General features: G+C 60.7%; 54 protein-coding genes and 1 tRNA gene (1 of these 55 cut by a window edge). 34 read left to right on the top strand and 21 right to left on the bottom strand.

Features of this window, described 5'->3' with window-relative positions:
* A protein-coding gene (locus IMW75_RS10145) for a response regulator (protein ID WP_045058992.1) crosses the window boundary here: on the top strand, positions 1 to 256 show its 3' end. Its footprint begins 443 nt before the window's first position; 256 of the gene's 699 nt are visible here — the last part of the coding sequence; its start codon lies beyond the left edge, outside the window; the stop codon is at positions 254 to 256.
* A 141-nt stretch (positions 257 to 397) separates the two neighbouring features.
* Here the strand turns inward: IMW75_RS10145 and IMW75_RS10140 are convergent, their stop codons facing one another.
* Complete coding sequence (locus tag IMW75_RS10140) at positions 398 to 1,444, bottom strand: patatin-like phospholipase family protein (protein ID WP_205892525.1); 1,047 nt, start codon at positions 1,442 to 1,444, stop codon at positions 398 to 400.
* Between the two features lie 223 nt (positions 1,445 to 1,667).
* Between IMW75_RS10140 and IMW75_RS10135 the strand changes: the two genes are divergently transcribed.
* The 3 genes from IMW75_RS10135 to IMW75_RS10125 all read left to right on the top strand — a co-directional run bounded on the left by IMW75_RS10135 (position 1,668) and on the right by IMW75_RS10125 (position 3,878).
* Positions 1,668 to 1,946, top strand: a complete 279-nt coding sequence (locus IMW75_RS10135; RefSeq protein WP_045058957.1) for a hypothetical protein — start codon at positions 1,668 to 1,670, stop codon at positions 1,944 to 1,946.
* A gap of 45 nt (positions 1,947 to 1,991) precedes the next feature.
* Positions 1,992 to 2,759 carry a CHAD domain-containing protein gene (locus IMW75_RS10130; RefSeq protein WP_205892524.1) on the top strand — a complete coding sequence of 256 codons (768 nt, stop codon included), beginning with the start codon at positions 1,992 to 1,994 and terminating at the stop codon, positions 2,757 to 2,759.
* A gap of 321 nt (positions 2,760 to 3,080) precedes the next feature.
* Entirely contained in the window at positions 3,081 to 3,878 is a 798-nt protein-coding gene (locus IMW75_RS10125; RefSeq protein WP_045058959.1) for an acyl-CoA thioesterase, read from the top strand.
* On the opposite strand, the gene IMW75_RS10120 is transcribed toward IMW75_RS10125, so the two are convergent.
* Together IMW75_RS10120 and IMW75_RS10115 are read right to left on the bottom strand one after the other, a co-directional pair.
* On the bottom strand, positions 3,879 to 4,244 hold the full coding sequence (locus IMW75_RS10120; protein ID WP_205892523.1) for an Mpo1-like protein: 366 nt from the start codon (positions 4,242 to 4,244) through the stop codon (positions 3,879 to 3,881).
* Between the two features lie 255 nt (positions 4,245 to 4,499).
* Positions 4,500 to 5,981: a methyl-accepting chemotaxis protein gene (locus IMW75_RS10115; protein WP_205892522.1), complete on the bottom strand. Its 1,482-nt coding sequence runs from the start codon at positions 5,979 to 5,981 to the stop codon at positions 4,500 to 4,502.
* A gap of 175 nt (positions 5,982 to 6,156) precedes the next feature.
* Between IMW75_RS10115 and IMW75_RS10110 the strand changes: the two genes are divergently transcribed.
* The 8 genes from IMW75_RS10110 to IMW75_RS10075 all read left to right on the top strand — a co-directional run bounded on the left by IMW75_RS10110 (position 6,157) and on the right by IMW75_RS10075 (position 12,754).
* Positions 6,157 to 6,687, top strand: a complete 531-nt coding sequence (locus tag IMW75_RS10110) for a hypothetical protein (RefSeq protein WP_205892521.1) — start codon at positions 6,157 to 6,159, stop codon at positions 6,685 to 6,687.
* Between the two features lie 70 nt (positions 6,688 to 6,757).
* The gene (locus tag IMW75_RS10105) at positions 6,758 to 6,949 is read left to right on the top strand and encodes a PLDc N-terminal domain-containing protein (RefSeq protein ID WP_028622263.1); all 192 of its coding nucleotides are present in this window, start codon (positions 6,758 to 6,760) and stop codon (positions 6,947 to 6,949) included.
* Positions 6,950 to 7,216: 267 nt separating this feature from the next.
* Positions 7,217 to 8,092: a polyamine aminopropyltransferase gene (gene speE / locus IMW75_RS10100; RefSeq protein ID WP_205892520.1), complete on the top strand. Its 876-nt coding sequence runs from the start codon at positions 7,217 to 7,219 to the stop codon at positions 8,090 to 8,092.
* Positions 8,093 to 8,310: 218 nt separating this feature from the next.
* The gene (locus IMW75_RS10095; RefSeq protein ID WP_045058993.1) at positions 8,311 to 8,544 is read left to right on the top strand and encodes a hypothetical protein; all 234 of its coding nucleotides are present in this window, start codon (positions 8,311 to 8,313) and stop codon (positions 8,542 to 8,544) included.
* A 214-nt stretch (positions 8,545 to 8,758) separates the two neighbouring features.
* The gene (locus IMW75_RS10090) at positions 8,759 to 9,100 is read left to right on the top strand and encodes a ribonuclease E inhibitor RraB (RefSeq protein WP_045058964.1); all 342 of its coding nucleotides are present in this window, start codon (positions 8,759 to 8,761) and stop codon (positions 9,098 to 9,100) included.
* Between the two features lie 475 nt (positions 9,101 to 9,575).
* Entirely contained in the window at positions 9,576 to 10,985 is a 1,410-nt protein-coding gene (locus tag IMW75_RS10085) for a circularly permuted type 2 ATP-grasp protein (protein ID WP_045058965.1), read from the top strand.
* A 12-nt stretch (positions 10,986 to 10,997) separates the two neighbouring features.
* Positions 10,998 to 11,948, top strand: a complete 951-nt coding sequence (locus tag IMW75_RS10080; RefSeq protein WP_045058966.1) for an alpha-E domain-containing protein — start codon at positions 10,998 to 11,000, stop codon at positions 11,946 to 11,948.
* Positions 11,945 to 12,754 carry a transglutaminase family protein gene (locus IMW75_RS10075; protein ID WP_045058967.1) on the top strand — a complete coding sequence of 270 codons (810 nt, stop codon included), beginning with the start codon at positions 11,945 to 11,947 and terminating at the stop codon, positions 12,752 to 12,754. Before IMW75_RS10080 ends, IMW75_RS10075 begins: the two co-directional genes overlap by 4 nt.
* Before the next feature lie 127 nt (positions 12,755 to 12,881).
* Here IMW75_RS10075 and IMW75_RS10070 read toward each other — a convergent pair whose 3' ends face one another.
* Entirely contained in the window at positions 12,882 to 13,703 is an 822-nt protein-coding gene (locus tag IMW75_RS10070; RefSeq protein ID WP_205892519.1) for a c-type cytochrome, read from the bottom strand.
* Positions 13,704 to 14,278: 575 nt separating this feature from the next.
* On the opposite strand from IMW75_RS10070, the gene IMW75_RS10065 reads away from it, so the two are divergent.
* The 3 genes from IMW75_RS10065 (at position 14,279) to IMW75_RS10055 (ending at position 18,475) form a co-directional block, all read left to right on the top strand.
* Entirely contained in the window at positions 14,279 to 15,484 is a 1,206-nt protein-coding gene (locus IMW75_RS10065; protein WP_205892518.1) for an acetyl-CoA C-acetyltransferase, read from the top strand.
* Between the two features lie 24 nt (positions 15,485 to 15,508).
* On the top strand, positions 15,509 to 17,653 hold the full coding sequence (locus IMW75_RS10060) for a 3-hydroxyacyl-CoA dehydrogenase NAD-binding domain-containing protein (protein ID WP_205892517.1): 2,145 nt from the start codon (positions 15,509 to 15,511) through the stop codon (positions 17,651 to 17,653).
* Positions 17,654 to 17,746: 93 nt separating this feature from the next.
* Entirely contained in the window at positions 17,747 to 18,475 is a 729-nt protein-coding gene (locus tag IMW75_RS10055; RefSeq protein WP_205892516.1) for an amidotransferase, read from the top strand.
* A gap of 87 nt (positions 18,476 to 18,562) precedes the next feature.
* Here IMW75_RS10055 and IMW75_RS10050 read toward each other — a convergent pair whose 3' ends face one another.
* From IMW75_RS10050 to IMW75_RS10040, 3 genes are all read right to left on the bottom strand, one after another.
* Positions 18,563 to 19,537: a magnesium and cobalt transport protein CorA gene (locus IMW75_RS10050; RefSeq protein WP_045058971.1), complete on the bottom strand. Its 975-nt coding sequence runs from the start codon at positions 19,535 to 19,537 to the stop codon at positions 18,563 to 18,565.
* A gap of 125 nt (positions 19,538 to 19,662) precedes the next feature.
* Positions 19,663 to 20,385 (bottom strand): 1-acylglycerol-3-phosphate O-acyltransferase, encoded by a 723-nt coding sequence (locus tag IMW75_RS10045; RefSeq protein WP_045058972.1) that lies wholly within the window; start codon positions 20,383 to 20,385, stop codon positions 19,663 to 19,665.
* Positions 20,386 to 20,722: 337 nt separating this feature from the next.
* On the bottom strand, positions 20,723 to 21,412 hold the full coding sequence (locus tag IMW75_RS10040) for a crotonase/enoyl-CoA hydratase family protein (protein ID WP_045058973.1): 690 nt from the start codon (positions 21,410 to 21,412) through the stop codon (positions 20,723 to 20,725).
* Positions 21,413 to 21,720: 308 nt separating this feature from the next.
* On the opposite strand from IMW75_RS10040, the gene IMW75_RS10035 reads away from it, so the two are divergent.
* From IMW75_RS10035 to IMW75_RS09990, 10 genes are all read left to right on the top strand, one after another.
* Positions 21,721 to 21,810 (top strand) — tRNA-Ser (locus IMW75_RS10035).
* Positions 21,811 to 21,993: 183 nt separating this feature from the next.
* On the top strand, positions 21,994 to 22,266 hold the full coding sequence (locus IMW75_RS10030; protein WP_205892515.1) for a BrnT family toxin: 273 nt from the start codon (positions 21,994 to 21,996) through the stop codon (positions 22,264 to 22,266).
* Positions 22,226 to 22,507, top strand: a complete 282-nt coding sequence (locus IMW75_RS10025) for a BrnA antitoxin family protein (RefSeq protein WP_205892514.1) — start codon at positions 22,226 to 22,228, stop codon at positions 22,505 to 22,507. Before IMW75_RS10030 ends, IMW75_RS10025 begins: the two co-directional genes overlap by 41 nt.
* 281 nt (positions 22,508 to 22,788) lie before the next feature.
* On the top strand, positions 22,789 to 24,063 hold the full coding sequence (locus IMW75_RS10020; RefSeq protein ID WP_205892566.1) for a serine hydrolase domain-containing protein: 1,275 nt from the start codon (positions 22,789 to 22,791) through the stop codon (positions 24,061 to 24,063).
* 143 nt (positions 24,064 to 24,206) lie between these two features.
* Entirely contained in the window at positions 24,207 to 24,395 is a 189-nt protein-coding gene (locus IMW75_RS10015) for a hypothetical protein (RefSeq protein ID WP_201147202.1), read from the top strand.
* A gap of 310 nt (positions 24,396 to 24,705) precedes the next feature.
* On the top strand, positions 24,706 to 25,077 hold the full coding sequence (locus IMW75_RS10010) for a hypothetical protein (protein WP_045058977.1): 372 nt from the start codon (positions 24,706 to 24,708) through the stop codon (positions 25,075 to 25,077).
* Positions 25,078 to 25,332: 255 nt separating this feature from the next.
* Positions 25,333 to 25,803, top strand: a complete 471-nt coding sequence (locus IMW75_RS10005; RefSeq protein ID WP_205892513.1) for a glycine zipper domain-containing protein — start codon at positions 25,333 to 25,335, stop codon at positions 25,801 to 25,803.
* A gap of 30 nt (positions 25,804 to 25,833) precedes the next feature.
* Positions 25,834 to 26,013, top strand: coding sequence for a hypothetical protein (locus IMW75_RS10000; protein WP_045058979.1), 180 nt, complete (start codon positions 25,834 to 25,836; stop codon positions 26,011 to 26,013).
* A 95-nt stretch (positions 26,014 to 26,108) separates the two neighbouring features.
* Positions 26,109 to 26,321, top strand: a complete 213-nt coding sequence (locus IMW75_RS09995; RefSeq protein WP_205892512.1) for a hypothetical protein — start codon at positions 26,109 to 26,111, stop codon at positions 26,319 to 26,321.
* Between the two features lie 130 nt (positions 26,322 to 26,451).
* Complete coding sequence (locus tag IMW75_RS09990; protein WP_205892511.1) at positions 26,452 to 27,147, top strand: HAD-IA family hydrolase; 696 nt, start codon at positions 26,452 to 26,454, stop codon at positions 27,145 to 27,147.
* Positions 27,148 to 27,212: 65 nt separating this feature from the next.
* Here the strand turns inward: IMW75_RS09990 and IMW75_RS09985 are convergent, their stop codons facing one another.
* The 7 genes from IMW75_RS09985 to IMW75_RS09955 form a co-directional block, all read right to left on the bottom strand.
* A complete protein-coding gene (locus tag IMW75_RS09985) occupies positions 27,213 to 27,959 on the bottom strand; it encodes a 3-oxoacyl-ACP reductase family protein (protein WP_045058982.1) in 747 nt (248 codons plus the stop codon).
* A gap of 212 nt (positions 27,960 to 28,171) precedes the next feature.
* Complete coding sequence (locus IMW75_RS09980) at positions 28,172 to 29,413, bottom strand: OprD family porin (protein WP_205892510.1); 1,242 nt, start codon at positions 29,411 to 29,413, stop codon at positions 28,172 to 28,174.
* Positions 29,414 to 29,565: 152 nt separating this feature from the next.
* Positions 29,566 to 31,305 carry an acetyl/propionyl/methylcrotonyl-CoA carboxylase subunit alpha gene (locus IMW75_RS09975; RefSeq protein WP_205892509.1) on the bottom strand — a complete coding sequence of 580 codons (1,740 nt, stop codon included), beginning with the start codon at positions 31,303 to 31,305 and terminating at the stop codon, positions 29,566 to 29,568.
* Positions 31,302 to 32,921 (bottom strand): 5-oxoprolinase/urea amidolyase family protein, encoded by a 1,620-nt coding sequence (locus IMW75_RS09970; RefSeq protein ID WP_205892508.1) that lies wholly within the window; start codon positions 32,919 to 32,921, stop codon positions 31,302 to 31,304. Before IMW75_RS09970 ends, IMW75_RS09975 begins: the two co-directional genes overlap by 4 nt.
* Before the next feature lie 9 nt (positions 32,922 to 32,930).
* Entirely contained in the window at positions 32,931 to 33,737 is an 807-nt protein-coding gene (locus IMW75_RS09965; protein WP_205892507.1) for a putative hydro-lyase, read from the bottom strand.
* Positions 33,734 to 34,504 carry a LamB/YcsF family protein gene (locus IMW75_RS09960; protein ID WP_205892506.1) on the bottom strand — a complete coding sequence of 257 codons (771 nt, stop codon included), beginning with the start codon at positions 34,502 to 34,504 and terminating at the stop codon, positions 33,734 to 33,736. Before IMW75_RS09960 ends, IMW75_RS09965 begins: the two co-directional genes overlap by 4 nt.
* A gap of 28 nt (positions 34,505 to 34,532) precedes the next feature.
* A complete protein-coding gene (locus IMW75_RS09955) occupies positions 34,533 to 35,795 on the bottom strand; it encodes an NRAMP family divalent metal transporter (protein WP_236695849.1) in 1,263 nt (420 codons plus the stop codon).
* 254 nt (positions 35,796 to 36,049) lie between these two features.
* Between IMW75_RS09955 and IMW75_RS09950 the strand changes: the two genes are divergently transcribed.
* Positions 36,050 to 36,715 carry a GntR family transcriptional regulator gene (locus IMW75_RS09950; protein WP_205892505.1) on the top strand — a complete coding sequence of 222 codons (666 nt, stop codon included), beginning with the start codon at positions 36,050 to 36,052 and terminating at the stop codon, positions 36,713 to 36,715.
* 10 nt (positions 36,716 to 36,725) lie between these two features.
* Entirely contained in the window at positions 36,726 to 37,649 is a 924-nt protein-coding gene (locus IMW75_RS09945; RefSeq protein ID WP_205892504.1) for a LysR family transcriptional regulator, read from the top strand.
* A gap of 178 nt (positions 37,650 to 37,827) precedes the next feature.
* Here the strand turns inward: IMW75_RS09945 and IMW75_RS09940 are convergent, their stop codons facing one another.
* The 3 genes from IMW75_RS09940 to IMW75_RS09930 all read right to left on the bottom strand — a co-directional run bounded on the left by IMW75_RS09940 (position 37,828) and on the right by IMW75_RS09930 (position 41,344).
* Entirely contained in the window at positions 37,828 to 38,556 is a 729-nt protein-coding gene (locus tag IMW75_RS09940) for an aspartate/glutamate racemase family protein (protein ID WP_045058990.1), read from the bottom strand.
* A gap of 55 nt (positions 38,557 to 38,611) precedes the next feature.
* Positions 38,612 to 40,144: an NCS1 family nucleobase:cation symporter-1 gene (locus tag IMW75_RS09935; protein ID WP_205892503.1), complete on the bottom strand. Its 1,533-nt coding sequence runs from the start codon at positions 40,142 to 40,144 to the stop codon at positions 38,612 to 38,614.
* A gap of 459 nt (positions 40,145 to 40,603) precedes the next feature.
* Complete coding sequence (locus tag IMW75_RS09930) at positions 40,604 to 41,344, bottom strand: phosphoadenylyl-sulfate reductase (RefSeq protein WP_205892502.1); 741 nt, start codon at positions 41,342 to 41,344, stop codon at positions 40,604 to 40,606.
* Between the two features lie 173 nt (positions 41,345 to 41,517).
* Here IMW75_RS09930 and thrH point away from each other — a divergent pair, with 173 nt between their 5' ends.
* Complete coding sequence (gene thrH / locus IMW75_RS09925; RefSeq protein WP_045060981.1) at positions 41,518 to 42,135, top strand: bifunctional phosphoserine phosphatase/homoserine phosphotransferase ThrH; 618 nt, start codon at positions 41,518 to 41,520, stop codon at positions 42,133 to 42,135.
* Positions 42,136 to 42,299: 164 nt separating this feature from the next.
* On the opposite strand, the gene pabB is transcribed toward thrH, so the two are convergent.
* From pabB to rloA, 4 genes are read right to left on the bottom strand one after another with little or no spacing between them, the layout of a single operon-like run.
* Positions 42,300 to 43,637 (bottom strand): aminodeoxychorismate synthase component I, encoded by a 1,338-nt coding sequence (gene pabB / locus IMW75_RS09920; RefSeq protein WP_205892501.1) that lies wholly within the window; start codon positions 43,635 to 43,637, stop codon positions 42,300 to 42,302.
* A gap of 6 nt (positions 43,638 to 43,643) precedes the next feature.
* The gene (locus tag IMW75_RS09915; RefSeq protein ID WP_205892500.1) at positions 43,644 to 44,630 is read right to left on the bottom strand and encodes an alpha-L-glutamate ligase-like protein; all 987 of its coding nucleotides are present in this window, start codon (positions 44,628 to 44,630) and stop codon (positions 43,644 to 43,646) included.
* Positions 44,630 to 46,165, bottom strand: coding sequence for an osmotic stress tolerance membrane protein RloB (rloB, locus tag IMW75_RS09910; RefSeq protein WP_045060984.1), 1,536 nt, complete (start codon positions 46,163 to 46,165; stop codon positions 44,630 to 44,632). Before rloB ends, IMW75_RS09915 begins: the two co-directional genes overlap by 1 nt.
* 5 nt (positions 46,166 to 46,170) lie before the next feature.
* On the bottom strand, positions 46,171 to 46,707 hold the full coding sequence (rloA, locus tag IMW75_RS09905; protein WP_045060985.1) for a retropepsin-like aspartic peptidase RloA: 537 nt from the start codon (positions 46,705 to 46,707) through the stop codon (positions 46,171 to 46,173).
* Positions 46,708 to 47,009: 302 nt separating this feature from the next.
* On the opposite strand from rloA, the gene IMW75_RS09900 reads away from it, so the two are divergent.
* The 6 genes from IMW75_RS09900 to prpD all read left to right on the top strand — a co-directional run bounded on the left by IMW75_RS09900 (position 47,010) and on the right by prpD (position 55,642).
* The gene (locus IMW75_RS09900) at positions 47,010 to 47,729 is read left to right on the top strand and encodes a GntR family transcriptional regulator (protein ID WP_177328579.1); all 720 of its coding nucleotides are present in this window, start codon (positions 47,010 to 47,012) and stop codon (positions 47,727 to 47,729) included.
* Positions 47,726 to 48,616: a methylisocitrate lyase gene (gene prpB / locus IMW75_RS09895; RefSeq protein ID WP_162438309.1), complete on the top strand. Its 891-nt coding sequence runs from the start codon at positions 47,726 to 47,728 to the stop codon at positions 48,614 to 48,616. Before IMW75_RS09900 ends, prpB begins: the two co-directional genes overlap by 4 nt.
* 145 nt (positions 48,617 to 48,761) lie before the next feature.
* The gene (prpC, locus tag IMW75_RS09890) at positions 48,762 to 49,889 is read left to right on the top strand and encodes a bifunctional 2-methylcitrate synthase/citrate synthase (protein ID WP_045060988.1); all 1,128 of its coding nucleotides are present in this window, start codon (positions 48,762 to 48,764) and stop codon (positions 49,887 to 49,889) included.
* 214 nt (positions 49,890 to 50,103) lie between these two features.
* Complete coding sequence (acnD, locus tag IMW75_RS09885; protein WP_045060989.1) at positions 50,104 to 52,701, top strand: Fe/S-dependent 2-methylisocitrate dehydratase AcnD; 2,598 nt, start codon at positions 50,104 to 50,106, stop codon at positions 52,699 to 52,701.
* A 56-nt stretch (positions 52,702 to 52,757) separates the two neighbouring features.
* Entirely contained in the window at positions 52,758 to 53,960 is a 1,203-nt protein-coding gene (prpF, locus tag IMW75_RS09880) for a 2-methylaconitate cis-trans isomerase PrpF (protein ID WP_205892499.1), read from the top strand.
* 197 nt (positions 53,961 to 54,157) lie between these two features.
* Complete coding sequence (gene prpD, locus IMW75_RS09875) at positions 54,158 to 55,642, top strand: 2-methylcitrate dehydratase (RefSeq protein WP_205892498.1); 1,485 nt, start codon at positions 54,158 to 54,160, stop codon at positions 55,640 to 55,642.
* Positions 55,643 to 55,960 lie beyond the last annotated feature (318 nt).

Below are 55,960 nucleotides of genomic sequence, written 5' to 3'. Positions count from 1 at the left end.
CGACGGCGCCGAAGTCGCATTGACCCGCAAGGAGTACGCGGTGCTGGCGCAACTGGCCCGGCATCCGGGGCGGGTGATTACCCAGCAGCAACTACTCAAGGATATCTGGGGGCCGACGCACACCGAGGACAGTCACTATTTGCGCATTGTGGTGGGGCATCTGCGCCAGAAGCTGGCCGATGACCCCACCCAGCCGCGGTTTATTGTGACTGAGGCGGGGGTGGGGTATCGGTTGTTGGGTGGGGACAACCAGTAACATTTGTGTTGAATGTTCCGGCCTCATCGCGGGCAAGCCCGGCTCCCACAGGTTATGAGTTGATTCACAATATTTGTGGACACCCTCGAACCTGTGGGAGCCGGGCTTGCCCGCGATGAGGCCCTTGAATCCTGCACAAGTCTAGGGACTGCGACCCTGCTCTTCCTCATACCGATCCAGCGTATCGCGCGCAATTTCCCGCCCCAGCGCGATCAATTCCGGCGCCTTGTAAAACTCGAAAAACCGGCACACCCGCTTCGGCACGTTGATCAGGATATCCGGCGGATACCCGGCAATCTTGTACTGCGCCAACGAAGTCTGCATCACCTCGAAACTCTGGTTGATCAAATCCAGCAGCGACGCCGGCCCGACGTTATCGATAATGAACGACCCGGTGGCGGACTTCGGCGCACCCCCGGCCTCCGGAGCGGCGGCCGGTTGCTGGGCTTCAGGCTCGGCGGATTCGATCCACGGATTGATGTCCGCCCCTTGCGCCTTCAGTGCTTCTTTCTCCAGCGCCAGCAATTGCTCGGCCTGCGTGCGTCGGAACGGTAACTTCGACCCCAGCGAATTGATCAGGCTGTCGAAACGACTTTTGAACGCAGGCGGGCGCGGGATCACCGGCAGCTGATAATGCCGCTGGTTGGTGGAGTTGAGATTGACCGCGATGATCAGGTCGCAATGGCTCGAGACCACCGGCACGATCGGCAGCGGGTTTAGTATCCCGCCGTCGACCAGCATGCGATTGCCTTGCATCACCGGGGTGAACAGGCTGGGGATCGCCGCCGAGGCGCGCATGGCCTGGTGCAGGCAACCTTCCTGGAACCAGATTTCCTGCTGGTTGGTCAGGTCGGTGGCCACCGCCGTGTAGGGAATCCGCAGTTCCTCGATGTTGATCTCGCCGACGATCTTGCGAATCTGCCCGAACACTTTTTCGCCGCGAATCGCCCCCAGTCGGAAACTCACGTCAACCAGACGCAAGACGTCTAGATAATCCAGGCTCTCGATCCAGTTGCGATAATCCTCGAGTTTGCCGGCGGCGTAGATCCCGCCGACCACCGCGCCCATGGAGCAACCGGCGATGCAGGCGATGTCGTAGCCTCGCCGTTCGATCTCCTCGATGACGCCGATATGGGCATAACCCCGGGCGCCACCTGATCCCAGTACCAGTGCGACACGCTTTTTCATGAATCGCCCTCGTCTGACAAGGTTCAACAATGCACCCAACGAGGGGGGCGCTTCAATCGCCAAGGTCGTTCAAGCAGGCGAAGACGTCGTTTTTTCGACACTCCGTGGCGGCGCAAGGGTATCTTGCTCAGCGCGACAGTTTCAGCAAGGCGCTCAAGGCACTTTTCAAGCGCCAGACCGTCTTACCTGCACGACTGTTTTCCTATTTTTTGAGGTGTAAGTGATGAAAGCCTGGATCTGTGTACCCTTGATTGCCCTGGCACTGGCCGGCTGTGCCGGCAAGACCGCCTACCGCGATAGCTGCGGCAGTGGCATCGATGCGGCGTGGCATGAGCTGGACCTGGCCAAGGCGGAAGGGTTTGCCGGTACCGTCAGCTACTCCAAGGCGCTGTCGTTGCTGACCGGTGCGAAGACCCAGCAGCAATTCGAGGCATTCGAAGGCTGCACCAAGAAAGCCGAAAAAGCGCGCTTCTACATTCGTGAGTCACGCGCGGGTCGTTGAGGCATGATGCAAGGCTGAGACGCCATTGGAAAAAAGGAGCAAGCGATGTCCGGGTTGGTTGATCGGTTAGTGGCTCATGTGATGGGCCTTGAAGTCGGTGTGATGGCGAGTCAGGCGCGCCTGGAGGCACGCACCGACCCTGAGGCCCTGCACGATCTGCGCACTACGGTGCGCCGTCTGCGCAGCCTGCTGCGGCCCTTGCGCGGCTTGCCCGGCGTCGCTCAGCTGGAAGCGGCGGCGTCGCGGGTCGGCGACCTGACCACGCCGCTGCGCGACCGCGAGGTGTTGGCGGCGTACCTGCTCTTGCACGATCAACCGCAAGCGGCGCAACGGCGCATGGCGCAAATGGCCGAGGCTTATCCTGCAGTCGCCGCCAGCACCGAGCTGGCGCAACTGCTGCAGATACTCGACGCTTTTCCCCGATTCTTGCGGGCGTCCCAGCGCCAGGGACTGCTCAAGGGCCTGCGCCCAAACATCGAAAAGCGCTTGGCGAAACAGTGGAAAAAGCTCGACACCGCCCTGCACGATCCTGCCCACGACCGCCATCGCCTGCGACTGCTGATCAAGCGCGTGCGCTATGGCATCGAGGCCTATCCCGAACTGGACCGCTTGCCCAAGGCCGCCATGCCGCGCCTGAAAGCTGCGCAAGCGGCCCTGGGTGACTGGCACGATTGCTGGCAGTGGCTGGTGCGCGCCGAGCACGAGGCCGATCTGCAACCCTGCATCAGCACCTGGCAAACCACTATGGCCAAGGCCGAAAGCCGCGCCGACCGGGTGCTGGACAAGCTCAGTGCGGACTGCTTCAAGTCCTGACAACCGGGATAGCTACCGCAAGCTGCGATCTTTTGACTCGAGACCGCACCGCCCCCCGTAGGAGCTGCCGCAGGCTGCGATCTTTTGACGTTGATCTTTGACGTTGATCTTTGACGTTGATCTTTGACGTTGATCTTTGACGTTGATCTTTGGCGTCATCGCTGTCGCCCAAGATCAGATGTTCGCAGCCTGCGGGCGGCAGCTCCTACGGCATATGCATGCGTCTCGGCCTATCTGTCGGTGAATTTGTCCGGAATAAGCCCTGTATCGCCTCCCGCGTCTGGTTAACATCCCTGCATCCCCATCTGCTCCGAGGTTTTCATGCGCTTCTCCGATCTGCTTGACGCTGTTCGCAGCCAACCGCTGGAACTGAGTATTCCAGCCGAATGGGCCCAGGGCCGGGCCAGTTTTGGTGGTCTGGTGGCCGCTTTGCAGTACGAAGCGATGCGTGCCCAGGTGCCGGCAGATCGTCCCGTACGCTCGCTGGCGATCACCTTTGTCGGGCCGGTCGAGCCGGATGTGCCGGTCAGTTTCGAAGTGGATGTGCTGCGTGAAGGTAAAGCCGTCAGCCAGGTGTTGGGCCGGGCGATGCAAAAAGGCCAGGTGGTGACCCTGGTGCAAGGCAGCTTCGGCGGATCGCGTCCGTCGGAGGTGGCGGTGAGCGCACAACCGGCGCCGGAAATGAAACATTGGGAAGAATGCCAGGAATTGCCCTATATCAAGGGCATCACGCCGGAATTCATGCGCCACCTGGCGATGCGCTGGAGCGTCGGCGGGCTGCCGTTCACCGGCAATACTTCGCGTCAAATGGGGGGATGGGTGCGCTTGCGCGGGGACGTCAAGGAAGAGCCGGTCACCGAGTCGCACATCCTGGCGCTGGTCGATGCCTGGCCTCCGGCGTTGTTACCGCATCTGAAAAAACCGGCCATGGGCAGCACGCTGACCTGGACCATCGAATTCGTGCAGCCGCTGCTGGAGGTGAGCACGCTGGACTGGTGCAAATACCTGGTTGAAATCGAATACGCGGCGGATGGCTACGGGCATGCGGCTGCCAAGCTGTGGAGCCAAGACGGTCAATTGATCGCCATGAGCCGCCAGACAGTGACCATTTTCGCCTGATCAATGCCGGCGGTGGCGCTCACGCCAGGCGCGCCACCAACCGCCGCTGAGAAGGAACCGCGGAAAGGTCACAAACTGCTCGACCAGCAGGCGCGACACGGCGTCCTTGCGACCGCTGAAGGGTTCGGAAGCCTGTTGTTCCAGGGTATGCCCATGGCGCTGCAAGCCCAGGGCGGCGAGCAGCCCGACGATGCCGATGGCAAAGTTGACGAAGCTCAAGCCGAACACACCCGTCACGATCAGCAGGAACGCCAGGATAAACAGCGGTACCGCAAGCAAGTGCAACACCAGATTGGTCGGGTGCTGGTGATTGTTGGGGTACTCCCGCCATTGCCAGGCGGGAAGGTTGGGATGACGCTTGCCCATGATGCTGATCCTCGATCCGTGTTGAACACATGATTGAAGAATAGGCTTGGGACAGCGCAGCGGCGAATGGAGGTTGGCTATCGGGGTGATAGCGCAAGGTTCAAGCTGTGTATTGATCAGGACAACGCCATCGTCGGAACGCCGCCCGGAGCAAGCCCGCTCCCACAGGTGTCCTGGTGATAAAAATAGCGTCTGAACACGTGAAATCCCTGTGGGAGCGGGTTGGCTCCGGGCGGCGTTCAGGCGATCATGCCCTCAGAGTTTCAACTGCCCAATCGCCTTGCTCAATTCCCCCGCCAACGCCGCCAGCTCATTACTGGTCATCGCCGAACTCACCGTCTGCTGCACCGTGTTCTCGGTCACATCGCGAATGCTCACCACCGCCCGGTTCATCTCTTCGGCTACCTGGCTCTGCTGCTCGGCGGCCACCGCGATCTGCGTGTTGCTATCGCGCATCTGTGCCACCGCACTGGTGATCTGCGCCAGCGCCGCGCCCGCTTCCTGCGCCTGCTGTACGCAGTCGTCGGCCTTGAACGAACTTTCCTGCATGAAATCCACCGCATCGCGAGTGCCCGCCTGCAGGGCCGAAACCATGCGGGTGATCTCGTCGGTGGAGGCCTGGACGCGCTTGGCCAGGTTGCGCACCTCGTCGGCGACGACCGCGAAACCCCGGCCCATCTCTCCGGCCCGGGCCGCTTCGATGGCCGCGTTCAGCGCCAGCAGGTTAGTCTGCTCGGCGATGCTGTGAATCACCCCGACCACGCTGTTGATTTTCTGGCTGTCTTCGGCCAGGCGCTGGATCATCTGGGCCGTTTGCTGCACACCGGACGATAGCCCGGCAATCGACAACTGCACGCGGCTGACCACTGCCTGCCCGCTGCCCGCCAGGGTGTCGGCGGTTTGCGACAGGTCGCGGGTCGCGCCGGCGTGCTGGGCGATGTGATAAACCGTCGCGGTCATCTGGTTGATCGCCGTGGCGGCCTGGTCGGTTTCGCTTTGCTGGCCAAGCATGCCGTGGCGCACTTCGTCCATACTCGAGGCCAGCCGCGCTGCACCGTCATCCAGCTGCCGCGCGGTGCTGGCCACGGTATTCACCACGCGTTGATAACCGGCCTGCATCGCGTTAAACGCATTGGCCATTTGCCCGACCTCGTCGGTGCAGGCCAGGGGCACGCGGGCTGACAGGTCGCCGGTTTTTTCCACGTGCAGCATCACGTCTTTCAACGTGTTGAGCTGGCTGAGCAGGAAGCGGATCAACAATTGCGATGCGCCGAGCATGGCCAGCATCAAGATAAACACCGCCACCGCATAGTGGGCGAAGCGCTCGCCGAACACCTGGGTCAGGCTCGGGCCATGGGCGATGATCGCGACTTGCTGGCCATCCTGGCGACTGAAGACTTCAGCGCCCATCAACGGATTATCGCCGAACAGCGGCAGGGAATTGACCTCGACCCAGCCACGGGCGCCGGTCAGCGCCGGCACCGGTTGTCCGTCAATGATCGGCGCTTGCCCGTTGGAGAAGGCCAGCACGTTGTCGGCCTGGGGCAGCGGTTGCCCGTCCGGCCATGCTTTCAGGAGGCGCGCCTGGGCCTGCGCCGACGCCTGGGCAGCGTGACCGCGTGCCTGCTGTTCGAGTTGCACGGCGTACAGCACCAGCAACAAGGTCGTGACGAAGGCAACGGCGTTGACCGCCCAGAATTTGTACTTCAACGAGATGTTGCTAAGCCAGGCACCCATGGAGGTCTTCTCTGATAGCGGAAACAATTATGGCAAGGTGCCATTATTGTGCCGGGATCGGGCGGAGGGGTCTTGATGTGGATCAAGGTTCCCGGTCAGGCTGGACACAGCCATTGCCTGCGTAATGCGCTATCCTGCGCGCCTTAAAATTTCCCTCGCTACAGGATCGCGTCCCATGAAAGCTGCACTCGTCGAACTCATCAGCAAAATCAGCTCCGGGTGCATGAGCGCTGACGAAATCCTCAAGGTGGCGGACGAAGCGGCCCAGGCCTACGCCGACCCGCAGACATTCCTGGCAGCGAATCCGGACATCAACTACGACGACACTTTCCCGATCCCGCTGGGCGAATGGGTGGTGGTCGGCAGCCTGCCGGAAACCGTGCTGTTCCAGGCCGATAACTACATGGACCTGTTCGCCCTGATCGTCGCCTCGTTCGGGCCGGGCGTGGACTTCAACATCAAGCCCAAACAACTGGCCAAGACCGAAGCCCTGACGGCGCTCAATCGCATCCAGGTGCAGATGGGCAGCATGAACAAGCAAAACGGCGGCTACACGCTGATGAACTTCAGCCAGTTGCTCGATGATGAACTGCAGGTGGTGCTGGTGTACGGCGACGACGTGCCGCGGGTGCTGGAATTGTGCGCCGAGGTCGGCATCGCCGCCGCTCCATCCCTGGAAGCCCTGAAAGTCGCCATCCACGTTTAATACAATAAAACGGAACCCTGGCATTGGCCGGCTATCCTAAGAGGGCAAACCACTCTTAGGGAGCGTCACCATGGGTTCCACGTTCAACGGCCTGATTGGCCTGATTATTCTTGCCCTGGACATCTGGGCCATCATCAACGTGCTGAAAAGTGGCGCATCCACCGGCATGAAGATCGTCTGGGTGCTGCTGATCCTGCTGTTGCCAGTCCTGGGCCTGATCATCTGGGCCATCGCCGGTCCGCGGGGTAATGTGCGGATCTGATCCAGTCGTCAAATCTTCATATCTCCCCTGTGGGAGCGAGCCTGCTCGCGATGGCAATCTGTCTGTCACATTGATGCAGGATGTGGAGACGCCATCGCGAGCAGGCTCGCTCCCACAGTGTTTTGCACATAGGCATAAATTACGAAGGTTCGACCTGTCATCTTCCGCGTCGTAGAATGCGCGCCTTTCCCGGGCAATCGAGCAAATCGATTGGCCATCATGGGCGGGTAACCGTCCGTTGCCACCGCATTCATCGGAGCACTTCCCATGAGCACCACCCCAACCAGCGAATACCTGGAAACCCTCTACGAAGGCTATGGCCAGCGTTTTCGCATGGAAAAACTGCTGCACGAAGTGCGCACCGAACACCAGCACCTGGTGATTTTTGAAAACCCGCGCATGGGCCGGGTCATGGCGCTGGACGGCGTGATCCAGACCACCGAAGCCGACGAATTCATCTACCACGAAATGCTCACCCACGTGCCGATCCTGGCGCACGGCACCGCCAAGCGCGTGCTGATTATCGGCGGCGGCGACGGCGGCATGCTGCGTGAAGTGGCCAAGCACCGTGGCGTCGAGCACATCACCATGGTCGAGATCGACGGCACGGTGGTGGATATGTGCAAGGAATTCCTGCCGAACCACTCCAAAGGCGCATTCGACGATCCACGCCTGAACCTGGTGATTGATGACGGTATGCGTTTCGTCGCGACCACCACTGAAAAGTTCGACGTGATCATCTCCGACTCCACCGACCCGATCGGCCCGGGTGAAGTGCTGTTCTCGGAAAACTTCTACCAGGCTTGCCGTCGCTGCCTGAACGAAGGCGGCATCCTGGTGACGCAGAACGGCACGCCGTTCATGCAGATCGACGAAGTCAAAACCACTGCCGGACGCCTGCGCAGCCTGTTCCCGGACTGGCATTTCTACCAGGCAGCCGTACCGACCTACATCGGCGGCTCGATGACCTTTGCCTGGGGCGCGACCGACACTCGCTATCGCAAACTGTCCCGTGAAATCCTGCAGCAGCGCTTTGCCGGCAGCGGCATCATCACCCGCTACTACAACCCGGAAATCCACATCGGCGCATTCGCCTTGCCGCAGTACGTATTGCAGGCCATCAACAAGCCAAGCAACGACTGAAGCCACACACATTGACTGTAGGAGCGAGCTCGCTCGCGATGGACGTCAACGATGACGCGGGCTGCCAGATTAAACGTGGCGCCTTCAAAGCCATCGCGAGCAAGCTCGCTCCTACCGTTTTTTTGTGTCAACCGGTGAATAATCTGGGGGAACGATCACCCAGTGCAAAAGTCCAGATAGATGTAAGCCCACTTGCGGGTTTTATCGAGGAGGCACTGATGCAAAAGTGGAAAATCACTTTCGTGGATGATCACGGTGAAACAGTCGACGAAATCTTCGAGTGCGAGGAGTGCCCGGACAACGAGCACGCCGCCAAGCTCATCAAGGCTCGACTGCTTCCTGTCGCTGCAGAACTGGATCTGAATGATCTGGAAGGGCGAACCGCTGACGCGAGCGTCAAAAGTCTTAAATCTCAGAACAGCATACAAATCCTCGGCATCACTCCCGTCTGATACAACTCCTGTCACATTTAAACCAGGCCTTGGCAGCTGCTCGGTCAAAGGGCTACTCTGCAGAAGAGATCAGCGATTGGATCGCTAAGGTCTGGTCTTGTCAGCTACATGCTTGATTCCCATCGGTGACCTGGTTACCGGCTCGTCCTCACTATTCGGCTGGGGGCGTCGGGGAGCACGGAAAGTCTATCCATCGGATTCAGGAGGACGTTTCATGAGCACAGCCTATCAAGAAGACATCAGCAGCAGCGTGTTGCGCCGCATGAAAGAAGGCGGTTTCGATTTTTCAAAATTTCATCCCATCGAGTTCTACGCGATTTTCCCCGACGAGGAGCGGGCCCGCAGGGCAGCAGGTCATTACCGTGGTGAGTCCTTGAACGCGCAGATCAGTGTGCGCGACGACGGCGCATGGGCGCTGGAACTGAGCAAGGTCATGTACGCCACCTACGATGACATCGGCGATTTCGAACAGGGATTCGAGGCAGTGGTAGAGCCTCTGGGCGGCATCATCGAAGGATGGGGCGTGAAGCAGGAGGTACGAGGGCGACTCGCATAACATTATGAACAGCAACAACACCCAGCAACGGCTGACCTTAGGGTTGGCCGTTTTTCGTTTAAAAGCATGATCAAAAGATCGTCCGATCGCGGCCGAGCCTTCGGCAGCTCATACACCAGGGCGCCTTCCAATGTAGGAGCTGCCGAAGGCTGCGATCTTTTGATCCTGCTTTTGATTCAAAAAGGCAAAAAAAAAACCGCCCAAACAGGCGGCTAAAAGGGAAGTTCGATGAGCTTTTCAGCGAATAAGCCAATTATCCCCATCGCCAGGCGGGCAGTGAAATCAACTCTGACTATGCTGGTGATAGCGACAGCATTGCTTCGCAATGGAGCGGGGGCGATCAGGTTGGGGCATTTGCCGCACGCAATTGGTGCGGTGTTTTTACAGCTTTTATCCAACTGATTGATATCAAAGCGTTTATGCCGATGGCACGGGCCTTGCGATGCCTAGATGTCCGGGTGACAAGGAGTACGGCATGATCCGCACCTATTTTGATGAGATGTACGATGCCGGCGGCCAGGTCCGCCCGCATTACCGGGAATTTGCCCGTTGGCTGGCCGAGACGCCTGACGAATTGCTGGCCCAACGGCGCCGCGAGGCCGATCTGCTGTTTCATCGAGCCGGTATTACGTTCACGCTTTACGGCGACGAGCAGGGCACAGAGCGCCTGATCCCGTTCGACACCATCCCGCGCAGCATTCCCGCGAGCGAGTGGCGGGTGGTCGAGCGCGGTTGTATCCAGCGGGTCAAGGCGTTGAACATGTTCCTCGCCGACCTCTACCACGAGCAGCGCATCATCAAGGCCGGGATCATTCCGGCCGAGCAGGTGCTGGCCAACGAGCAGTACCAGTTGGCGATGCAAGGGCTCGACCTGCACCGGGATATTTACTCACACATCTCCGGTGTCGATCTGGTGCGCGACGGTGACGGCACCTACTACGTGCTCGAAGACAATCTGCGCACCCCCAGCGGCGTCAGCTACATGCTCGAAGACCGGAAGATGATGATGCGCCTGTTTCCCGAGTTGTTTTCGGCCCAGCGCATCGCCCCCATCGACCACTACCCGAACCTGTTGCTCGACACCCTGAAAAGCTCAAGTCCTATCGACAACCCCAGCGTGGTGGTGCTGACCCCGGGCCGCTTCAACAGCGCGTTTTTCGAACATGCGTTCCTGGCGCGGGAGATGGGCGTTGAACTGGTCGAGGGCGCGGACCTGTTCGTGCGTGACGACAAGGTCTTTATGCGCACGACTGACGGGCCGAAGGCGGTCGATGTGATCTATCGCCGACTCGACGACGCGTTCCTCGATCCGCTGGCGTTCAATCCAGACTCCATGCTCGGCGTGCCAGGGCTGCTGTCGTCCTACCGGTCGGGCAACGTGGTACTGGCGAATGCCATCGGCACCGGGGTGGCGGATGACAAATCGGTGTATCCGTTTGTCACCGACATGATCCGCTTTTACCTGGATGAAGAACCGATCCTGAAGAACGTTCCGACCTTCCAGTGTCGTAATCCTTCTGAACTTTCCCACGTGCTGGCCAATCTTCCAGACTTGGTGGTCAAGGAAACCCAGGGTTCGGGTGGCTACGGAATGCTGGTCGGGCCGGCCGCGACGGCGGCGGAAATCGAGTTATTCCGCGCGCGCATCAAGGCCAAGCCGCATGCCTATATCGCGCAGCCGACCCTGTCGCTGTCGACCTGTCCGACCTTCGTCGAAAACGGCATTGCGCCACGGCATATCGACCTGCGTCCGTTTGTATTGTCCGGCCGTGAAACCCGGGTGGTGCCCGGTGGCCTGACCCGTGTTGCGCTGCGCGAAGGTTCCCTGGTGGTGAATTCCTCCCAGGGCGGTGGAACCAAGGACACCTGGGTCGTCGAGGATTGAAGGAAGCTTGCCATGTTAAGTAGAACTGCCTCGGATCTGTATTGGATGTCGCGTTACCTGGAGCGGGCGGAAAACCTCGCACGGATGCTCGACATCAGTTATTCGCTGTCGCTGATGCCACAGGATGGCCGCGGCGACGGCTTGCACGAACTGGCCATGCCGCTGCTGATCACCGGCACCCTGGAGGATTATCTTGAGCGCCACGGCGAACTGCACGCCGAGCGACTGCTGCACTTCTTCGCCCTGGATGCGGCCAATCCGGCCAGTATCTACAGTTGTCTCGGTTCTGCACGGGCCAGTGCCCATGCCGTACGTGGGCGGATTACCGCCGACATGTGGGAAAACATCAATGCCACCTGGCTGGAAATTCGCGGTATCGCCGACCAGGGCTTGAGCCGCTATGGCATGAGCCGCTTCTGCGAATGGATCAAGGAACGTTCCCACCTGTTTCGCGGCGCGTCCTACGGCACCATCATGCGCAACGATGCGTTTCGTTTCATTCGCCTGGGCACTTTCATCGAGCGCGCCGACAACACCCTGCGCCTGCTCGATGCGCGCTACGAAATGGCCGGTGATCAGGCGGAAGCGGTCAGCGACGGCACCGCACATGCTTATTACCAGTGGAGTGCGCTATTGCGCGCGCTGTCTTCGTTCGAGGCTTACACCGAGATCTACCGCGACGCGCCCGGCGCCCGCCATGTTGCCGAATTGCTGCTGTTGCGCGCCGACGTGCCGCGTTCGCTGCGCGCCTGTACCGAAGAAATCGACCAGATTCTCGCCCAGCTTCCAGGCGCCAACGGCCGACCGGCCCAACGCCTGGCCGCAGAAATGGACGCGCGCCTGCGCTACACCGGCATCAACGAAATTCTCGACGAGGGCCTGCATGCCTGGCTGACCGAGTTCATCCCGCTGGTGCGCCAGCTGGGCAACGCCATTCACAGTTCCTACCTGGAGGCTGCATGAGACTTTCCATTAGCCACGAGACCACCTATCACTACGAAGATCAGGTGCGGGCGAGCATCCAGTACCTGCGCCTGACACCCCACGACAGCGAGCGCCAGCATGTGCTCAGCTGGCAGCTCGACCTGCCGCGCCCGGTGCGGGCGCAACTCGACCCGTTTGGCAATATCCTGCATGTGCTGACCATGGACGAACCGCACGAGGCCATCATCATCGGCGCTCGTGGTCAGGTCGACATCGACGAGCTGCGTGAAGCCGAGCATGAAAGCCAGTCGGCGCTGCCGTTCCTGCGGTTCACCCGCCTGACCGAACCGGATGAAGCCTTGCGCGCGTTCGCGGAGAAGCAATGCAAGAAGCGCCGCGATCGCACGGCGCTGATCGACCTGATGCATGGCCTGAACTCGCACATGACCTACACCCCGGGCTCGACCGAGGTCGACACCAGCGCGGCCCAGTCCTTCGCCGGGCGCTCGGGGGTTTGCCAGGACCACACCCACGCCTTCCTGGCCTGCGCCCGCAGCCTGGGGATTCCGGCGCGTTACGTATCGGGTTATTTGTACAGCGAGAACAGCGAGCATTTGGCCAGCCACGCCTGGGCCGAAGCATGGCTGGATGACGCCTGGTACAGCTTCGACGTGACCAACGAACTGGCCCGGCCCGAGCGTCACCTGAAACTGGCCGTGGGCCTGGACTACCTGGACGCCTGCCCGGTTCGCGGCATGCGCCGCGGTGGCGGCTGTGAACAGATGCACGCAAAAGTGTTCGTCTCGCCGACGCCTTTGCCGGTTTTTTCGGTCCAGGAACAGTAACCCGGCAGACCGCATCGCGAGCAGGCTCGCTCCCACACTGTCCAGCGGTGAACCCCATCCAAAATTCACCGCAGAACCCTGTGGGAGCGAGCCTGCTCGCGATCAGGTCAGCCCAGGCACTACAAAACTAGGGCTGAACCTTGCGCCCAGCCATATGCTTCAAATACCCCACCAGCCTCTCCAGATCCTGATCCGGCAGCACCTGCGCACTGAACCCGGGCATCTTCGCCTGCGGCCACTGCCGCAGGCTCTGCGGATCTCGAATGTAGCGCTTGAGGAAATCAGCGCCGAAGTACTCGGTGGGATTAAACGGAATGTTTAGATCCGGTCCGAACTGCGCATCCCCCGCGCCGTTCAACCGATGGCACGCCAGGCAATTCTTCTGGAACAGCGCAAATCCCAGGTTCACCGGATCGTCGGCCTTCAACGCCGGGTCCGGCAGCAGGGCAGGGAAGCGCTGGGCCACCGGCGCCAGTTGCCGGATGCTCGCGACTTCGAACGGCCATTGCTCCGGGCTGATGTTGCCTGCCTGGGGATCGGTCCAGACCAGATAAAACGGCCCCGCGCTGTGCTTGCCCGCAGACAGGGCGGGCCATGGCCGGGCCGGATCCTCGATCGCCAGCCAGGCTCTGGCGCCCTGGGCATTGAGCAGGGGCGCGGCTGAGAGCTCTGCGGCAAATCCGTCCAGCGCCACTGCCTGCAGATGGTCGTCTGGCTTGATCCCGGTCAGCAACGCAGCGATGGGCACGGCACGGTAGGTCATCTCGCGCTTGTAAGACACATCGTTGCTGATGGTGATGGTCTGCACCTGCGGATGCTTGAGCAGCTCGGCGGTTTGCCAGGTGCGCGAGTTCTCGCCCAGCTGAAGATCCAGCTGTGCGGCAGAAAGGGGCGTACTGAGCAGCAAGGCCCCGAGCAGAATGAGCGTTTTCAAATGATCGCCGTCCATGTCGTGGAGAGTGCCGCAAAGGTTGGCACACCCACGCCGGCCCGGGTAGCGGGCCAGTCACATTTCTACGGCGGCGATAACAAAAGGCGCTTAAATCAGCCGATGACCTTGGTCAGGTTCGGCAAAATCAACAACAGCGTGGTGGCGAAAAGAATGAGCCCGGCTTGACGTACTTTCGATTGTTTGAACATGGCTTGACCGCCTTTATTGTTATTTCCTGATGCCTGCCTGCATATCTCCATGACGGCAGAGCGTTGCACTTCCTGTCCGACGAGCGCCTCGGCAAAACCCGACGACAACTTCGTACATGATTACCTTAGGGCCCGCGTCACTCTTGGCTTAGATCCATTTCATATGGAGAGATATCTATCGGCTATGAAAATAGCATGAGGCCTATTGCCAGCTCCTTTGCCGCCCTTTTGCTAGACCTCTCGCCGGCCTGAAACGGTTAATCCCGTAGCACGCTACCGTTCGTCTGAGCGTGTGCGTCAATGGTGCTGAGCGTTGTGGTCATTGAATCTGAGGGCGCAGGGCATAAGGTGAAGCTTCTAAAAGAACAAGAAATCGAGGACGTCATGATCCAAGCTTTGATTTTCGACGCGTTACGCACGCCCCGGGGCAAAGGCAAGGCCGATGGCGCCTTGCACAGCGTCAAACCGATTAACCTGGTCGCTGGCCTGATGACCGCGCTGCAGCGGCGCATGTCCCTGGACACCAGCCAGGTCGACGACGTGGTGCTGGGGTGCGTGACGCCCATCGGTGATCAAGGCTGCGACATCGCCAAGACGGCGGCGCTGGTGGCGGACTGGGATATCAGCGTGGCGGGTGTGCAGATCAACCGGTTTTGCGCCTCGGGGCTCGAGGCGGTGAATCTCGGGGCGATGAAAGTGCGTTCCGGTTTTGAAGACCTGGTGGTGGTCGGCGGCGTCGAATCCATGTCCCGGGTGCCCATGGGCAGCGACGGCGGGGCGTGGGCCCTGGACCCGCAAACCAACCTGCATACCCATTTTACCCCGCAAGGTGTGGGCGCCGATCTGATTGCCACACTGGAAGGCTTCAGTCGTGAACAGATCGACACCTACGCGCTGCACTCCCAGCAAAAGGCAGCGCGGGCTCGGGGCGATGGCTCGTTCAGCAAATCCCTGGTGCCGGTACAGGATCAGAACGGCATCGTCCTGCTCGATCATGATGAATTCATTCGCGCCGATTCGACTCTCGAAGGGTTGGGCAAGCTCAAGCCGAGCTTCGAAATGATCGGCCAGTTGGGCTTCGACGCCACTGCACTGCGGGTCTACAGCCATGTGGAGCGCATCAACCACGTCCACACCCCCGGCAACAGCTCCGGCATCGTCGATGGTGCAGCGCTGATGCTGATTGGCTCAGAGGCCAAGGGCCGGGCGCTGGGCTTGCAACCCCGGGCGCGGATCGTTGCCGCGGCGGTGACCAGCACTGACCCGACCATCATGCTCACGGGGCCCGCCCCGGCCACGCGCAAGGCCCTGGCGAAGGCCGGTTTACGGGTCGAGGATATCGATCTGTTCGAGGTCAACGAGGCCTTCGCCTCGGTGGTGCTGAAGTTCATCAAAGACATGGCCATCGACCCGGACAAGGTCAACGTCAACGGCGGCTCCATCGCCATGGGGCACCCATTGGGCGCCACCGGCTGCGCAATCCTTGGCACCTTGCTCGACGAACTGGAAGCCCGCCAGTTGCGCTACGGCCTCGCGACCCTGTGTGTCGGCGGCGGCATGGGCATCGCCACGATCATCGAACGCTTCTGAGCCCCGACTTCAAGGAACATCGTCATGACCGAAGCCATCCGTTACGAAAAGGGCCAGGACCAGATCGTCGTCCTGACCATTGATATGCCGGGCCAGAGCGCCAACACCATGAACGCTGTGTACCGCGACGCCATGGCGGACTGCGTGAAGCGCCTGGTCGAAGAGAAAGCGTCGATAGCCGGCGTCATCATCACCTCGGCGAAAAAGACTTTCTTTGCCGGCGGCGACCTCAATGAACTGATCAAGGTCGGCAAGCCCGAGGCCAAAGCCTTCTACGACATGGTATTGACCCTCAAGGCCCAGCTGCGCGCCCTGGAAACGCTCGGCAAACCCGTGGTCGCCGCGATCAATGGCGCAGCGCTCGGCGGCGGCTGGGAAATCTGCCTGGCGTGCCATCACCGCGTGGCGCTGGATCATTCCTCGGTGCAGCTTGGCCTGCCGGAGGTCACCCTGGGACTGCTGCCGGGCGGCGGCGGGGTCGTGCGCATGGTGCGCCTGCTGGGGATCGAGAAAGCCTTGCCGTATCTGCTGGAGGGCAAGAAGGTACGGCCTCAACAGGCCCTGCAGGCCGGTTTGATCGACGAGCTGGCGCAGGACCCGCAAGAGTTGCTGAGCAAGGCCCGGGCCTGGATCCTGGCCAATCCGGCCGCCGTGCAGCCATGGGATGTGAAGGGCTACCAGATACCCGGCGGCACGCCATCGCACCCCAAAGTCGCGCAGATGCTGGCGATCGCGCCATCGATCCTGCGCAGCAAAACCCAGGGCTGCATGCCCGCACCGGAAAAAATACTCTGTGCGGCGGTGGAAGGGGCCCAGGTTGATTTCGACACCGCGCACCTGATCGAGACCCGCTATTTCACCGAGTTGACCACCGGCCAGGTGTCGAAAAACCTGATCGGCACCTTCTGGTTTCAGCTCAATGAAATCAACGCCGGCGGCTCCAGGCCCCAGGGGCATGCCCCGTTCACCACGCACAAGGTCGGCGTGCTGGGTGCCGGGATGATGGGCGCGGGCATTGCCTTCGTCAGCGCCTCGGCGGGTATCGAGGTAGTGCTCAAGGACATCAGCCTGGCCGCAGCAGAGAAGGGCAAGGCCCACTCGGCGACACTGCTGGATAAAAAAGTCGCTCGCGGGCAGCTGTCATCCGAGCTGCGCGAAGCGATTCTGGCGCGGATTCTACCGAGCGAAAATGATGCTGACCTGGCCGGCTGCGACCTGATCATCGAAGCGGTGTACGAGGATCGGGAGCTCAAAGCCAAAGTGTCCTCGGCCGCGCAGAAAGTCGTCGGTGCCCAGGCGGTGATTGCCTCCAACACGTCCACCTTGCCGATCAGCGGCCTCGCTACCGCCGTGCCCGACCAGACCCGGTTCATCGGCCTGCATTTTTTCAGCCCGGTGGAAAAAATGCCCCTGGTGGAGATCATCAGAGGCACGCGCACCAGCGATGAAACCCTGGCCCGCGGTTTCGATTTCGTCCTGCAAATCAAGAAAACCCCGATAGTCGTCAACGACAGCCGTGGCTTCTTCACCTCGCGGGTGTTTGGCACCTTCACCAACGAAGGCATCGCCATGCTCGGCGAAGGCGTCAGCGCGGCGATGATCGAAACCGAGGCGCGCAAGGCGGGCATGCCGATTGGACCGCTGGCGATTTCCGACGAGGTTTCCCTGAGCCTCATGAGCCACATCCGCCAGCAAACCGCCAAAGACTTGCAGGCGGAGGGCAAACCGCTGATCGAGCATCCAGCCTTTGCGGTGATCGATCTGTTGCTCAACGAGTACAAGCGTCCTGGCAAGGCCGCAGGCGGCGGGTTTTATCAATACCCAAGTGGTGGCCAGAAGTACCTGTGGCCGGAACTGAAAACCCGCTTCGAAACGGCCGACGGGCAGATCTCGCCCAAGGACGTGCGCGACCGCCTGCTGTTCGTGCAGGCCATCGAAACCGTGCGGTGCCTGGAGGAGGGCGTGCTGACTTCGACGGCGGATGCCAACATCGGCTCGATTTTCGGCATCGGCTTTGCGGCCTGGACCGGCGGCGCGTTGCAGTTCATCAACCAGTACGGCGTGCAAGATTTCGTCGCTCGCGCGCAGTACCTGGCCGAGCAATATGGCGAGCGATTCACGCCGCCGGCACTGCTGCTGGAAAAAGCGGCCCGGGGGGAGACGTTTTAGGGGACCGATGATGCCTGTGGGGCTTGCCTTGTCACGGTGTTTCGAGGCAGGCTCTGGGTGTGCATTATTCCCATCACGTGTCAGGTATTTTTTATGTCGTTACGCATCTGCATTCTGGAAACCGACATCCTGCGTCCGGAACTGGTCGATCAATATCAGGGTTACGGGCAGATGTTCCAGCGTCTGTTCACGCAGCAGCCAATTGCCGCCGAGTTCACGGTGTACAACGTGATGCAGGGCGAGTATCCCGACGATGAGCAGGTGTTCGATGCTTATCTGGTCACCGGTAGCAAGGCCGATTCCTTTGGCACCGACCCTTGGATAGAAACCCTCCGGGCTTATCTGCTCAAGCGCTACGAGCGCGGCGACAAGTTGCTCGGCGTGTGTTTCGGTCATCAGTTGCTGGCGCTGCTGCTGGGCGGCAAGAGCGAGCGCGCCTCTCAAGGATGGGGTGTCGGCACCCACAACTACAAGCTCGCGGCCAAGGCGCCGTGGATGAGCCCGGTCGTGGAAGAGCTGACGTTGCTGATCAGCCACCAGGACCAAGTCACCGCGCTACCGGAAAACGCCACAGTCATCGCCTCCAGCGATTTCTGCCCGTTTGCCGCGTATCACATCAACGATCAGGTGCTGTGCTTCCAGGGGCATCCAGAGTTCATCCACGACTACTCGCGAGCGCTGCTGGACATCCGCCAGCAGGCCCTGGGTGAGCAGATTTACCAGAAGGGCGTGGCCAGCCTGGACCATCAGCACCACGGCGCGACCGTGGCCGAATGGATGATGCGGTTCGTGGCGCACAAGCCAGAGCTCAAAGCGGTCTAGCCGAAAGCTCTGGGAGCAAGGCTTGTGAGCGCGAAACTGTGGGAGCAAGGCTTGGCCGCGATCGAGTGCGCAGCGCTCGCCTTGTTCCTACAACCACCCCGATCTCTTGAAACTCGCCCATAAACTCACACAGCCCACCGCAATAAACCCCAGCACCGCAAAATACCCGTAGTGCCAGGTCAGCTCCGGCATGTTCTGGAAGTTCATCCCGTAGATCCCGGCCACCGCCGTCGGGAACGCCAGAATCGCCGCCCATGCCGCAAACTTGCGCTGCACCACGCTCTGGCGTGACGCCTCCAGCAACACCCCGACCTCGATCGTCTGGCTGGCAATGTCGGCCAGGGTCGTGAGGTCTTCCATCTGCCGGGTGACGTGGATCTGCACGTCGCGAAAGTACGGCCGCATGTTTTTGTCGATGAAAGGAAAGCTGAGCCTCTGCAGCTCCTCGCCAATCTCCACCATGGGCGCTGCATAACGCCGCAGGCGCACGACATCGCGACGCAGGCCGTGGAGCTTCTGGATATCGCGTTCATTCAGCGCGCTGCACAACACATTGCGTTCCAGCTCATCGATCTCGGCGTGGATCGCTTCGCCCACCGGCTGGTAGTTTTCGATCACGAAGTCGAGGAGCGCATAGAGGACAAAATCTTCCCCGTGCTCCAGCAGCAGCGGACGTGCCTCACAACGTTGTCGGACGTAGGCGTAGGACGCCGAATGCCCATTTCGCGCAGTGATGATGTAGCCGTTGCCGGCGAAGATGTGGGTTTCAATGAACTCGAGTTTTCCGTGTTCATCGCGGATGGGCGAATAGGTGACGATAAACAGCGCGTCGCCGAAGGTCTCGAGCTTGGGCCGGCTGTGTTTCTCCAGGGCGTCTTCAATGGCCAGTTCGTGCAGGTTGAACTGGCGTTGCAGGTTGGCCAGTTCCTGGGCATCGGGCTCTTCCAGCCCGATCCAGACAAAGTGGTCAGGCTTGGCAGCCCAGGCAGCGCCCTCGTCGAGGGTGATGTTGGTAACTTTTTTCCCGGCGCTGTAAACCGCAGCCGCAACAACTCTACCCATGGTGTTGGTTCACTTCTGATTAGCAGGCAGTGTCCAGCTTAGCCCGTAGGAGCTGTCGAGTGAAACGAGGCTGCGATCTTCTTACACTGTCGCCTGTACGCTCGGCCATCCATGGCCAAGATCGACTAGCCCGCCAGAATCTGCCGATCCATCGAAGCAATGCACTCACGCATCTGCTCGCGACATTGCTCGATCAATGCCGGCATATCATCCAGGCTCAACCCGGCCGTAGGAATTGCCGGCAAAGAGCGGATCAGAATCTTCCCGCTATCCCAGCGATTCAGGCGCATGTGCTTCACATAAGTGCTGACGCACACCGGCACAATCGGCACCCCGGCAGCGATCGCCATCTGGAACGCACCTTTCTTGAACGGCAGCAGATCTTCACCCAGGTTACGCGTGCCTTCCGGAAACACCCAGATCGAAGTGTTTTCATTCTGCAGCGTATGAGTCGTCGTCAACATCGACTTGCGCGCCTTCTGCGCATTGCCCCGGTCGATCAGCACGTTACCGGCCAACCAGAACAACTGCCCGAACAGCGGTACCCACTTCAGGCTCTTCTTGCCGATGCACACGGTGCGGTACGGAACCACGTTGCCGAACACGAAAAGATCATAGTTGGACTGATGGTTGGCGATGATCACGCAGCTCGCAGGCTTGTCCATCAACGGGCCAACTTCGGCCTTTACCCGCAGGCGCAGGATACACATGGCCGGCCAGGCGTAGAGGCGGGCGCACAGGCGGCTGTTGTCCGGGTTGAAAGGTCGGCACAGGCCGAGAATCACGCCCAGCACACCGGCGAGAATAAAGTGCAATCCCATCAATAACATACGAAACGCGAACAGCATTTAGAGGCCCCACCGGGACAAAAGGTGGCGCAGTGTACGGATGTGCACTGTTTTCGGCAATTGTCGCTATAGAGTTCGGAGATAGGCGATGTTTAAGCACATGTTTCCGACTTGTGTGTCAGACGCGTCCTAGAGCTGTCGTAGGATTTTTAACCGATGGGTAAGAAAAAGCCCGACACGAGGGTCGCAAAGCTTTGTAGGAGCGAGCTTGCTCGCGAAAAACTCGTGGACACCGCGTTCACCCAGGCTTCACGCGTGATCGTTGACGTTTTTCGCGAGCAAGCTCGCTCCTACAATGGGCCGCATGGCCGGGCGGGCTTTTTCAGGAAGTTCGGGCTTAGCCCATATGTTGCTGATCCAGGACGATGGCGTTGTCCAGCGTCTCCAGCAGCGCCTTGCGCACTTTCAGCTTGGTGTTCTTGTGCGCGGTCATGTTGATCTTCTTCAACTGCCGGGCAGCAGCCAGCGCAGCCCCTTGCAGTTCATCGGCAGACACCACGACGTCAAGGAAACCTGCGTCCACGGCACTTTGCGGATTGAACATCTCGCCATTGATCACGGAGCGGTGGAAGGCCGACTTGCGCAGGCGATCGCGCGCCAGCTCGATGCCGGCATGGTGCATGGTCATGCCGATCTGCACTTCGTTAAGGCCGATGCTGAAAGCCCCCTCGACCCCAATGCGGTAATCCACCGACAACAGCAGGAACGCACCCTTGGCCACCGCATGTCCGGTGCATGCAACGATCACCGGGAACGGGTGCGCCAACAGGCGGCGAGCCAGCGTCGAGCCAGCCGTGACCAGGGCTACGGCTTCCTTGGGACCGGACGTCATGACCTTCAGGTCATAACCCCCCGACAAAATCCCGGGCGTGCCGGTGATGATCACCACCGCGCGATCAGTCACCGCCTGATCCAGCGCAGCATTGAACGCGGCAATGACGTCCGGCGAGATCGCATTGACCTTGCCGTTGCTCAAGGTCAGTGTCGCGATACCGTCTTCGAGGTGGTAGGAGATCAACTCACTCATGACGCGGTTCCTTGTATGAAAGATGAGGCAGACGTTACCCACCACCGTAGGCCAGGTAAAGCGCCGTGACTGACTCGCCGGTCACCCCGTGTCGCCGCTCAGCGCCTGGCCAGCCACCGCCGCTGTGCCATCCCCTCTATATAGAAGGGGCGGCCAAGCCGGAGATTGGCAGGTTTGCCATGGCCTGCGCGTAGCCAGAACAACTAAATCGCTAACCGCATGAAAATTCTGAAAAAAATATTTGCCATCGGAAAAGCTTTCGACTACATTAGCGCGCCTCGACAGACAGAACATGTTTGAAGAGATACGGTGAAGTGTCCGAGTGGCTTAAGGAGCACGCCTGGAAAGTGTGTATACAAGAAATTGTATCGAGAGTTCGAATCTCTCCTTCACCGCCACATTAAGTAAACACAAACCCCTGATTTTCCTAGAGAAAGTCGGGGGTTTGTGGTTTTTGGTGTCTGAAAAAGACCGTATGGGAACGACATGGGAATGCGGCGGGCTCGAAGGCTTGTTTCGTATTCTTTAAATGTCATGACAAAAATTTTGCCTCCATAGATTTTTGTACATACAATAAAGCGATGCAAATATCCTTCGATCCCGCCAAGCGTGACAAAACCCTGTTCGAGCGGGGTGTTGATTTTGCCGACGCTGGTGCCGTTTTTGCCGGGCATCACTTCACAGGCAAAGACACACGACAGGAATACGGAGAGGTCCGCTTTATCACCGTGGGGCTGCTGATCGGTCGAATGGTTGTAATTGTCTGGACACCTCGCGGCGAGGCCCGCCGCATCATCTCTATGAGGAAAGCCAATGAACGCGAACAAGTGCAATACCGAAGCCGCCTGGGTTGACCCAGATGATGCACCTGAGCTCACAGACGCTTTCTTTAAGCGCGCTGACGAGTTCAACGGCACGCGACTTGTCCGGCGCGGTAGACCCAAGGCGGACGTGGTGCGCGAGCGGATCACGATCCGACTGGAGCCAGACGTGTTGGCTCAATTCAAGGCATCTGGCCCAGGTTGGCAAACGCGGATGAATGCCGCCTTGGCCGACTGGCTCAAGACACATACACCAGGTGATTTGAAAGCATAGCCACCGACCGGAGTAGGTCGGCGGGAGTCTGGCGCCCGTAGAGGTCGGGGCAGCAGCGCGGGAACGGTGATGAGCCGTTACCCGCGTTTTTTATGGGCGTTGTTTGTGCTGCCCCTCTGGCCTGCTCCAGCGGGAGGACAGTGGAAAGGTGGGGATCTTAATTCGTGAAGTGTGCTGTTAACATCCAGCCCTGGCCACTCACCTCTCGAATGGAATCGATCCTCATGCCACTGCCTGACACCACCTACCCGAAAATCGCCAAGTCGGCCGCCACGCTGCTGATGTCGATCCTGCCATGCCTGGCTTTCGCGGTCACGCCAACAACTTTCCCGGACGCTGCAGCCAGCGACCCCGCCAAACTTGGCTGGATGGTCGGCTCGCCGCCGCCCCCAGAGCGCACCGTGCGGTTTGCCGATGGTAGTTATTTCCAGTTTCCGGCGATGCGCTGGAGTGTTTCCAACTTCCGGCAGCTGATGCCCACCGTCAACGTGTCCCGCGGGCTGGGTGAGCCTGTTGCGCTGGAGTCAGCCTTGCGCCAGGACATCGATGCGCTGAGTTTTACCCCGCTGGGTGCTCAGCAGTCGATGACCTGGGAGCAGTCGCTGGCGGCGACTTATACCGACGGGATTGTGGTGCTGCATCGCGGCAAGCTGGTCTATGAGCGTTATTTCGGTGTCCTGGGCCCGCAAGGTCAGCACGCGGCGATGTCAGTGACCAAGTCGGTGGTGGGCACACTCGGTGCCACGTTGGTGGCTGAAGGGCAGATTGACGATAACAAGCGAGTGGTCGAGTACGTGCCTGAACTGGCGGGATCGGCGTTCGGCAATGCAACGGTGCGCCAGGTCCTGGATATGACCACCGGCCTGAAATTCAGCGAAGACTACGCGGACCCGAAGGCTGATGTCTGGGCCCATGGCCGGGCGGGGAGTCCTTTGCCTTTCGCCAAGGACTATACCGGGCCGCGCAGTTACTTCGAGTACCTGCAGACAGTGCAGCCCCAGGGTGAGCACGGTGCCGCGTTTGCCTACAAGACGGTGAACACCGATGTCCTGGGTTGGATTATCGCGCGTGCGACCGGTCGTAACGTGGCGCAGTTGCTGTCGGAGCGTATCTGGAGCCGCTTGGGAGCGGAGCAGGATGGGTATTTTACCGTTGATTCCATCGGCACGCCGTTCGCCGGTGGTGGGCTGAATACCGGGCTGCGTGATCTGGCGCGATTCGGTGAGATGTTGCGTAATGACGGCCGCTTCAATGGCCAGCAGATTGTGCCCAAGGCGGTGATCGACGACATCCGTCGCGGTGGCGATAAACAGGCGTTTGCCAAGGCCGGTTATGACTTGCTCAAGGGCTGGAGCTATCGCTCGATGTGGTGGGTGACGGACAAGGAGGGCGGGGCGTTCATGGCGCGCGGGGTGTATGGCCAGCGGATTTATGTCGATCCCAAAGCCGAGCTGGTGATCGTGCGGTATGCATCGCACCCGGTCGCAGCCAACGCCGCCAATGATCCGGTGACGCTGCCGGCTTTCGAGGCGCTGGCTCGGTATCTATCCCGCTAGAACCAGAGTCCATTCGTCGGGCGCGCTGTGATATGAATGATAAGTCCAGTCGTGACCGACTAGTCTCAAAATCCTTGGTGATCGATATGGTTCGGGCAAATAGGGCTTGCCGGTGTCGATCCCGCGTTTGAAGGGGCGAAGTGATGACTGAACCGTATATCGAAGACGACGGGTCCGAGTTTCCGATCAACAATTGCGTCCAGTGTGGCCAGACCGAATACGTGGCCAGCTTTGGGGAGGACAAGCACCAAGTTGGCAAGATCAAGTCGATGGTGAGCCAAGGCCCCAAGGCGAAGTTCCTGCCCAGGGTAGCGGCCGCTTCCAGAAAGTAAGCAGCCATCTGACAACCCCGCTGAACAGCGGGGTTTTTTATGTGCGCCGAAACAATTTAACCAGGCGTGTTGATCTCAAATTCTTTCACAACTTTTTCACAAGGGTTTGCGTAGTCTCAGCTCATCCGTTAGAAAGCAAGTCCTGGCCCGTTTCCCCAGCGGGCTTTTTTTTGCCTGTCATAAAACCTTTTCCCATATCGCTGTCCAATCGTCGCTGTTTCCAGCAACGGAGGATTTGTGTGGACGTTTCCTCCGCAGGAGCATTCAATGCCCGGGTTTCGGTTTCTCCCTATTTTTTGAGGTTTTTGTCATGCGTTTAACACTGCCTGCTCTGGTTCTGGGACTTTTCGTTGCGCAAGGCGCGATGGCCGCTGGCGATGGCACGGCCGCGATCGGCGGCGGCCTGGGCGGCGCCTTGGGTAACGTGGTTGGCCAAAGCATGGGCGGCAGCACGGGCGCAGCAGTCGGCGCAGGCGTCGCGGGCGCAGCCGGCAGCGCTGTTGCGGCACGTAAAGGCAGCCGCACCAAGGCTGCGATCGGTGGTGGTGTTGGCGCTGCAGGTGGCTCGGTGATTGGTAACAGCCTGGGCGGCAAGACCGGTTCCACCATCGGCGCAGGCCTGGGCGGTGCATTGGGCGGTGGCGTCGGCAGCAACCTCGGCAAGGGTCACAAGCGTCACTGATCCTGGCGGATCGATACAAAAGCCGGGAGTGCGCTGAGCACCGTAGGAGCGAGCTCGCTCGCGAAAAACCAGAGGACGCCGCGGAGTGTCTGGGGCCCCGCGTCATCGTTAACGACCATCGCGAGCAAGCTCGCTCCTACAAAAAGCGCCTTAACAACAGAGCATCATGGCTAATTGCCTGGCTTTTGCGTTTATGAACGTTTCTGTCCGCAGAGGCTCAAAGCCATTACATCCCCAACGCATGCGAGGTGCACCATGACATCAAAATCCGAAAGCAAACCAGGCGACTGTCGTCGTCAAGGCTTGACGTTGTCTGCATTGGTATTGGGACTGATGGTCAGCCACGGCGCCATGGCCGCTGGCGACGGCACCGCAGCAGTCGGCGGCGGCCTCGGTGGGGCACTCGGGAATGTCGTGGGTCAGCAAATGGGCGGCAGCACTGGCGCGGCCATCGGCGCAGGCGTCGGTGGGGCTGCGGGTAGCGCGGTAGGTGCGCCCAAGGGCAGCCGCACGGCAGCTGCGGTGGGGGGTGGTTTGGGTTCTGCGGGTGGTTCGGTGATTGGCAACAGCCTGGGCGGCTCGACCGGTTCGACCATTGGCGCAGGCCTGGGTGGCGCAGCCGGTGGCGCTGTCGGCAACAACCTGGGTACCGATGACGGTGGTTCGCATTCCAAGGGCAATCACAAGCACAAGAACAAAAACAAATATAAGAATAAGCATCGTTGATCCATCCCTGCACCCTGCGAGGTATGCTCCATGACGCCTGAAACAGAAGGCAAGGAAGAAAAAGGTCCGAGTGGACTGCCGTTTATCAACGATCCGGGAAATGAAGATCCGGGGTCGGTTATGGATGACGCGACAGTGCCGCTCAATGACTCCGATGACGCTGGCGATGTCGACTACGAAGACGAAGAGCTGGACGAAGACGAGCAATAAGCTGCCGACCGACTGTCTCTCTCATAGCACTGCCGTGCCGCCGAGGTCGTCGAACTGTCAGGGCCTGCCATTGCAGGCCCGTCGAGAGGTGGCCCATGAAACCTGTTCCCAAAGCATTCGACCCGGATGAAACGCCTGAGTATCCCCTGCCATCACCCACGGACTCCCTGAGTCGGGATCAACGGCCGCCTGACGAAGACACGGCCGTGGAGCAGTTGCCCGAGGATGATGTGAAGCGTGGGGATGTAGAGGCCGTTCCCGATGATCAGGACATTGCCGATAATGATGCATCGGATGAACCGAGCTGAAGTCGTCGTGGCTGTCGGGTGCGCAACTCTCTGGCCTGCCCCCTGTCAATATCCTGCTGAACCCTTTAATCCGTCGCAGAATCGGTGCTAACGTGCGGGTCCTCTTGTTGTTGAAAACGGATCAGACGCGATGAATGCACCGCTGAACGAATTCGGCCCGATCAAGGCTGTGATTTTCGATATGGACGGCTTGTTGCTGGACACCGAGGGCATCTACACCGAGGTCACGTCGATGATCGTCCAGCGCTATGGCCGGGTGTTCGACTGGAGCATCAAACAGAACATCATCGGGCGCGGCGCAAATGATCTGGCGCGCTACGTGGTCGAGGCCCTGGACCTGCCGATCTCCGCAGAAGAATTCCTGGTGATTCGCGAACCGCTGATGCGTGAGCGTTTTCCACACGCGCTGGCAATGCCCGGCGCACAGGAACTGGTGCGGCACTTGAAGGCGAACAATATCCCCATCGCGGTGGGCACCAGTTCTTCACGTCAGTCGTTCGGCCAGAAAACCACGCTGCACCGGGAGTGGTTCGATTTATTCGATTTCATCGTCACGGCTGATGATCCGGAAGTGGGCGCGGCCAAGCCGGCACCGGACATCTTTCTGACCGCCGCGCGGCGTCTGGGTGTCGATCCGGCCGACTGCCTGGTGTTCGAGGATTCGCCCTTCGGCGTCACAGCAGCGAAGGCGGCGGGCATGACCGCCATTGCCATCCCGGATGCGGCCATGGCGGATGAAAAGTACGCACATGCCGATGGCATCCTGCGCACGCTGAAGGCGTTCAAGCCCGCTGACTGCGGCTTGCCGGCGTTGGAATGGGCGTAAACCAGCAGGCATGAAAAAGCCGGCCACCTGATCAGGTGGCCGGCTTTTTCACGCAGGTGTCGCCATCAGGCGCCAAAGCCGCCGTCGATGGTCAGGCTGGCACCCGTGATGTAGCCCGCTTCAGGGCCCACCAGGTACGCCACGAAGCTGGCGATTTCATCGGCATGACCGTAGCGACCTACTGCCATCAGCGGGATCAGGCTGTCGGCAAAGTCACCCTGTGCAGGGTTCATGTCGGTGTCGACCGGGCCGGGTTGCACGTTGTTGATGGTGATCCCGCGCGGGCCGAGGTCGCGTGCCAGGCCTTTGGTCAGGCCGACCAGCGCCGACTTGCTCATGGCGTACGGACCGCCACCGGCGAAGGGCATGCGATCGGCATTGGTGCTGCCAATGTTGATGATGCGACCGCCTTCGGTCATATGCCTGGCAGCGGCCTGGGTAGCAATGAATACGCTGCGTACGTTGATGGCCAGGGTCTGGTCGAAGTCTTCGAGCTTGAAATCTTCCAGTGGCGCAACCGCCAGCACACCCGCGTTGTTGACCAGGATATCCAGCGCGCCGAAGGCTTCGACGGTGGCCGTGACCGCGTGACGGATGGCCTCGGCATCGGCGCTGTCGGCCTTGATGGCCAGTGCCTTGCCGCCATTGGCGGTGATGCTGTTCTGCAATTCTTCGGCTTTTGCCGTGGAGCTTACGTAAGTGAAGGCAACGGCTGCGCCTTCAGCGGCCAGGCGTTTGACGATGGCTGCGCCAATACCGCGGGACCCTCCTTGGATCAAAGCCACTTTACCGCTGAGGTTCTGAGTAGTCATGTCTGTCTCCAAAGTCGCCGGGGCGAGATGCCCCGGTTGATGGAGCCTAGTATCGGTTCGGGACTACCTGCTGGGTAGCCGGTCATCACGATAGTCTGTGTAAACCATAAGTTTATAATGGCTGCTGTGGAAACCATCAGCAGTATCGAATGCTGAGGGCTTCCCAGGGCTGAACAAAGGCTTTTGTCAAACGTCGGTCAAGCGATCCGCCTTCACCACAAGGCCAATGTGTAACTCAGGATCAGCCGTGTCTCATCCAGGTCATTGCTGAAGTTCGAGCGGACCGTCGCATTTCGAACCTTGACCCCAAGATTCTTCAGCGAACCGCTTTGCACCACGTAGCCGATATCGGTGTTTCGCTCCCATTCTTTCCCCGAATGACTGCCCGCTACCTGCACATTGTCGCCGTTGACGTAACGGGTCATGAAGGTGAGGCCGGGAATGCCCAGTGCGGCGAAGTTGTGGTCATAGCGCACCTGCCATGAGTGCTCATCGGTGTTGGCAAAGTCGTTGATCTGCACAAAGTTGACCAGGTAGGGGTCGCTATTGGCGATGTACGGGAACGGGTCGTCACCGCTCATTCGCTGATAGGCGCCGGTCAATACGCTGGAGCCAAGGGTGTAGGCCACTTGCCCGTTCGCTGCACGGTTGTCGAGTGGGCGGAAATTACCGTCGTCGGTACTTTTCGAATAACGCAGGTCGAACTTGAGCGACTGTTGCGCGGCGAGAGGAATTTCATAAACTACGCCGCCAAAGTACTGGCGATAGACATTTTCCAGGTTGCCGTAGAACAGGCTTGTACTCAGGGCTTTATTAAAACTGTAGGTACCACCGGCAAACCGGAAATCATCACTGACGCCGCCGATGCGGTTACCCGTGAAGTCCTGGTAGTTTGAAGAACTGTTAAACTTGATTTGCTGTAGTTTGCCGCCTTGCAGGGCCAATTGGTCGATATCTTTTGAGGTCAGCAGCGCTCCTTCGAAGGTCGAAGGCAACAGGCGCGTGTCATTACTCGACACTACTGGCGTACGGAAAGCCAGCGAGCCGACTTTGAGTTCCGTTGCAGAGACCTTCGCCTTGGCCGTCAGGCCCAGCTTGGAATACTCGCTTTGCGAACCGCGGCCGTTCTTCGAGCTGAGGTCAGCGGGCAACAGGCCGGTTCCACCGGACCCATCACCGCCGTCAAGCTTGATGCCGAGCATGCCGATGGCATCAAGGCCAACGCCAATAGTGCCTGCGGTATAACCCGACTCGATGCGCAGCATCGCGCCCTGCGCCCACTCCGCCGCAGCGTCACGCTCTGCCGTGGGCGGGCCGTTACGAAAGTCACGACTGAAGTAAAAGTTGCGCAGTTCCACACTCGCTTTGCTGTCGGTAATAAAGTCGGCAGAAGCGGTCACTGGTAAAACCAGCGCGCAGGTACCCGCAATGGCAAAAGCCTTGTTGATTGACATGCTCTTGATGCTCCAGATAAACGGCAGCTTTTAATGGTCAGGTTTTATTGTTTTTTTCATGAAAAGTTACAGCTGAACTTTTCTGCGGGCAGCACGCGGCAAACGGGTGGTTAACCCGTTGCGCGACTACCTGTAAAAGGAAAAGCTTTAAATCAAGCCAGGGTCTTGATGCGGCCAATCACCGAGCCGGCTTCAAAATAGTCTCCTGCCTGTTTGGCGATCTGCACCTGGCCCTCACAAGGTGCCAGGACCGAAGTTTCCATCTTCATGGCTTCTACAACGGCGATGACCTGCCCGGCACTCACCGACTCGCCTTCTTCGACCACCCAGGTATGCAGATTACCCGCCACGGGGGTCAGTACCGCCTGCGGGTCAATGACCTCGGATGGGGCCGCGCTTTCGCTGGTGGTACCCGCTGCATTCAGGCTGACGCCGCGCAGCAGTGCAGCCGGAAGGCCCAGTTCGTGGCGTTTGCCGTCGATCTCGACAAACGTGCGCAGGATTTCCGGGTCGGCCGATACAGCAGCTCGTGGGGCGAGCGTGATCTGCTCGGCGAAATCGGTCTCGATCCAGCGCGTGTGTACGGCGAATGTATCGGTACCGGTGAAGTCATCATGGTCCATGACGGCCCGGTGGAACGGCAGAACCGAGGCGATGCCCTCGATGTTGAACTCAGCCAGTGCGCGCCGGGCGCGGACGATAGCCTGTTCGCGAGTGGCGCCGGTGACGATCAGTTTGGCCATCATCGAATCGAAGGTGCTGGGCACTCGCGAACCGCTTATAACGCCGCTGTCCAGGCGCACGCCCGGGCCAGACGGTGGCAGGAAATGGGTGATCTGGCCGGGGGTGGGCAGGAAGCCTTTGCCCGGGTCTTCCGCGTTGATGCGAAACTCGAAGCTGTGGCCACGCGGGGTCGGCGTCTCGCTGAAGGACAGCGGCAAACCGTCGGCAATCCTCAATTGTTCGATCACCAGGTCAACCCCGGTGGTCTCTTCGGTCACCGGGTGCTCGACCTGCAAGCGGGTATTGACCTCAAGGAACGACAGGGTGCCATCCTGGCTGAGCAGGAACTCCACAGTGCCGGCACCGACGTAGCCCGCCTTGGCGCAGATATCCTGGGCAGACTGATGAATACGCTGGCGCTGTTGGTCGCTGATAAAGGGCGCAGGCGCTTCCTCCACCAGCTTCTGGTTGCGCCGCTGCAAGGAGCAGTCACGCGTGCCGACGACGACGACCTTGCCGTGTTTGTCGGCGAGGATCTGCGCTTCGATGTGCCGGGGCCGGTCGAGGAACTGCTCGACGTAGCATTCGCCACGACCAAAGGCCGCTTCTGCTTCGCGCACGGCTGAGGCGAACAATTCAGCCACCTCATCCATGCGCCAGGCGACTTTCATGCCGCGTCCGCCGCCGCCAAAGGCTGCCTTGATGGCAATTGGCAGGCCGTGCTGCTCGGCAAAGGCCAGTACTTCGGCGGCGCTTTCCACCGGGCCAGGCGTGCCGGCCACCAGGGGGGCACCGACCAGGTGGGCAATTTTTCGCGCCTCGACCTTGTCGCCGAGCACGTCGATGGTCTCCGGGTTGGGACCGACCCAGATCAGCCCGGCCTCGATCACTGCCCGGGCGAAGTCGGCCCTCTCAGACAGGAAACCATAGCCGGGGTGCACGGCATCGGCGCCGCTGCGTTTGGCGATGGCGATCAGTTTGCCGATATCCAGGTAGGTCTCGGCCGGGCGCTGGCCATTGAGTGAATAGGCTTCGTTGGCTCGGCGCACGTGCAGGGCGTCGATGTCCGCATCGGCATACACCGCCACAGACTGCACGCCGTAGTCGCTGCAGGCGCGGGCGATGCGGACAGCAATTTCACCACGGTTGGCAATCAGTAATTTCTTCATGGGAGTTTGTTCACATCGGCAGTTGAAGAAGAGGCTTGCGTATCAGGTTGCATCTCTTTGAAGCCACCCAGAGGGTTGAAGCGAATCTGCGCATTGATCGGGATCTGGCCCGCCAGGTCCAGGTGGTAGCTGGCGACTGCGCCGATCACCGGGTAACCACCGGTCAACGGGTGATCGGCGAGAAACAGCACCGGTTGGCCGCTGGCCGGAACCTGGATGGCGCCCACGGAAGTGCCTTCGCTGGGCAACTCCTGGTGGTTGCTGCGTTCCAGCGGCGTTTCACCCGCCAGGCGAATACCAACCCGGTTGGACTGTGAGGTGACGCGCCAGAGCTGGCTGCCCAGACGCTGGATGGCGTCTTCGGTAAACCAGTCAGTGCGCGGCCCCATGACCACGTCGAGGGTCACGATGTTGGCCGCGGTGGGCAGGTCAAAGGCGGGAGATTCGTTCAACGAAACGCTGGTGCCTGTCGTCAGCGCGTTAAAGCCCAGTCGGTCACCGGCCGCGAGAGCAGGGGGGCCGACCTGGGCGAGCGTGTCGGTGGAAAGGCTGCCGAGCACCGCAGTGGCCTCAAAGCCGCCGCGAATCGCCAGGTAACTGCGCAACCCTGCCGAAGGTGAACCCAGGCTGACTCTGTCCCCGGGCTCCAGTTCGATGGGCTGGTAGTTGTCGGCAGACCATTGCAGGCCACTGGCGTTGGTGATGATGACCGGGGTCTGCGCGCCGGTGATTGCGATCACCGCATGGCCATGACAGATGAAGCTCAGGCCGCCGAGCACCGCTTCCACGCAGGCCATGTCCGAAGGGTTGCCGACCGCGCGGTTGGCTGCGCGCAGCGCGCCGAGGTCCAGCGCGCCGGAGCGGGATACGCCTTGGCCGGTCTGGCCGGGGCGGCCCATGTCCTGCAACACGCAGTGCAAGCCGGGCGTAATGATTTGCAGGTAGGCACCGCTGGGGGCGGCGGCGCTTGCCTGCGCAGTGGGGGCGGGCAGGCCACCTGCCGGAAGCGGGCCGGCATCGGTGAACCGCACTTTGTAGCCGGGGCGAAGCAGGGCCGATTCAGCACGGTTCAGGTCCCACATCTGCAACGGCGTGACGCCGATGATCTGCCACCCGCCAGGGCTGGCTTGCGGGTAAACACCGCTGAATTCCCCCGCCAGGGCAACCGCTCCTGCGGGTATGCGGGTACGCGGCGTTTGTCGGCGAGGCACCTGGAAACCCGCACCGCCGGTCAGGTAGGCGAAGCCCGGAGCGAAGCCGCAAAAAGCCACGCTGTAGTCATGGGCGGTGTGGCGTTGAACCACCTCGGCGCGGCTGATCCCCAGCAGCGTTGCGACTTCGTCCAGGTCTTCACCGTTGTAATGAACGGGAATTTCCACCCGGCGATGCTCGATCGCGCGGCGCTGGCTCAGGTCCTGGCCGGCGATACGATTGACCAGCGCCTGCCGCGCAATGGCGCTGGGGCGGAACTGGATCAGCAGGGTACGTGCGGCAGGAATGATTTCTTCCACGCCCGCAATAGGCTCCGCCGTCAGGGCGTCGAACAATGCCAGGGTCTCATCCAGGTCGTTCAATTCGACGAGCAGGGCGTCCAGGTTTACCGGTAAGAAACGCACAGCAGACTCCTAGACGTGGTACGTGCTGTCGGGCACGTCGGTGATGAACATATGGCCGGGCGAATGGGTGATTGCGAAGGGTACGCCCGAGGCCATGACCGCGGCTTGAGGCGTTACGCCGCAAGCCCAGAACACCGGGACCTCGCCCGGCTCGATGCGCACGGCGTCACCGAAATCGGGCCGAGCCAGGTCGTCGATCCCCAGCAAGCCAGGCTCGCCGACGTGGACCGGGGCCCCATGCACCGAGGGGTAGCGCCCGGAGATACCGCAGGCCTCGGCCACGCGATCAGCTGGGATCGGCCGCATCGAAACCACCATCCCACCCTGCAGGCGCCCGGCCGGGCGGCAGGCACGGTTGGTCAGGTACATCGGCACGTTGCAGCCATCGGCGATATGCCGTACTTCAATGCCTGCCTCTTGCAGGGCTGTTTCAAAGGTAAAGCTGCAACCGATCAGGAAGGCCACCATGTCGTCGTGTTCGGCCCAGGCCTGGGTCGCGTCGCTGACTTCCTCCACCAGCTTGCCGTCACGCCAGATGCGGTACAGGGGCAGGTCGGTGCGCAGGTCAGCGCCCGCCGCCAGCCGTGTGTGGGGGCTGGCGGCGTCAGTGACGTCAAGCACCGGGCAAGCCTTGGGGTTGCGTTGGGCATACAGCAGGAAGTCGTAGGCCCAGTCGCGGGGCAAGGCAATCAGGTTCGCCTGAGTCATGCCCGGGGCGATGCCGGCGGTGGGGGTGACCAGGCCGCCGCGGTAGGCCGAGCGAGCTTCACGGCCAGCGGCGATGGCCGCCTGACGAGCGCGTTCCAGGGCGTTCATGGACGACCTCCGGCAAACGGTTGCAGGGACATGTTGGCCTGTTCCAGCACGCGACGCAGTTCGCGGGCCATGTCCACCGCTGCCGGGCTATCGCCGTGGACGCAGATCGAGTCGGCCTGGATGCTGACCAGGCTGCCATCGATCGCTTCCAGGGTGCCGTGCTCCACGAGATGCAGCATGCGTTGGGCGACGAGCTTGGGATCGTGCAGCACGGCGCCGGGTTCGCGGCGAGAGACGAGGGTGCCTTGTGGCGTATAGGCACGGTCAGCGAAGGCTTCGGCGATACACTGCAAGCCCTCGTTACGGGCCAGTTCAATGAGGCTTGAGCCTGCCAATGCAACCAATACCAGGCTGGAGTCGATCGCGCGGATGGCCTCGATCACGGCCAACGCCTGACGACGATCGTGAGCAATGGTGTTGTACAGGGCGCCGTGGGGCTTCACATAGCGCACGCTGCTGCCAGCGGCCTTGGCCAGGCCCTGAAGCGCGCCGATCTGGTAGATCACGTCAGCCGTCAGTTCATCGCTGGACAGGTCCATGTTGCGGCGGCCAAAGCCGACTTTGTCCGGGTAAGCGACATGGGCACCAATGGTGACCTTTTTTGCCACTGCAGCTTTCAGCGTCTGCAGGATGCCGGCCGGGTCGCCGGCGTGAAAACCGCAGGCGACATTGGCGCTGGTCACGACGTCGAGCATCGCGGCATCGTCGCCCATGCGCCAGGCGCCAAAGCTTTCGCCCAGGTCGCTGTTGATGTCTATCGTTGGCATTAACTTGACTCCTTGTTCGTCATCGGGCTCACGCAATGTTGAGGAAGGCAAAGATCGGCCCGACGGATTTGATCGCCATGTACCAGGTCAGCAGGCAGGTCACGGCGCCCAGCAGCAACAACCAGCGTGGGTAATGGTAACCGTCCATGAGGTCGGACCGGCGCCAGCCGACGTAGATGAAGATGCTCAGGCCGATTGGCAGTATCAGGCCATTAAAGCCGCCCGCGAAGAGCAACAATGCCGCCGGAGCCGTGCCCATCAGGATAAAGATCAGCAGCGACAGGGCGATGAACACCATCGTGGCGCGGTTGCGTCCCTTCTCGGTGATGCTCGGCATAAACACGGTGATGAAGGAAATGGACGTGTAAGCAGCGCCAATCACACTGGTGATACTGGCGGCCCAGAGGATGAGGCCGAAAACGCGCAGGCCGATTTGCCCAGCCGCTGCCTGGAAGGCTTGCGCGGCCGGATTGGCGCCCTGACCCGAGGTGTCGATGACGACGCCGCTGGCCACCACGCCAAGGATGGCGAGAAACAGGACGTAGCGCATCAGGCCGGTGACCAGGATGCCGCTCAGGGCCGCCCTGGTCACTACCTGGAGGTTTTCGACGCCGGTAGTACCGCGGTCCAGCAGTTTGTGAGCCCCGGCATAGGTGATGTAACCGCCGACCGTGCCTCCGACAATGGTAGTAATGGTGGCGAAGTTGATCTGGTCCGGAAGTACGGTCTGGTAGAGCGCTTCACCCAGTGGCGGGTTAGAGGCAAAGGCCACGAACAGGGTCAGGCCAATCATCACCAGGCCCAGCACGACGATCAGCCGGTCGACGGCCAATCCGGCGCGGTGGGAGAGGAAGATGCCGATGGCCAGCAGGGCGCTCAGGCTGCCGCCCCATTTTGCATCAAGCCCCATCAGCGCGTTCAGGCCCAGCCCGGCACCGGCGATGTTGCCGACGTTGAACACCAGGCCGCCGAAGATCACCAGCACCGCCAGCAGGTACCCACTGCCTGGAATCGCTTTATTGGCCACGTCTGCGGCACGCATTCGGGTCAGGGTGACGATGCGCCAGACGTTCAGTTGCACCACGAAGTCGATAAGAATCGACGCCAGGATACCGAACGCAAATGCCGCACCCATCTTGGCCGTGAAGGTGGCGGTCTGGGTAATGAATCCAGGACCGATGGCAGAAGTCGCCATCATGAAAATGGCGGCGATCAGGGAGGACCGTCGCGCCTTGGCAAAATCCTGAGCGGTCTGTGTCCCGGCGGACGGTGTCACGGCTGTCTCTGTCACGGCATCATTCCTTCGGTAGGGGATGATTTGATTGAGCAACGAGCGTGCCAGGTTTCAATCATACGGCTGAAAGTGTTGATGCATGGCTATTTGATTGTTGAACAATCTATTGGCGGTGGTTCCACAATGCGCACCAGTTTGTAACCATATCACTCCTGCGTGTTACTTATTGATGCACACGGCACCCTCGGTTCTTGCTATGCGCTGAGCTCTGATAGAACATCAAAATGACTCTCCCTGACTCTGGACCGCACATGAACGACGTTGCAAATTCCCTTCCGCGCTCGCTGGGTGAGTCCATTACCCAGGAGGTCCGCAGGATGCTGGTCGAAGGCGAATTGGTACCGGGCCAACGGCTGTCCGAAGCGGCGCTGGCCGATAGCCTGCAGATCTCCCGCAACACGCTCAGAGAGGCGTTCAGGGTCCTGACCCGGGAGGGTTTGCTCAAGCATGAGCCTAATCGCGGGGTCACTGTGGCGGTGCCTGATATGGCGTCGATTATTGACATCTATCGTGTACGCCGCTTTATCGAATGCAAGGCCATTGCCCAGGGATACCCGCTGCACCCGGGAACATTGCATATGCGTCAGGCGGTGGAGGCAGGCATGCAAGCGCGCGAAGCCAAGGATTGGAAAGCAGTCGGCACCGCTAACATGATGTTCCACAAGGCTATCGTCGAGCTCGCCGACAGTCCGCGATTGGTGGTGTTCTATGGGCAGATATCGGCCGAGCTGCGCTTGGCGTTCGGCCTGCTGGATGACGCCGAATTCCTGCATATGCCTTACGTCGACATGAACATTTCAGTCTTGCGTTGCATAGAAGAGGGGCGACCGGAGGAGGCGACCCGGATGCTCGAAGCCTATCTGGTGCAATCGGAGCGCACCGTTCTGGCAGCCTACGAACGCAGCATGAATCGATAGCCAGTCCCTCATGGAAACCTTCAGCAGTATCGAATGCTTTGTACGCAGTGCCGAAGTCGGCAGCTTTGCCGAAGCCGCGCGGCGCCTGAGCCTTACGCCGGCGGCGGTGGGCAAGAGCGTCGCCAAGCTGGAGGCGCGCCTGGGCGTGCGCTTGTTCCAGCGCAGTACGCGCAGCCTGAGGTTGACCGAAGCCGGCCAGCTGTTCCTCGGCGAAGTCAGCACCAGCCTGAACACCATCCAGAACGCCGTGGCCAACCTGGCCAGCGCGCAGGGGCTGCCGGCGGGGACGTTGAAGGTCAGCATGGGCACGATGTTCGGTCGGCTGTACGTGGTGCCCCTGCTAGGCGAGTTTTTGCGGCGATTCCCGGCGATCAACCCTGACTGGCATTTCGATAACCGCCAGGTCGATCTGATCGCCCAAGGGTTTGACGCGGCGATTGGCGGCGGGTTTGACCTGCCCCAGGGCGTGGTCGCTCGCAAGCTGACGCCGGCGCATCGGGTGCTGGTGGCTTCAGCCGAATACCTGTCGAGCCGGGCGCCGATCCTGGAGCCTGAAGATCTCGGGCATCACGACGGTATCCTGATTCGTTCACCGCAAACCGGCCGCGTGCGCTCGTGGCAGTTGACCAGTCGCACCCGGCAACACAGTCCCCTGGTGCTCAAGGCGCGGATGACCATGAGCGATTCCGAAGCAGCCTGTGCCACGGCGGCCCAAGGCTTGGGCGTGGCCTTGGTCAGCATGCCTTTTGCGCTGGGGTATCTGGAGGCGGGGACCTTGCAGCGGGTGTTGCCGGACTGGTGCGTCGACGATGGCAACATTTCCATCTACTACGCCGAACACAAGTTGCTGCCGGGCAAGACCCGGGCGTTTGTGAATTTTGTGATTGAGCAGTTTGCGCAGCAGGGGTTGGGGCAGCGGTTCAGTGCTATCTGAGCAAGGCTATAGACCGAGGTGCAGCCATCGCGGGCAAGCCCGCTCCCACAGGTTCGATGTTAGCTCCAAGTATGTGTACTGTCTGTGGGAGCAAGGCTGCTCCCACAGGCTCGATGTAGTCTCCAATTACAGGTGATACCTGTGGGAGCGGGCTTGCCCGCGATTGGGGCACCTCGGTCTACCGACCAAACCGCCCCGGCCAACCAATGATCTTCTTCGGCCGCGGCGTCGCATAGGTGCGCACCTTGGACGTCGACAAGCCCAGTCGCACCAGTGATTCGGCAATGGTGACCGCCGCTGTCACGCCATCCACGACCGGCACGCCGGTGCGCTGGCGGATCTGCTCGTCCAGCCCGGCCATCCCGCCGCAACCCAGGCAAATCACCTCAGCCTTGTCTTCGAGCACCGCCAATTCCGCCTGGCGGACGATGGCTTCCAGCGCACGCTGCGGATCCGATTCCAGCTCCAGCACCGCCAGGCCACTGGCCCGCACGGAGGCGCAGCGATCCCACAGGCCGGAGAGTTTTAACCGGTCCTCGATCAGGGGCACGGTGCGATCCAGGGTCGTGACCACCGAGTAGGCATGGCCGAGAAACATCGCGGTACTGGCGGCGGCATCGGTGATGTCCACCACCGGCACGTCCAGCAGCTCCTGCAGGCCTTCGCGGCCGTGCTCGCCGTAGCCGGCCTGGATAACCGCGTCGAAAGGCTGGTCGTAAGACATCACCCGGTCCATCACGGCAATCGCTGCCAGGTAACTTTCGAAGTTGCCCTCCACGGAGTCGGCGCCGAAGTAGGGCGTCAGGCCAATAATTTCGGTGCCCGGGGCAGCCACTGCCTGGGCCGAGCGGGCAATGGCCTGGGTGATGGACTCGGTGGTGTTGACGTTGACCACGAGAATTCGCATGGGAAGTCCTTATAGCAGGTTGTTCTGCAGCCCGACGTCGCCGGGCCGCCAAGGGTTAGTGACTGGCGTTGTCGACCGCGATGGATTCGCCGCTGACGTCAGCGTAATGAGGCTCGCGCCGGGCGATGATCAGGTAGAGCATTCCGGCAATCCCGGCGCCGATCAACCAGGAAAACGGGGACACGCTGTGAAAGCCCGGCACCAGTGCCAGGACGATGGCGATCAGCGCTGCAGGAATGAACGCTGCCACCGCGCGCAGGTTGACGCCGCGGCTGTAGTAATACGCGCCGTCGGGGTCTTCGCTGTACAGCTGCGGCACGTTGACCTGGCCTTTTCGCACCAGCCAGTAATCGACCATGATCACCCCGTACAGCGGCCCCAGCAGGGCGCCCAGGCCGGACAGGAAGTACACGATCACCAGCGGGCTGTTGTAGAGATTCCACGGCAGGATCAGCACCGCAAGGGTAGCGCTGATCAAGCCGGCGCGGCGGAAGGTCAGGTATTTCGGTGCCAGGTTACTCAGCACGAAAGCCGGTGCGACGAAGTTGGCCATGATGTTGACGGCCACGGTGACGATCAGGAAGGCCAGGCAGCCCAGCACCAGGAAGAAGGTATTGGGGATAGAGGCAATGATCTCGGTCGGGCTTTCGATGATTCGGCCGTTGATCTGGAATTGCGCGCCGCACAGCAGGACTGTGATGGCGGCGAATACCAGGATGTTTACCGGCAGTCCCCAGAAATTGCCGACCTTGATGGTCTTGCGGCATGGCGAAGAGCGGGCAAAATCGCAGAAATTGAGGATCAGCGTGCCGTAGATGGCCAGCCACAAGGCGCCGCCAGCAAAGATGTTGCGCCACATCTCGGCGCCGCTCAGCGGTTCGCGGATCGACCAGGCGATCGTCGCATCGGCCTGGGTGTACATCCAGCCGGCGAGGGCGGCAACGGTCAGCAGTATCACCGGGCCGGCGAACGCTTCATAGCGCCGCACCATCTCCATGCCGTAGGCCAGGATGGCCAGCTGCACCAGCCAGATAGCGACGAAACACACCCAGCCCAGGCTCGACAGGCCGAGGATCGAGTTGTGGTCATAGTCGGCAAAACCAGGGTGTACTGCCGTCAGCAGCACTCGGAATACCACCGAGGCCAGGTACGTCTGGATGCCGAACCAGGCGATGGCGATAACGGCGCGGATCAATGCAGGAATCTGCGCGCCATGAATGCCGAAACTGATCCGGCTGATCACCGGAAACGGCACGCCGGTTTTCTGGCCCATGTAGCCGGACAGGTTCATGAAGAAGTAAACGAGAGCTGCGCCAATCCCCAGCGACAGCAGAATCTGCCACCCTCCGAGCCCCCGCGCATACAGGCCGATGGCGAAGGAGTAGTTGGCGATGTTGTGCACATCGTTGGTCCACAGGGCGAAAATACTGTAGCGGCCCCAGCGCCGCCCCTCGGCCTTGGTCGGTGCCAGGTCCTTGTTGTGCAGGCGCGGGCTGAGAACAACGGGGCCGTCGCAAGGTTGATCGAGGGATGAGGGAGGGAGGTGTAGATCCAGCGCAATATTGTTATTGGAGAGGCTAGTACGCATTCCGGCAGGCTCCTGAAGCTTGGCGCTGCGATGACTGTGCTTGAGCAAGGGCTCGACAAATCTTCGTCGCGAACGGCAAACATCATTGGTTTCGGGGCATCTGCAGCCTGTACGGGATAGGGCGCTTCAGGCTTGCGGATCTAAAGTGTGTGTATGTTTTGGATCGTGTTGTATACAAAACATGTATGCACTCAAGCGAGATCTGTGCCAGTGAGCGATCTATGAAAGTGGCTGTTAATTTCCTTTTGTTATCAAATTTCGCTAACTCTTTGATTATATAGCTAAATAAACTGACTGTTTGATCAGCTATTTATTTCTATAGGCGGGCGTGAGTACCGGATCGGCGGAGGGGGTGAGGGCGGGAAAATGTAACGTTTTGGGGCGATGAAACAAAAAGTGCACACACAAATGGCACCGATGGTGACAGTCGTGTGTACACATTTTTTATTGAGGCGCAGATTAGGCCTTGGACTTGCCGATGATGTTTCCCGCATGCAGCCCGCACTCTTTCTGCGTCGCCTCTTCCCACCACCAGCGACCTTCGCGTTCATGCTGGTTCGGCAGCACCGGGCGGGTGCAGGGTTCGCAGCCGATGCTGATGAAGCCGCGCTCGTGCAGGCTGTTGTACGGCAGTTCGAGCATGCGGATGTAGCCCCAGATCTCTTCGCTGGTCATCTGCGCCAGCGGGTTGAACTTGTAAAGGGTGCGTTCGGGGGTGGAAAACGCGGTGTCGATTTCCATCACGGCCACCGCACTGCGCGTGCCCGGGCTCTGGTCGCGCCGCTGGCCGGTCGCCCATGCGCGTACGCCGGACAGTTTGCGCCGCAGCGGTTCGATCTTGCGGATGCCACAGCATTCACCATGACCGTCCTTATAGAAGCTGAACAGGCCTTTGTCCTTAACGAAAGGTTCCAGTTTCGTGTAGTCCGGCGACACGAGCTCGATCTCGATCTTGTAGTGCTCGCGCACCTGATCGATGAAGCGGTAGGTCTCTGGATGCAGGCGGCCGGTGTCGAGGCTGAACACCTTGACGTTCTTGTTCAGCTTCCAGGCCATGTCCACGAGCACCACGTCTTCGGCGCCGCTGAAGGATATCCACAGGTCATCGCCGAACTCGGCAAACGCGAGTTTGAGAATGTCCTGGGCAGATTTATTGGCATAGGTCGTGGCGAGTTCCACGACATCGAACGATGGGCTCATCAGGGCGGCTTCCTACAGGTCGGTGGCGCTGGGCGCTCTATATGGGGCTGATGGTAACAAAATCCGACAAGCGCTGGCGCGTCCTCTGCGTTGCGCAGGCTAGTGCGAGTGGTTAGAGTTCGGCAGTCTTTTTGCTCGCTCGACTCAATAATCACTACAAATGGGAGTGTCTTGTGGAAATTGCTTGCCTGGATCTTGAAGGGGTACTGGTTCCCGAAATCTGGATCGCCTTCGCCGAAAAAACCGGGATCGAATCCCTCAAGGCCACCACTCGGGACATTCCCGACTACGACGTGCTGATGAAACAGCGCCTGCGGATTCTCGACGAGCACGGCCTGAAGCTGTCCGATATCCAGGAAGTGATCGCCACGTTGAAGCCTCTGGACGGTGCGGTGGAGTTCGTCAATTGGCTGCGTGAACGCTTTCAGGTGGTGATCCTGTCAGATACGTTCTACGAATTCTCCCAGCCGCTGATGCGCCAGCTGGGTTTCCCGACACTGCTGTGCCATCGGCTGATTACCGATGACGCCGGTCGAGTGACGAGCTATCAGTTGCGTCAGAGAGACCCCAAGCGCCAGTCGGTCCTGGCTTTCAAGAGCCTTTATTATCGTGTGATCGCAGCAGGGGATTCGTACAACGACACGACGATGCTGGGCGAAGCGGATGCGGGGATCCTGTTCCATGCGCCGGACAATGTAATCCGCGAGTTCCCGCAATTCCCGGCGGTGCATACCTTTGAGGAGCTCAAGCAGGAGTTCATCAAGGCCTCGAACCGGGCCCTGACCTTGTAAACACAAATCCCCCATATCCCCCGATCTCCCCCGTAGGAGCTGCCGAAGGCTGCGATCTTTTGATCTTGACCTTAAAAATCAAAGTCAAAAGATCGCAGCCTGCGGCAGCTCCTACAGTGATGGTGTTGTTCAGTCGATTGATCAGGTGTTGTTCAGTCAATTGATTAAAGGTTCTGCAGGGTATCGAGCAGCACCTTCACCTTGGTGATCGACTCCGCATACTCGGCCTGCCACTGGGAGTCCGCGACGATCCCGCCGCCACCCCAGCAACACACCTGCCCGTCCTTGACCAGCAAACTGCGAATGGCGATGGAACTGTCCATCTCGCCGCGCACGTCCAGATACAACAGCGAGCCGCAATACAGGCCCCGTCGCGTCGGTTCCAGTTCGTCAATAATCTGCATCGCGCGGATTTTCGGTGCGCCGGTAATCGAGCCTCCGGGGAAGCTGCCGGCAATCAGGTCCAGGGCATCGCGGTCTGCGGCCAGTTCACCCGTGACGCTGCTCACCAGATGGTGCACGTTGGGGTAGCTTTCCAGGCTGAACAGCTCCGGCACCCGCACCGAACCAATGCGGCAGGTGCGGCCTAGGTCGTTGCGCAGCAGGTCGACGATCATCAGGTTTTCGGCGCGATCCTTGGGGCTGGCCAGCAGTTCAGCGGCGTTGGCTGCGTCTTCAGCTGCGGTCTGGCCCCGGGGCCGCGTGCCTTTGATCGGGCGGGTTTCGACCAGGCCCTGGCTGACTTTGACGAAACGCTCGGGTGAAAGGCTCAGCACCGCGCCGCCATCAGGCAGGCTCTGGAAACCGGAAAACGGCGTCGGGCAGGCCGCTCGCAGGGCGCAATAGGCCGCCCAGGGATCGCCCTGGCACTCGGCGCGGAAACGCTGGGCGAAGTTGACCTGGTAGCAATCACCGGCCTGGATGTACTGCTGGATGCGCTCAAGCGCCTGGCGATACTCGTCGGCGCTCAGGTCGGGGCTCATCGGCGCGGTCAGCCGGAACGGCTCGATTTCATCGCTGGTTGTTCCACTGAACAGTTCGATCAGGCGCTGGCGTTCGCTATCGGCCAGCGTCGGGTGAAATACCAGTTGGCTGGTGGCCAGCTGGTGGTCGCTGATCAGGGCCCAGGCATACAGTCCGAAGCGAGCGTCCGGCAGATGCAAATCGTCCCTGGCCACGCTTGGCAGTTGCTCCAGATGACGGCCGAAGTCATAGCTCAGATACCCGATCAGCCCGCCCGCGAAAGGCAGGTCGAGCGGTACCGAGGCTTCACCCAGGCGCGTCAGGTTGTCCCGCAGGCGTTGCAGGAAATCGCTGCCACTTTCGTCAGGCAGCACCGCCAGTTGCTCCAGCGGCCAGGCGCTGAGCAGGTCATGGCGACCTCGGTCGGCGGTCGGCCGGCCGCTGTCGAGCAGCACGGCGCCCGGGGCATGGCGAATGATCGCGAAATATTCGGCAGGATTGGCGCGATAGGGCAGCGGGTGTACGGAGCAGGTCGGCATGGACGGTCAGCCTTCAACCGGTGGAATATGCCCGAACATTTGCTGCACGAACGCCACGCGCTCCTCGACCGTCTCGGTCACGCCGCGGGCTTTCAAGTCTTCCAGTCGCGCCTCGACGGCATGGGTGCGCAGCGTCAGCCCGCAATCGTTGGCAATCTGGATGTTCAGGCCGGGCCGGGCATTGAGCTCGAGAATCAGCGGGCCTTTTTCCTGGTCGAGCACCATGTCCACGCCAATGTAGCCCAGCCCGCACAGCTCATAACAGCCGGCGGCGAGCTTCATGAAGCCGTCCCAGTAGGGCAGTTGCACGCCATCGACCGCATTGGTGGTGTCGGGGTGCTTGGTGATGATGTTGTTCAGCCAGGTGCCGCGCAGCGTCAGGCCGGTGGCAAGGTCGACACCTACGCCGATGGCGCCCTGGTGCAGGTTGGCCTTGCCGCCGGACTGGCGAGTCGGCAGGCGCAGCATGGCCATGACCGGGTAGCCCATCAGCACGATGATGCGGATGTCCGGCACGCCCTCATAGCTGATGCTCTTGAAAATCTGGTCCGGGATCACTCGGTATTCGATCAGGGCGCGGTCGCGGTGACCGCCCAGGGAATACAGGCCAGTGAGGATGCTGGAGATATGGTGCTCGATCTCCTCATGGCTGATGATCTTCCCGGACACCGTGCGGTAGCGCCCCTCGAAGCGGTCAGCGATCACGATGATGCCGTCACCGCCAGCGCCCTGGGCCGGCTTGACCACGAAATCGGTGCGCCCGCCGATGATCTCGTCGAGCTTGTCGATTTCCTTCTCGGTGGAGATCACCCCGTACAGTTCCGGCACATGGATGCCGGCAGCGATCGCGCGCTCCTTGGTGATGATCTTGTCATCGACAATCGGGTACAGGCTGCGCTTGTTGTACTTGAGCACATAGTCCGCGTTGCGCCGATTGATGCCCATGATGCCCCGGGCTTCCAGGGCCTTCCAGGTCTTCCAGAAACCGAACATCAGGCGTCAGCCTTCTTCAGGAACGCCTTGAAGCGCACCAGCTCGGTCAGGCGGTAGCCGCGATAGCGACCCATGGCCAGCATGAAGCCCACCAGGATCAGCAGGATCGCCGGGAACGTGAACACGAAGTACACCAGTTCCGGCACGCTCATGATCAGGTGCGCCAGGGAGGCGGCGAACAGTGTGCCGACCGCCACTTTCATGGCATGGCCACCCCCGCGCTCTTCCCAGGTGATCGACAGACGTTCGATGGTCATGGTCAGAATCACCATCGGGAACAGCGCAACCGACAGCCCGCGTTCCAGGCCGAGCTTGTGGCTGAACAGGCTGATCGCCGCAATCAGCACCACCACGAACGTCAGCACCACCGACAGCCTCGGCAACATCTGCAGCTTCAGGTGCTCGAGGTAGGAACGCAGTGACAGCCCAAGCGCAGTGATGATGGTGAACAGCACGATGCCGAAGCCCAGCTGGGTTTCCCGGAAGGCCAGGGCGATCAGTACCGGAGTAAAGGTCCCGAGGGTCTGGAGGCCGATCAGGTTGCGCAGGATCAGGATCACCAGCACGCCGATCGGGATCATCACCATGATCATGAAGGTCTGCTGGGTCTGCAGCGGCAGGCCATACAGCGAATATTCGAGGAAGTTGGCGTCGGTGTTTTCATCCGTCAGCTTGGCCAGGCGAATGGCGTTCATTTCGCTGTTGTTCAGGCTGAAGGTCACGTTGGCTTTTTTGCCACCCTCGACGGTGATCAGGTTTTCATCGCCGGTCCACCACAGCAGGCGGTCGGTCGGCAGGCCCTGCTCGCCGGTTTCCGGGTTGAAGTACAGCCAGTCGGTGCCGTTGAAGCTGCGCAGCCACAGTTCGGGCACTTGCGGCTGGTCGGCCACCAGGCGGATGGTGTGGACTTTCTCGATCGGCACGTGGGCGATCGACAGCAGCAGCTCGACGATCCGCGCCTTATGCACGGTGGACGGATCACCGCCCAGCAGCAGCTTCACGTTGTCGTCGTTGAGGTTGTTGACCCGCTTGATGGCCTCGCCAATAAAGGTTTCGACGTCGGCCGAATGCTGGCGGATCGGTGCGAGCAGGGCTTCGGCGGCGATTTTCTCCGGACCTTCGACCACGATGCTGTCGCGGAAGGTGGGGCCCTTGATCTTGGCCTTCTCGCCGGTGTAGCGCTTGGTCAGCACCAGGCGGTAGTACAGCGTCTGGTTGCCCTTTGCCCGTCGCGCAGACCAGGTGACCTTGCGGTTGCCGTCGACACGGTTGACCGCCACCCCATAGTTATTGGAAATGAAGCTTTCGTTGAGGCTGACATAGTCGCGGCTCAACGGCGGCACGAACATCTGGATCTTGACCGGATCCTTGGCGCTGGCGACGAACTCGACCTTGGCGTCGATGTTCCACAAGTCGTCGGTAGCGTCTTCGGTCACGGGAATGCCGAGCACGAAAATCTGATAGGCCGTCACTGAAATGCCCAGCACCACCAGGATGGCGATCAGGATTCTCAGATGGAGTGTAAGAGCGCGCATTGGAATTACTCTGCGGTATGTGCGTCGGTGGCGCAGGCGGGTTTGCCAGCAGCGTATTTAAGACTTGGATCGACCAGCGCGTCGAAGCGTTTCAGTGCTTCGGAGCCGATCAGGAGCGGGAATTGGAAAGCGCTGCGGTCGGTTAGGTTCACTTCGATGCTGCGTAAAGCCGAACCCATGCAAATATCCAGCTCGATCACCGGACGAGCGGTGTACTTCTTGCCCTCATCGGGATCGTAGTCCCCGGCGCGTCGCTTGATCTTGCTGACGCGGGCCAGCGGCCGCTCGATCGGATGCGAGTGCGCGGTGTCGATGGCCAGGTAGAAGCGCACCCAGGATTCGCCATTGCGCTTGAAGCGCTTGATATCCCGGGCACTCAGCGAGGCGGTTTTCGCGCCTGTGTCGAGTTTGGCCGCGACTTCAAGGTCGATGCCATTGAGGGACGCATATTCGTTGAGGCCGTAAACGGTCTTTTCCCCCGCCGCGGCGACGCCGGGCAGGCAAAGGAGGTAGAGGAAGGTGAAAAAGGGCTTGAGTGTCATAAATCCTGGGGCGCAGCGGTCCGTGTATTGATTCAAGGCCCTGGCATCGCTGCGCAAGCTCCCTCGTATGCCAGCCATCAAGTGATGACAGGCTGTGCAGATGTCACAAACAAATGCGGGCGGCATTCTAGCACGGTGGTTTTATGGCGCCACCGCTGGCAGGGGGCTATACCCTCTAATGCCGAGCCGGTAGGTTTCATACGCTTATTAGACGATTGTCGACAATATCCATATTTCCTTTGACTGTATGTACCGTTTTCGCTAGTTTTCGCGGTATCAGCTTTCAAGGTGTCGACAATATGCTGGATCAACTCGATCCCCCGGTCATTGCCCAAGACGATTCGGAGACGTTGTCCGAGAACGTCTTCCGGCGCATCCAGGCGGCCATCGTCAAGGGCGAGATCGCTCCGGGCAGCAAGATCTCCGAACCGGAGCTGGCGCGCACTTATGGCATCAGCCGCGGGCCGCTGCGCGAGGCCATCCATCGCCTGGAAGGCCAGCGCCTGCTGGTGCGCGTACCGCATGTCGGGGCGCGCGTGGTATCGCTCAATCACGCCGAACTGCTGGAACTCTACGAAATTCGCGAGTCTCTGGAGGGCATGGCCTGCCGCCTGGCGGCCGAGCGCATGACCCTGGAAGAAATCGACGAACTGCGCCGGGTGCTCGAAACCCATGAGCGCGACGAGGCGTTCCAGGCCGGCATCGGTTATTACCAGCAGGAAGGCGACTTCGATTTCCATTACCGGATCATCCAGGGCAGCGGCAACCGCACCCTGACCCAGATGCTCTGCGGCGAGTTGTATCAACTGGTGCGCATGTACCGCATGAAGTTTTCCACCACGCCCAACCGCCCGCACCAGGCGTTCGCCGAACACCACCGAATTCTCGATGCCATCGCCGACCGTGACGGTGAACTGGCCGAGTTGTTGATGCGCCGCCATATCGGCGCCTCCAAACGCAATATCGCCCGTCACTACCAGGACGGCGCTAACCAGACAGCCACTGAACGAGGTGAGTCATGAGTTCCAACAAGAGCACTCCAGGCCAGCGTTTCCGCGATGCGGTCGCCAGCGAGCATCCGTTGCAAGTCGTTGGCGCGATCAACGCCAACCATGCATTGCTGGCCAAGCGCGCCGGTTTCAAGGCCATCTACCTGTCGGGTGGCGGGGTAGCGGCTGGCTCCCTCGGCGTGCCGGACCTGGGCATCACCGGCCTGGATGACGTGCTGACCGACGTACGGCGCATTACCGATGTCTGCGACCTGCCGCTGCTGGTGGACGTGGATACCGGGTTCGGTTCCTCGGCGTTCAACGTCGCGCGTACCGTCAAGTCGATGATCAAGTTTGGCGCGGCGGCGATTCATATCGAAGACCAGGTCGGCGCCAAGCGCTGCGGTCACCGCCCTAATAAAGAGATCGTGTCGCTGCAGGAGATGGTCGACCGCATCAAGGCGGCCGTCGATGCGCGTACCGATGACAGTTTCGTGATCATGGCCCGCACCGACGCCCTGGCAGTGGAAGGCCTGGAGTCTGCCCTGGATCGCGCCGCCGCGTGCATCGAGGCCGGTGCCGACATGATTTTCCCGGAAGCCATCACCGAACTGGATATGTACAAGCTGTTCGCCAACCGCGTGAAAGCGCCGATCCTGGCCAACATCACCGAGTTCGGCGCGACCCCGCTGTACACCACCGAGCAGTTGGCGGGTGCCGACGTGTCCCTGGTGCTGTACCCGCTGTCAGCCTTCCGGGCCATGAACAAGGCGGCGGAAAACGTCTACACCGCGATCCGTCGCGACGGCACTCAGCAAAACGTCATCGACACCATGCAGACTCGCATGGAGCTTTACGATCGCATCGATTACCACACGTTCGAGCAGAAGCTCGATGCGTTGTTTGCTGCCAAGAAATGACCGGTAAAGATCGCAGCCTCGTTTCACTCGACAGCTCCTACGGGGTGCGTCGAACGCGGTCCTGTAGGAGCTGCCGAAGGCTGCGATCTTTTCAGCATCACCAGAAATTGCAGATTCCCTAACAAATTCAAAATTGGAGACAGCAATGGCCGAAGCAAAAGTACTCAGTGGCGCCGGGCTCCGTGGTCAGGTTGCCGGGCAAACCGCACTGTCCACCGTGGGCCAGTCGGGCGCAGGCCTGACCTATCGCGGCTACGATGTTCGCGAACTGGCGGCAGACGCACAATTTGAAGAAGTGGCGTACCTGCTGCTGTACGGCGAACTGCCGACCCAGGCACAACTCGCCGCTTACCAGGACAAACTCGGCAAGCTGCGCGACCTGCCGCAAGCGCTCAAGGAAGTCCTGGAACGCATTCCGGCCGACGCCCATCCGATGGACGTGATGCGCACCGGCTGTTCGTTCCTGGGCAACCTGGAACCGGAGAAAGACTTCTCCGAGCAGCATGACAAGACCGATCGCCTGCTGGCCGCTTTCCCGGCGATCATGTGCTACTGGTACCGCTACAGCCACGACGGCAAGCGCATCAACTGCGTGAGCGACGAACCATCCATCGGTGGTCACTTCCTGCACCTGCTGCACAGCAAGAAACCAAGCGAGCTGCACGTCAAGGTGATGAACGTTTCGCTGATCCTCTACGCGGAACATGAGTTCAACGCCTCGACCTTCACCGCACGGGTGTGTGCCTCGACCCTGTCCGACCTCTACTCGTGCATCACCGCGGCCATCGGCTCTCTGCGTGGACCATTGCACGGTGGCGCCAACGAAGCGGCGATGGAAATGATCGAGCGTTTCTCGTCCCCGGAAGAGGCGATCAAGGGCACCCTCGGCATGCTCGAGCGCAAGGACAAGATCATGGGCTTCGGCCACGCGATCTATAAGGACAACGATCCGCGCAACGAGGTGATCAAGGGCTGGTCGAAAAAGCTCGCCGAAGAAGTCGGCGACACTGTGTTGTTCCCGGTGTCCGAGGCGATCGACAAGACCATGTGGGAACAGAAAAAACTGTTTCCCAACGCCGACTTCTACCACGCGTCGACGTACCACTTCATGGGCATCCCGACCAAGTTGTTCACCCCGATCTTCGTCTGCTCGCGCCTGACCGGCTGGGCGGCGCACGTCTTCGAACAACGCGCCAACAACCGCATCATCCGCCCGAGCGCCGAGTACACCGGCGTCGAACAGCGCAAGTTCGTGCCAATCGAACAACGCTGAATGGTGGGGGCTCCCGCGCTGGTTGCTGAATGAACCGGGAACCCTTGTAGGAGCTGCCGCAGGCTGCGATCTTTTGATCTTGATTCTCTGGCGATTCAAAAATTGCCGAAGATCAAAAGATCGCAGCCTGCGGCAGCTCCTACAGGGGATCGGAGTCCATTCAGCATTAATGTCCGGCCCCACCCTTTGCATCTACCGTGACCGAGTCCTGACGATGAACACTGAATTTCGCAAACCGCTGCCCGGCAGCCATCTGGATTACTTCGACGTCCGCGCGGCTGTCGAAGCCATCCAGCCGGGTGCCTACGACACCCTGCCATACACCTCCCGCGTCCTTGCGGAAAACCTGGTGCGTCGCTGCGACCCGGCCACGCTCACCGAATCCCTCAAGCAATTCATCGAGCGCAAACGCGACCTCGATTTTCCGTGGTTCCCGGCGCGCGTGGTCTGCCACGACATCCTCGGCCAGACCGCGCTGGTCGACCTCGCCGGCCTGCGCGACGCCATCGCGTTACAAGGCGGCGACCCGGCGCAAGTCAACCCGGTAGTGCCGACTCAGCTGATCGTCGACCACTCCCTGGCCGTCGAGCGCGGCGGGTTTGATCCGGAAGCGTTCGAGAAGAACCGCGCCATCGAAGACCGCCGCAACGAAGACCGTTTCCACTTCATCAACTGGACCAAAAAAGCCTTCAAAAACGTTGATGTGATCCCGCCAGGCAACGGCATCATGCACCAGATCAACCTGGAGAAAATGTCTCCGGTGATCCAGGTGCGCGACGGCGTGGCATTCCCCGACACCTGCGTCGGCACCGACAGCCACACCCCGCATGTCGATGCGCTGGGCGTGATCGCCATTGGCGTGGGTGGCCTGGAAGCGGAAAGCGTGATGCTTGGACGCGCGTCGTGGATGCGTCTGCCGGAAAGCGTTGGCGTTGAACTGACCGGCAAGCTGCAACCGGGCATCACCGCCACCGACATGGTGCTGGCGCTGACCGAGTTCCTGCGCCAGCAAAAAGTCGTCGGCGCATGGCTGGAGTTCTTCGGTGAAGGCGCGTCCAGGCTGACCCTCGGCGACCGCGCCACCATCTCCAACATGGCCCCGGAGTACGGCGCCACGGCTGCGATGTTCTACATCGACCAGCAAACCATCGACTACCTTAAACTCACCGGCCGTGAAGACGAGCAGGTGCAGCTGGTGGAGAACTACGCCAAGACTACCGGCCTGTGGGCTGACAGCTTGAAGCATGCGCAATACGAACGTGGGTTGACCTTCGACCTGTCTTCGGTGGTGCGCAACATGGCCGGCCCGAGCAACCCGCACGCCCGTGTCGCGGTGTCAGACCTGGCCGCCAAAGGCATCTCCGGTCAGTGGGACGATGTTCCAGGCCAGATGCCCGACGGCGCCGTGATCATCGCCGCCATCACCAGCTGCACCAACACCAGCAACCCGCGTAACGTGATCGCCGCCGGCCTGCTGGCGCGAAATGCCAACAAGCTGGGGTTGACCCGCAAGCCATGGGTCAAGTCGTCCCTGGCGCCGGGCTCGAAAACCGTCGCGCTGTACCTCGATGAAGCCGGCCTGACCGACGAACTCGAGCAACTGGGCTTCGGCGTCGTGGCCTTTGCCTGCACCACCTGCAACGGCATGTCTGGCGCACTGGATCCGGTGATCCAGCAGGAAATTATCGACCGCGACCTGTACGCCACCGCCGTGCTGTCGGGTAATCGCAACTTCGACGGGCGGATTCACCCGTACGCCAGGAATGCGTTCCTCGCGTCCCCGCCACTGGTGGTCGCCTACGCCATCGCCGGCACCATCCGTTTCGACATCGAGAAAGACGTGTTGGGCCTGGACGCAGACGGCAAGGAAATTCGCCTGAAAGACATCTGGCCAAGCGACGAAGAGATCGACGCAGTGGTCAAGGCATCGGTCAAACCCGAGCAGTTCCGCCAGGTCTACATCCCGATGTTCGCCATCCACGAAGACACCGGCCCGAAAGTCACGCCGCTGTACGACTGGCGCGAGATGAGCACCTACATCCGCCGTCCGCCCTACTGGGAAGGCGCGCTGGCCGGTGCCCGTCCGCTCAAGGGCATGCGTCCGCTGGCAGTGCTGCCGGACAACATCACCACCGATCACCTGTCGCCGTCGAACGCGATCATGCTCGACAGCGCCGCCGGTGAATACCTGGCGAAAATGGGCCTGCCGGAAGAGGACTTCAACTCTTACGCGACTCATCGCGGCGACCACTTGACCGCGCAACGCGCGACCTTTGCCAACCCGAAACTGTTCAACGAAATGGTCCGGGAAAACGGCAAGGTCAAGCAGGGTTCGCTGGCGCGCGTCGAGCCGGAAGGGCAGGTGATGCGTATGTGGGAAGCCATCGAAACCTACATGGAGCGCAAGCAGCCGCTGATCATCATCGCCGGCGCCGACTATGGCCAGGGTTCTTCCCGGGACTGGGCGGCGAAAGGCGTGCGCCTGGCCGGAGTGGAAGCGATTGCCGCCGAAGGTTTCGAACGCATCCACCGCACCAACCTGGTGGGCATGGGCGTGTTGCCGCTGGAGTTCAAGCCAGGCACCGACCGCCATACCCTGGCCATCGACGGCAGCGAAACCTACGACGTGATTGGCGAGCGTACGCCGCGTGCCGAATTGACGCTGGTGATCCATCGCAAGAACGGCGAGCGCGTCGATGTGCCGGTGACCTGCCGCCTCGATACCGCTGAAGAAGTGTCGATCTACGAGGCGGGTGGCGTGCTGCAACGTTTCGCCCAGGACTTCCTCGAAGAGTCGGCGGTGGCCGTTTAACAACTCGATATGCCGCGACGGGACTTCAGGTTCCGTCGCGTCTTTTAAGGAGCACCATGCCTCACGCAACCCCGTTCGCACCGCAGATCAAAATCCCCGCCACCTACATGCGTGGCGGCACCAGCAAGGGGGTGTTCTTCAGCCTCAAAGACCTGCCCGAAGCGGCACAGGTTCCAGGCCCGGCGCGCGATGCCTTGCTGCTACGGGTGATCGGCAGCCCCGACCCTTACGACAAGCAAATCGACGGCATGGGCGGCGCCACCTCCAGCACCAGCAAAACCGTAATCCTGTCGAAAAGCACCAAGGCCGACCACGACGTCGATTACCTGTTCGGCCAAGTGTCTATCGACAAGCCTTTTGTCGACTGGAGCGGCAACTGCGGCAACCTGTCGGCGGCGGTCGGTTCTTTTGCCATCAGCAATGGCCTGGTGGACGCCAGCCGCGTCCCGCAAAACGGCGTGGCCGTGGTTCGCGTGTGGCAGGCCAACATCGGCAAGACCATCATCGCCCACGTGCCGATCACCCAAGGCGAGGTGCAGGAAACCGGCGATTTTGAACTCGATGGCGTGACCTTTCCCGCGGCCGAAGTACAGGTCGAATTTCTCGACCCGGCTGCGGAAGAAGAGGGTGGCGGTGGTTCGATGTTCCCCACCGGCAACCTCGTGGATGACCTGGAAGTACCGGGCGTGGGGACCTTCAAGGCGACCATGATCAACGCTGGCATCCCGACCATCTTCGTCAACGCGCAAGACATCGGTTACACCGGAACCGAACTGCAGGGTGCGATCAACGGCGACCCCAAAGCGCTGGCGATGTTCGAGACCATTCGCGCTTACGGCGCCCTGCGCATGGGCCTGATCAAGAACCTCGACGAAGCGGCCACGCGTCAGCACACACCGAAAGTGGCCTTCGTAGCTGCGCCTGCGGACTACGTAGCGTCCAGCGGCAAGGCGATCAAGACGGGGGATGTCGACCTGCTGGTGCGCGCGCTGTCCATGGGCAAGTTGCACCACGCAATGATGGGCACGGCAGCAGTGGCCATTGGTACGGCGGCAGCGATTTCCGGCACGTTGGTCAACCTCGCCGCCGGCGGTACCGAACGCAATGCGGTGCGCTTCGGCCATCCATCCGGCACCCTGCGCGTAGGCGCCGAGGCGAGCCTGGTTGACGGCGAGTGGACCGTGAAAAAAGCCATCATGAGCCGCAGTGCGCGGGTGCTGATGGAAGGCTTCGTGCGCGTACCGGGTGATTCCTTCTAACCCGGCACGGCAGCCCCTGTAGGAGCTGCCGAAGGCTGCGATCTTTTGATCCTGGTTTTTACGACCAAGATCAAAAGATCGTCCGAACGCGGCCCGAGCCTTCGGCAGCTCCTACAGTGGGAAAGCATTTCAATAATAAAATTTGATTGCCCTGAACCGAGGTCCCATCAACGAACCACTTCAAGAGTGAATCGAACATGAGCACCAACGTCGACCAGAACAACCGCCCCGACTACGACTCCGTCCTGCAGGACATCGCCGACTACGTCCTCACCTTCAAGGTTGAATCTGCCGAAGCCCTGGACACTGCCCGCAACTGCCTGATCGACACCCTCGGCTGCGGCCTGCTGGCCCTGCGCTTCCCCGAATGCACCAAACACCTGGGCCCGATCGTCGAAGGCACGGTGGTGCCTTTTGGCGCACGGGTGCCGGGCACCAGCTACCGCCTCGACCCGGTGAAGGCCGCCTGGGATATCGGTTGCATCGTGCGCTGGCTAGATTACAACGACACCTGGCTCGCCGCAGAGTGGGGTCACCCGTCGGATAACCTCGGCGGTATTCTCGCGGTAGCCGACCACCTGTCGCAAAAACGCCTGGCCAATGGCGAAGCGCCGCTGACCCTGCGCGCAGTGCTTGAAGCCATGATCATGGCCCACGAAATCCAGGGCGTGATTGCCCTGGAAAACTCCTTCAACCGAGTGGGTCTGGACCACGTCATCCTGGTCAAAGTCGCCTCGACCGCCGTCACCGCCAAACTCATGGGCGCCAATCGCGAGCAACTGCTGTCAGCCTTGTCCCATGCCTTTGCCGACGGCCAGGCCCTGCGCACCTACCGACATGCACCGAATGCCGGCTCGCGAAAGTCCTGGGCAGCAGGCGATGCCACCAGTCGCGGGGTACGCCTGGCGGACATCGCCATGCGCGGGGAAATGGGCATTCCAGGGGTGCTGACGGCCCGGCAGTGGGGGTTCTACGACGTCTTGTTCAGCCACACCAACAACGATCTGGCGCTCAAGCCGCAAGACAAGCGCGCGTTCAGTTTCTCCCGCGCATACGGCTCCTACGTGATGGAAAACGTGCTGTTCAAGATCAGCTTTCCCGCGGAGTTCCACGCACAAACCGCCTGTGAAGCGGCCGTGACCCTGTACCCACAGGTACGCAACCGCCTGCATGAAATCGACCGGATCGTCATCACCACCCACGAGTCGGCGATCCGCATCATTTCCAAGGTCGGCCCGCTGGCCAACGCGGCGGATCGCGATCATTGCATCCAGTACATGACGGCCGTGCCACTGGCGTTCGGCAACCTGGTGGCCGAGCACTACGAGGATGCCTTCCACGCTGCGCACCCGATCATCGATGTGCTGCGCGAGAAAATGGTCATCGTCGAAAGCCCGGTTTACACCCGTGAATACCTGGAAGCCGACAAGCGCTCGATCGCCAATGCGGTGCAGGTGTTTTTCAAGGACGGGACCAGTACCGAGAACGTAGCGGTGGAGTACCCGATCGGCCATCGCAGGCGTCGTGCCGAAGGCATACCATTGCTGGAGGACAAGTTCAGGACGAACCTGCTGACACGATTCACCCGCCAGCGTAGCGCTGAGATCTTCGAGCTGTGCAAGGATCAGGCTCGGCTTGAGGCGACACCGGTGAATCGGTTTGTGGATTTGTTTGTTATCTGAGGGACCGCGTTATCGTTCAATCGCCAGCAGGCTGGCTCCCACAGTTGATTTGTGTGCACCGCAGGTTCCCTGTGGGAGCCAGCCTGCTGGCGATGAGGCCGGAACAGGCAATGGAGAATTACTTGAACCGCTATCAGGCTCACTCCCACAGTTGATTTGTGTGCACCGCAGATTCCCTGTGGGAGCCAGCCTGAACTGGTCTAATAATTCCGGACACCTCTTAAGGGCGATATGATTTCGCCAACTTGGAGGTTCCATGAACGATAGAAAGGTCTATACCCGCGAGTTCAAGCTGCATGCTGCCAGCATGGTACTCGA

The sequence above is a fragment of the Pseudomonas gregormendelii genome (assembly GCF_017114825.1).
GTDB lineage: Bacteria > Pseudomonadota > Gammaproteobacteria > Pseudomonadales > Pseudomonadaceae > Aquipseudomonas > Aquipseudomonas gregormendelii.
The sequence above is the reverse complement of the archived record's forward strand: the minus strand, read 5'-3'. Positions and strand labels throughout refer to the sequence as shown.

What these genes read in the sequence shown, in the direction of transcription:
- rloA (WP_045060985.1), bottom strand. Translation starts at nt 46,707, where the DNA reads ATGACACTCAAGCCCTTTTTCACCTTCCTCTACCTCCTTTGCCTGCCC.
- IMW75_RS10085 (WP_045058965.1), top strand. Translation starts at nt 9,576, where the DNA reads ATGATCCGCACCTATTTTGATGAGATGTACGATGCCGGCGGCCAGGTC.
- IMW75_RS10045 (WP_045058972.1), bottom strand. Translation starts at nt 20,385, where the DNA reads ATGCTGTTCGCGTTTCGTATGTTATTGATGGGATTGCACTTTATTCTC.
- IMW75_RS09915 (WP_205892500.1), bottom strand. Translation starts at nt 44,630, where the DNA reads ATGTTCGGTTTCTGGAAGACCTGGAAGGCCCTGGAAGCCCGGGGCATC.
- pabB (WP_205892501.1), bottom strand. Translation starts at nt 43,637, where the DNA reads ATGCCGACCTGCTCCGTACACCCGCTGCCCTATCGCGCCAATCCTGCC.
- speE (WP_205892520.1), top strand. Translation starts at nt 7,217, where the DNA reads ATGAGCACCACCCCAACCAGCGAATACCTGGAAACCCTCTACGAAGGC.
- IMW75_RS10115 (WP_205892522.1), bottom strand. Translation starts at nt 5,981, where the DNA reads ATGGGTGCCTGGCTTAGCAACATCTCGTTGAAGTACAAATTCTGGGCG.
- IMW75_RS10025 (WP_205892514.1), top strand. Translation starts at nt 22,226, where the DNA reads ATGAACGCGAACAAGTGCAATACCGAAGCCGCCTGGGTTGACCCAGAT.
- IMW75_RS10000 (WP_045058979.1), top strand. Translation starts at nt 25,834, where the DNA reads ATGACGCCTGAAACAGAAGGCAAGGAAGAAAAAGGTCCGAGTGGACTG.
- IMW75_RS10090 (WP_045058964.1), top strand. Translation starts at nt 8,759, where the DNA reads ATGAGCACAGCCTATCAAGAAGACATCAGCAGCAGCGTGTTGCGCCGC.
- IMW75_RS10095 (WP_045058993.1), top strand. Translation starts at nt 8,311, where the DNA reads ATGCAAAAGTGGAAAATCACTTTCGTGGATGATCACGGTGAAACAGTC.
- IMW75_RS10050 (WP_045058971.1), bottom strand. Translation starts at nt 19,537, where the DNA reads ATGGGTAGAGTTGTTGCGGCTGCGGTTTACAGCGCCGGGAAAAAAGTT.
- prpF (WP_205892499.1), top strand. Translation starts at nt 52,758, where the DNA reads ATGCCTCACGCAACCCCGTTCGCACCGCAGATCAAAATCCCCGCCACC.
- IMW75_RS09935 (WP_205892503.1), bottom strand. Translation starts at nt 40,144, where the DNA reads ATGCGTACTAGCCTCTCCAATAACAATATTGCGCTGGATCTACACCTC.
- IMW75_RS10060 (WP_205892517.1), top strand. Translation starts at nt 15,509, where the DNA reads ATGACCGAAGCCATCCGTTACGAAAAGGGCCAGGACCAGATCGTCGTC.
- IMW75_RS10110 (WP_205892521.1), top strand. Translation starts at nt 6,157, where the DNA reads ATGAAAGCTGCACTCGTCGAACTCATCAGCAAAATCAGCTCCGGGTGC.
- IMW75_RS10015 (WP_201147202.1), top strand. Translation starts at nt 24,207, where the DNA reads ATGACTGAACCGTATATCGAAGACGACGGGTCCGAGTTTCCGATCAAC.
- IMW75_RS10040 (WP_045058973.1), bottom strand. Translation starts at nt 21,412, where the DNA reads ATGAGTGAGTTGATCTCCTACCACCTCGAAGACGGTATCGCGACACTG.
- IMW75_RS10120 (WP_205892523.1), bottom strand. Translation starts at nt 4,244, where the DNA reads ATGGGCAAGCGTCATCCCAACCTTCCCGCCTGGCAATGGCGGGAGTAC.
- IMW75_RS10140 (WP_205892525.1), bottom strand. Translation starts at nt 1,444, where the DNA reads ATGAAAAAGCGTGTCGCACTGGTACTGGGATCAGGTGGCGCCCGGGGT.
- IMW75_RS10030 (WP_205892515.1), top strand. Translation starts at nt 21,994, where the DNA reads ATGCAAATATCCTTCGATCCCGCCAAGCGTGACAAAACCCTGTTCGAG.
- IMW75_RS09985 (WP_045058982.1), bottom strand. Translation starts at nt 27,959, where the DNA reads ATGACTACTCAGAACCTCAGCGGTAAAGTGGCTTTGATCCAAGGAGGG.
- IMW75_RS10065 (WP_205892518.1), top strand. Translation starts at nt 14,279, where the DNA reads ATGATCCAAGCTTTGATTTTCGACGCGTTACGCACGCCCCGGGGCAAA.
- IMW75_RS09960 (WP_205892506.1), bottom strand. Translation starts at nt 34,504, where the DNA reads ATGCCAACGATAGACATCAACAGCGACCTGGGCGAAAGCTTTGGCGCC.
- IMW75_RS10005 (WP_205892513.1), top strand. Translation starts at nt 25,333, where the DNA reads ATGACATCAAAATCCGAAAGCAAACCAGGCGACTGTCGTCGTCAAGGC.
- rloB (WP_045060984.1), bottom strand. Translation starts at nt 46,165, where the DNA reads ATGCGCGCTCTTACACTCCATCTGAGAATCCTGATCGCCATCCTGGTG.
- prpB (WP_162438309.1), top strand. Translation starts at nt 47,726, where the DNA reads ATGAGTTCCAACAAGAGCACTCCAGGCCAGCGTTTCCGCGATGCGGTC.
- IMW75_RS09975 (WP_205892509.1), bottom strand. Translation starts at nt 31,305, where the DNA reads ATGAAGAAATTACTGATTGCCAACCGTGGTGAAATTGCTGTCCGCATC.
- IMW75_RS09940 (WP_045058990.1), bottom strand. Translation starts at nt 38,556, where the DNA reads ATGCGAATTCTCGTGGTCAACGTCAACACCACCGAGTCCATCACCCAG.
- prpD (WP_205892498.1), top strand. Translation starts at nt 54,158, where the DNA reads ATGAGCACCAACGTCGACCAGAACAACCGCCCCGACTACGACTCCGTC.
- IMW75_RS10075 (WP_045058967.1), top strand. Translation starts at nt 11,945, where the DNA reads ATGAGACTTTCCATTAGCCACGAGACCACCTATCACTACGAAGATCAG.
- IMW75_RS09980 (WP_205892510.1), bottom strand. Translation starts at nt 29,413, where the DNA reads ATGTCAATCAACAAGGCTTTTGCCATTGCGGGTACCTGCGCGCTGGTT.
- IMW75_RS09995 (WP_205892512.1), top strand. Translation starts at nt 26,109, where the DNA reads ATGAAACCTGTTCCCAAAGCATTCGACCCGGATGAAACGCCTGAGTAT.
- IMW75_RS09965 (WP_205892507.1), bottom strand. Translation starts at nt 33,737, where the DNA reads ATGAACGCCCTGGAACGCGCTCGTCAGGCGGCCATCGCCGCTGGCCGT.
- acnD (WP_045060989.1), top strand. Translation starts at nt 50,104, where the DNA reads ATGAACACTGAATTTCGCAAACCGCTGCCCGGCAGCCATCTGGATTAC.
- IMW75_RS09990 (WP_205892511.1), top strand. Translation starts at nt 26,452, where the DNA reads ATGAATGCACCGCTGAACGAATTCGGCCCGATCAAGGCTGTGATTTTC.
- IMW75_RS10130 (WP_205892524.1), top strand. Translation starts at nt 1,992, where the DNA reads ATGTCCGGGTTGGTTGATCGGTTAGTGGCTCATGTGATGGGCCTTGAA.
- prpC (WP_045060988.1), top strand. Translation starts at nt 48,762, where the DNA reads ATGGCCGAAGCAAAAGTACTCAGTGGCGCCGGGCTCCGTGGTCAGGTT.
- IMW75_RS10070 (WP_205892519.1), bottom strand. Translation starts at nt 13,703, where the DNA reads ATGGACGGCGATCATTTGAAAACGCTCATTCTGCTCGGGGCCTTGCTG.
- IMW75_RS10135 (WP_045058957.1), top strand. Translation starts at nt 1,668, where the DNA reads ATGAAAGCCTGGATCTGTGTACCCTTGATTGCCCTGGCACTGGCCGGC.
- IMW75_RS10020 (WP_205892566.1), top strand. Translation starts at nt 22,789, where the DNA reads ATGTCGATCCTGCCATGCCTGGCTTTCGCGGTCACGCCAACAACTTTC.
- IMW75_RS10010 (WP_045058977.1), top strand. Translation starts at nt 24,706, where the DNA reads ATGCGTTTAACACTGCCTGCTCTGGTTCTGGGACTTTTCGTTGCGCAA.
- IMW75_RS09945 (WP_205892504.1), top strand. Translation starts at nt 36,726, where the DNA reads ATGGAAACCTTCAGCAGTATCGAATGCTTTGTACGCAGTGCCGAAGTC.
- IMW75_RS10125 (WP_045058959.1), top strand. Translation starts at nt 3,081, where the DNA reads ATGCGCTTCTCCGATCTGCTTGACGCTGTTCGCAGCCAACCGCTGGAA.
- IMW75_RS10080 (WP_045058966.1), top strand. Translation starts at nt 10,998, where the DNA reads ATGTTAAGTAGAACTGCCTCGGATCTGTATTGGATGTCGCGTTACCTG.
- IMW75_RS10105 (WP_028622263.1), top strand. Translation starts at nt 6,758, where the DNA reads ATGGGTTCCACGTTCAACGGCCTGATTGGCCTGATTATTCTTGCCCTG.
- IMW75_RS10055 (WP_205892516.1), top strand. Translation starts at nt 17,747, where the DNA reads ATGTCGTTACGCATCTGCATTCTGGAAACCGACATCCTGCGTCCGGAA.
- IMW75_RS09930 (WP_205892502.1), bottom strand. Translation starts at nt 41,344, where the DNA reads ATGAGCCCATCGTTCGATGTCGTGGAACTCGCCACGACCTATGCCAAT.
- IMW75_RS09950 (WP_205892505.1), top strand. Translation starts at nt 36,050, where the DNA reads ATGAACGACGTTGCAAATTCCCTTCCGCGCTCGCTGGGTGAGTCCATT.